At 66.3% G+C, this 56,333-nt stretch carries 54 protein-coding genes, 1 tRNA gene, 1 rRNA gene and 1 pseudogene (1 of these 57 running past the window's edge); 29 read left to right on the top strand and 28 right to left on the bottom strand.

The features are described from left to right. The 5 genes from dapE to Q344_RS0117285 all read left to right on the top strand — a co-directional run. Positions 1-844, top strand: partial view of a succinyl-diaminopimelate desuccinylase gene (gene dapE, locus Q344_RS0117305; RefSeq protein WP_028287867.1) — the 3' portion only. It extends 320 nt beyond the left edge of the window; the window shows 844 of its 1,164 coding nt (coding positions 321-1,164); its start codon lies beyond the left edge, outside the window; it ends in the stop codon at positions 842-844. Then, positions 841-1,290 carry a GNAT family N-acetyltransferase gene (locus Q344_RS0117300; RefSeq protein ID WP_028287866.1) on the top strand — a complete coding sequence of 150 codons (450 nt, stop codon included), beginning with the start codon at positions 841-843 and terminating at the stop codon, positions 1,288-1,290. The genes dapE and Q344_RS0117300 overlap by 4 nt, the downstream gene beginning before the upstream one ends. Beyond that, entirely contained in the window at positions 1,274-1,900 is a 627-nt protein-coding gene (locus Q344_RS0117295) for a TIGR04282 family arsenosugar biosynthesis glycosyltransferase (RefSeq protein WP_051630786.1), read from the top strand. Before Q344_RS0117300 ends, Q344_RS0117295 begins: the two co-directional genes overlap by 17 nt. Positions 1,901-2,098: 198 nt before the next feature. Then, positions 2,099-4,351 carry a ribonuclease R gene (gene rnr / locus Q344_RS0117290; RefSeq protein WP_028287864.1) on the top strand — a complete coding sequence of 751 codons (2,253 nt, stop codon included), beginning with the start codon at positions 2,099-2,101 and terminating at the stop codon, positions 4,349-4,351. Between the two features lie 136 nt (positions 4,352-4,487). Continuing rightward, entirely contained in the window at positions 4,488-5,912 is a 1,425-nt protein-coding gene (locus tag Q344_RS0117285; protein WP_028287863.1) for a lytic murein transglycosylase, read from the top strand. 76 nt (positions 5,913-5,988) lie between these two features. On the opposite strand, the gene Q344_RS0117280 is transcribed toward Q344_RS0117285, so the two are convergent. Together Q344_RS0117280 and rocF are read right to left on the bottom strand one after the other, a co-directional pair. Next, positions 5,989-7,068, bottom strand: coding sequence for an ornithine cyclodeaminase (locus Q344_RS0117280; protein WP_051630784.1), 1,080 nt, complete (start codon positions 7,066-7,068; stop codon positions 5,989-5,991). Further along, complete coding sequence (gene rocF / locus Q344_RS0117275) at positions 7,065-7,997, bottom strand: arginase (RefSeq protein WP_028287861.1); 933 nt, start codon at positions 7,995-7,997, stop codon at positions 7,065-7,067. The genes Q344_RS0117280 and rocF overlap by 4 nt, the downstream gene beginning before the upstream one ends. Positions 7,998-8,121: 124 nt before the next feature. Between rocF and Q344_RS0117270 the strand changes: the two genes are divergently transcribed. Beyond that, positions 8,122-8,550 (top strand): Lrp/AsnC family transcriptional regulator, encoded by a 429-nt coding sequence (locus Q344_RS0117270; RefSeq protein ID WP_028287860.1) that lies wholly within the window; start codon positions 8,122-8,124, stop codon positions 8,548-8,550. Here Q344_RS0117270 and Q344_RS0117265 read toward each other — a convergent pair. Genes Q344_RS0117265 through Q344_RS0117245 form a run of 5 tightly spaced genes read right to left on the bottom strand, consistent with a single transcriptional unit; the run spans position 8,547 to position 13,456 of the window. Continuing rightward, complete coding sequence (locus tag Q344_RS0117265; protein WP_028287859.1) at positions 8,547-9,581, bottom strand: siderophore-interacting protein; 1,035 nt, start codon at positions 9,579-9,581, stop codon at positions 8,547-8,549. The two genes, Q344_RS0117270 and Q344_RS0117265, sit on opposite strands and share 4 nt — an antisense overlap. Next, positions 9,578-10,384: an ABC transporter ATP-binding protein gene (locus Q344_RS0117260; RefSeq protein WP_028287858.1), complete on the bottom strand. Its 807-nt coding sequence runs from the start codon at positions 10,382-10,384 to the stop codon at positions 9,578-9,580. Before Q344_RS0117260 ends, Q344_RS0117265 begins: the two co-directional genes overlap by 4 nt. Further along, a complete protein-coding gene (locus Q344_RS0117255) occupies positions 10,381-11,424 on the bottom strand; it encodes a FecCD family ABC transporter permease (protein WP_028287857.1) in 1,044 nt (347 codons plus the stop codon). Before Q344_RS0117255 ends, Q344_RS0117260 begins: the two co-directional genes overlap by 4 nt. Beyond that, positions 11,424-12,464 carry a FecCD family ABC transporter permease gene (locus tag Q344_RS0117250; protein ID WP_028287856.1) on the bottom strand — a complete coding sequence of 347 codons (1,041 nt, stop codon included), beginning with the start codon at positions 12,462-12,464 and terminating at the stop codon, positions 11,424-11,426. Before Q344_RS0117250 ends, Q344_RS0117255 begins: the two co-directional genes overlap by 1 nt. Further along, entirely contained in the window at positions 12,461-13,456 is a 996-nt protein-coding gene (locus tag Q344_RS0117245; RefSeq protein WP_028287855.1) for an iron-siderophore ABC transporter substrate-binding protein, read from the bottom strand. Before Q344_RS0117245 ends, Q344_RS0117250 begins: the two co-directional genes overlap by 4 nt. A 337-nt stretch (positions 13,457-13,793) precedes the next feature. Here Q344_RS0117245 and Q344_RS0117240 point away from each other — a divergent pair, with 337 nt between their 5' ends. Then, positions 13,794-15,938 (top strand): TonB-dependent siderophore receptor, encoded by a 2,145-nt coding sequence (locus Q344_RS0117240; RefSeq protein ID WP_051630782.1) that lies wholly within the window; start codon positions 13,794-13,796, stop codon positions 15,936-15,938. 43 nt (positions 15,939-15,981) lie between these two features. On the opposite strand, the gene Q344_RS0117235 is transcribed toward Q344_RS0117240, so the two are convergent. The 5 genes from Q344_RS0117235 to Q344_RS24300 form a co-directional block, all read right to left on the bottom strand. Beyond that, positions 15,982-16,851, bottom strand: a complete 870-nt coding sequence (locus Q344_RS0117235) for a helix-turn-helix transcriptional regulator (protein WP_028287853.1) — start codon at positions 16,849-16,851, stop codon at positions 15,982-15,984. 136 nt (positions 16,852-16,987) lie between these two features. Further along, entirely contained in the window at positions 16,988-18,004 is a 1,017-nt protein-coding gene (locus Q344_RS26480) for an NAD(P)H-dependent flavin oxidoreductase (RefSeq protein WP_051630779.1), read from the bottom strand. 1 nt (position 18,005) lies between these two features. Continuing rightward, positions 18,006-18,803, bottom strand: coding sequence for an enoyl-CoA hydratase/isomerase family protein (locus tag Q344_RS0117225; protein ID WP_028287852.1), 798 nt, complete (start codon positions 18,801-18,803; stop codon positions 18,006-18,008). Positions 18,804-18,806: 3 nt separating this feature from the next. Further along, positions 18,807-19,952, bottom strand: coding sequence for a thiolase family protein (locus Q344_RS0117220; protein ID WP_028287851.1), 1,146 nt, complete (start codon positions 19,950-19,952; stop codon positions 18,807-18,809). 2 nt (positions 19,953-19,954) lie between these two features. Continuing rightward, positions 19,955-20,362, bottom strand: a complete 408-nt coding sequence (locus Q344_RS24300) for a Zn-ribbon domain-containing OB-fold protein (RefSeq protein ID WP_051630778.1) — start codon at positions 20,360-20,362, stop codon at positions 19,955-19,957. A gap of 132 nt (positions 20,363-20,494) precedes the next feature. Between Q344_RS24300 and fabG the strand changes: the two genes are divergently transcribed. Then, positions 20,495-21,244, top strand: a complete 750-nt coding sequence (gene fabG / locus Q344_RS0117210) for a 3-oxoacyl-ACP reductase FabG (protein ID WP_028287850.1) — start codon at positions 20,495-20,497, stop codon at positions 21,242-21,244. Between the two features lie 70 nt (positions 21,245-21,314). Here fabG and Q344_RS0117205 read toward each other — a convergent pair whose 3' ends face one another. The 9 genes from Q344_RS0117205 to Q344_RS26720 form a co-directional block, all read right to left on the bottom strand. Next, complete coding sequence (locus tag Q344_RS0117205) at positions 21,315-22,286, bottom strand: Bug family tripartite tricarboxylate transporter substrate binding protein (RefSeq protein ID WP_028287849.1); 972 nt, start codon at positions 22,284-22,286, stop codon at positions 21,315-21,317. 23 nt (positions 22,287-22,309) lie between these two features. Next, a complete protein-coding gene (locus Q344_RS0117200) occupies positions 22,310-23,824 on the bottom strand; it encodes a tripartite tricarboxylate transporter permease (protein WP_028287848.1) in 1,515 nt (504 codons plus the stop codon). A gap of 1 nt (position 23,825) precedes the next feature. Continuing rightward, a complete protein-coding gene (locus Q344_RS24295) occupies positions 23,826-24,305 on the bottom strand; it encodes a tripartite tricarboxylate transporter TctB family protein (protein ID WP_051630776.1) in 480 nt (159 codons plus the stop codon). Beyond that, positions 24,302-25,381 (bottom strand): CaiB/BaiF CoA transferase family protein, encoded by a 1,080-nt coding sequence (locus tag Q344_RS24290; protein WP_211249929.1) that lies wholly within the window; start codon positions 25,379-25,381, stop codon positions 24,302-24,304. The genes Q344_RS24295 and Q344_RS24290 overlap by 4 nt, the downstream gene beginning before the upstream one ends. An 8-nt stretch (positions 25,382-25,389) precedes the next feature. Next, positions 25,390-27,516, bottom strand: a complete 2,127-nt coding sequence (locus Q344_RS0117185) for an acetate--CoA ligase family protein (RefSeq protein ID WP_036539817.1) — start codon at positions 27,514-27,516, stop codon at positions 25,390-25,392. 10 nt (positions 27,517-27,526) lie between these two features. Continuing rightward, positions 27,527-28,675: an acyl-CoA dehydrogenase family protein gene (locus tag Q344_RS0117180; protein ID WP_028287846.1), complete on the bottom strand. Its 1,149-nt coding sequence runs from the start codon at positions 28,673-28,675 to the stop codon at positions 27,527-27,529. A 627-nt stretch (positions 28,676-29,302) separates the two neighbouring features. After that, positions 29,303-29,731 (bottom strand): hypothetical protein, encoded by a 429-nt coding sequence (locus Q344_RS0117175; RefSeq protein WP_028287845.1) that lies wholly within the window; start codon positions 29,729-29,731, stop codon positions 29,303-29,305. Between the two features lie 236 nt (positions 29,732-29,967). Further along, entirely contained in the window at positions 29,968-30,996 is a 1,029-nt protein-coding gene (locus tag Q344_RS24285; protein WP_051630774.1) for a plasmid recombination protein, read from the bottom strand. Positions 30,997-31,056: 60 nt separating this feature from the next. Continuing rightward, complete coding sequence (locus Q344_RS26720; protein WP_268238627.1) at positions 31,057-31,185, bottom strand: hypothetical protein; 129 nt, start codon at positions 31,183-31,185, stop codon at positions 31,057-31,059. A gap of 821 nt (positions 31,186-32,006) precedes the next feature. Here Q344_RS26720 and Q344_RS25635 point away from each other — a divergent pair. Next, a complete protein-coding gene (locus Q344_RS25635) occupies positions 32,007-33,608 on the top strand; it encodes an RNA-directed DNA polymerase (protein WP_156954739.1) in 1,602 nt (533 codons plus the stop codon). Positions 33,609-33,820: 212 nt separating this feature from the next. On the opposite strand, the gene Q344_RS26170 is transcribed toward Q344_RS25635, so the two are convergent. Together Q344_RS26170 and Q344_RS26165 are read right to left on the bottom strand one after the other, a co-directional pair. Next, positions 33,821-34,363, bottom strand: coding sequence for a hypothetical protein (locus Q344_RS26170; protein ID WP_156954738.1), 543 nt, complete (start codon positions 34,361-34,363; stop codon positions 33,821-33,823). Beyond that, positions 34,360-35,292: a hypothetical protein gene (locus Q344_RS26165; protein WP_156954737.1), complete on the bottom strand. Its 933-nt coding sequence runs from the start codon at positions 35,290-35,292 to the stop codon at positions 34,360-34,362. The genes Q344_RS26170 and Q344_RS26165 overlap by 4 nt, the downstream gene beginning before the upstream one ends. A 440-nt stretch (positions 35,293-35,732) precedes the next feature. On the opposite strand from Q344_RS26165, the gene Q344_RS26160 reads away from it, so the two are divergent. From Q344_RS26160 to Q344_RS0117070, 20 genes and pseudogenes are all read left to right on the top strand, one after another. Then, on the top strand, positions 35,733-36,230 hold the full coding sequence (locus tag Q344_RS26160; protein WP_156954736.1) for a type II toxin-antitoxin system PemK/MazF family toxin: 498 nt from the start codon (positions 35,733-35,735) through the stop codon (positions 36,228-36,230). Between the two features lie 55 nt (positions 36,231-36,285). Beyond that, positions 36,286-36,726 (top strand): hypothetical protein, encoded by a 441-nt coding sequence (locus tag Q344_RS0117160; protein ID WP_028287843.1) that lies wholly within the window; start codon positions 36,286-36,288, stop codon positions 36,724-36,726. 187 nt (positions 36,727-36,913) lie between these two features. Continuing rightward, entirely contained in the window at positions 36,914-37,093 is a 180-nt protein-coding gene (locus tag Q344_RS0117155) for a hypothetical protein (protein WP_028287842.1), read from the top strand. Positions 37,094-37,109: 16 nt separating this feature from the next. Continuing rightward, complete coding sequence (locus Q344_RS26155) at positions 37,110-38,777, top strand: recombinase family protein (RefSeq protein WP_156954735.1); 1,668 nt, start codon at positions 37,110-37,112, stop codon at positions 38,775-38,777. Between the two features lie 175 nt (positions 38,778-38,952). After that, a complete protein-coding gene (locus Q344_RS0117135) occupies positions 38,953-40,245 on the top strand; it encodes a tyrosine-type recombinase/integrase (protein WP_028287839.1) in 1,293 nt (430 codons plus the stop codon). Then, on the top strand, positions 40,242-40,919 hold the full coding sequence (locus Q344_RS0117130; RefSeq protein WP_028287838.1) for a hypothetical protein: 678 nt from the start codon (positions 40,242-40,244) through the stop codon (positions 40,917-40,919). The genes Q344_RS0117135 and Q344_RS0117130 overlap by 4 nt, the downstream gene beginning before the upstream one ends. A 115-nt stretch (positions 40,920-41,034) precedes the next feature. Beyond that, positions 41,035-41,316, top strand: coding sequence for a hypothetical protein (locus Q344_RS24280; RefSeq protein ID WP_051630772.1), 282 nt, complete (start codon positions 41,035-41,037; stop codon positions 41,314-41,316). Further along, entirely contained in the window at positions 41,313-41,537 is a 225-nt protein-coding gene (locus Q344_RS0117120) for a hypothetical protein (protein WP_028287837.1), read from the top strand. Before Q344_RS24280 ends, Q344_RS0117120 begins: the two co-directional genes overlap by 4 nt. Continuing rightward, positions 41,530-41,997 carry a hypothetical protein gene (locus tag Q344_RS0117115; protein ID WP_028287836.1) on the top strand — a complete coding sequence of 156 codons (468 nt, stop codon included), beginning with the start codon at positions 41,530-41,532 and terminating at the stop codon, positions 41,995-41,997. Before Q344_RS0117120 ends, Q344_RS0117115 begins: the two co-directional genes overlap by 8 nt. Then, positions 41,994-44,447 (top strand): DUF7146 domain-containing protein, encoded by a 2,454-nt coding sequence (locus Q344_RS0117110; protein ID WP_028287835.1) that lies wholly within the window; start codon positions 41,994-41,996, stop codon positions 44,445-44,447. Before Q344_RS0117115 ends, Q344_RS0117110 begins: the two co-directional genes overlap by 4 nt. A 338-nt stretch (positions 44,448-44,785) precedes the next feature. Further along, positions 44,786-45,295: a hypothetical protein gene (locus Q344_RS0117105; RefSeq protein WP_028287834.1), complete on the top strand. Its 510-nt coding sequence runs from the start codon at positions 44,786-44,788 to the stop codon at positions 45,293-45,295. Further along, complete coding sequence (locus Q344_RS0117100; RefSeq protein ID WP_028287833.1) at positions 45,285-47,093, top strand: phage terminase large subunit family protein; 1,809 nt, start codon at positions 45,285-45,287, stop codon at positions 47,091-47,093. Before Q344_RS0117105 ends, Q344_RS0117100 begins: the two co-directional genes overlap by 11 nt. 172 nt (positions 47,094-47,265) lie before the next feature. Then, positions 47,266-48,297 carry a DNA cytosine methyltransferase gene (locus tag Q344_RS25620; RefSeq protein WP_211249928.1) on the top strand — a complete coding sequence of 344 codons (1,032 nt, stop codon included), beginning with the start codon at positions 47,266-47,268 and terminating at the stop codon, positions 48,295-48,297. Then, positions 48,297-49,316: an HNH endonuclease gene (locus tag Q344_RS25615; protein WP_084178472.1), complete on the top strand. Its 1,020-nt coding sequence runs from the start codon at positions 48,297-48,299 to the stop codon at positions 49,314-49,316. Before Q344_RS25620 ends, Q344_RS25615 begins: the two co-directional genes overlap by 1 nt. Continuing rightward, entirely contained in the window at positions 49,225-50,667 is a 1,443-nt protein-coding gene (locus tag Q344_RS26150) for an Eco57I restriction-modification methylase domain-containing protein (RefSeq protein WP_156954734.1), read from the top strand. Before Q344_RS25615 ends, Q344_RS26150 begins: the two co-directional genes overlap by 92 nt. 101 nt (positions 50,668-50,768) lie before the next feature. Beyond that, positions 50,769-51,230, top strand: a pseudogene (locus Q344_RS26600) (phage portal protein); the annotation flags it as partial. Next, entirely contained in the window at positions 51,175-51,972 is a 798-nt protein-coding gene (locus tag Q344_RS24275; protein ID WP_229669170.1) for a phage portal protein, read from the top strand. The pseudogene Q344_RS26600 and the gene Q344_RS24275, both read left to right, overlap by 56 nt. Continuing rightward, positions 51,965-53,776 (top strand): prohead protease/major capsid protein fusion protein, encoded by a 1,812-nt coding sequence (locus Q344_RS0117080; protein ID WP_028287832.1) that lies wholly within the window; start codon positions 51,965-51,967, stop codon positions 53,774-53,776. Before Q344_RS24275 ends, Q344_RS0117080 begins: the two co-directional genes overlap by 8 nt. Before the next feature lies 1 nt (position 53,777). Continuing rightward, positions 53,778-53,987, top strand: coding sequence for a phage head-tail joining protein (locus Q344_RS0117075; RefSeq protein ID WP_028287831.1), 210 nt, complete (start codon positions 53,778-53,780; stop codon positions 53,985-53,987). 1 nt (position 53,988) lies between these two features. Continuing rightward, positions 53,989-54,333 carry a DUF2190 family protein gene (locus Q344_RS0117070; RefSeq protein WP_028287830.1) on the top strand — a complete coding sequence of 115 codons (345 nt, stop codon included), beginning with the start codon at positions 53,989-53,991 and terminating at the stop codon, positions 54,331-54,333. Here Q344_RS0117070 and Q344_RS25215 read toward each other — a convergent pair. The 5 genes from Q344_RS25215 to rrf all read right to left on the bottom strand — a co-directional run bounded on the left by Q344_RS25215 (position 54,330) and on the right by rrf (position 56,288). Next, entirely contained in the window at positions 54,330-55,103 is a 774-nt protein-coding gene (locus Q344_RS25215; protein ID WP_051630770.1) for a TIR domain-containing protein, read from the bottom strand. The two genes, Q344_RS0117070 and Q344_RS25215, sit on opposite strands and share 4 nt — an antisense overlap. Continuing rightward, positions 55,093-55,497, bottom strand: a complete 405-nt coding sequence (locus Q344_RS24265; RefSeq protein WP_156954733.1) for a hypothetical protein — start codon at positions 55,495-55,497, stop codon at positions 55,093-55,095. The genes Q344_RS25215 and Q344_RS24265 overlap by 11 nt, the downstream gene beginning before the upstream one ends. A 114-nt stretch (positions 55,498-55,611) precedes the next feature. Then, positions 55,612-55,827, bottom strand: coding sequence for a hypothetical protein (locus tag Q344_RS0117055; protein WP_028287829.1), 216 nt, complete (start codon positions 55,825-55,827; stop codon positions 55,612-55,614). A 196-nt stretch (positions 55,828-56,023) separates the two neighbouring features. After that, positions 56,024-56,100, bottom strand: a tRNA-Met gene (locus tag Q344_RS0117050). Positions 56,101-56,173: 73 nt separating this feature from the next. Further along, positions 56,174-56,288, bottom strand: a 5S ribosomal RNA gene (gene rrf, locus Q344_RS0117045). Between the last annotated feature and the right edge of the window lie 45 nt (positions 56,289-56,333).

The raw sequence follows: 56,333 nt of genomic DNA, 5'->3' as shown, positions 1-56,333 counted from the left end.
CACCGACATGAAGTCGGGCGTCGCCGCCTTCGCCGCCGCGGCGATCGACTTCGTGCGCGACACGCCCCCCGACGGCGCCGTGATCCTCACCATCACCGGCGACGAGGAAGGCCCCGCGACCCACGGCACCACCGCGATCCTCGACTGGATGGCCGCCAACGGCGAGGCGATGACCGATTGCCTCGTGGGCGAGCCGACCTGCCCCGAACGCATGGGCGAGATGATCAAGATCGGCCGCCGCGGCTCGATCTCGGCCTGGTTCACCGCGCAGGGGGTGCAGGGCCATTCCGCCTATCCGCACCGCGCGAGGAACCCCCTGCCCGCCATGGCGCGGCTGATGGACCGGCTCGCCTCGCACCGGCTCGACGAGGGCACGGAGCATTTCGACCCCTCGACCCTCGCCGTGGTCACCATCGACACCGGCAACCCGGCGACCAACGTGATCCCGGCGAAGTGCCGCGCCACGGTGAACATCCGCTTCAACGACATCCACAGCGGCGCCAGCCTGACCGAGTGGATGCGGGCCGAGGCCGACCGCGTCGCCGCCGAGACCGGCATCGAGATCACGATGACCACCAAGCTCACCGGCGAGGCCTTCCTGACCCCGCCCGGCGCGCTGTCCGAAATGGTCTCCTCCGCCGTCGCCGCCGAGACCAACGTGGTGCCGGAGCTTTCGACCACCGGCGGCACCTCGGACGCGCGCTTCATCAAGGATCATTGCCCGGTCGTCGAATTCGGCCTCGTCGGCCAGACCATGCACCAGGTGGACGAGACCGTGCCGGTCGATCAGATCCGCCAGCTCAAGCGCATCTACACCCGGATCCTGCGGGAGTATTTCGCGTGACCCTGCGCATCGCGGAAACCGGTGATCTGCGCATCCCCCATGCCCTCAGGCGTGCCGTCTTCATCGCGGAACAGGGCATCCCGGAGCCCGAGGAATGGGACGACAGGGATGCCGGCGCGGTGCATCTGGTGGCCTGGGAGGACGAGGTGCCGGTCGGGACGATCCGGCTCATCCGGGGCGCGGCGGGCACCGGGCACATCACCCGTGTCTGCGTGCTCGGGACGCATCGCGGCACCGGGCTCGGCGCGGCGCTGATCCGCGAGGGGCTCGCCCGGCTCGAGGCCGAGGGGCTGACCCGGGCCGAGCTCTCGGCCCAGACCCATGCGCGGGCATTCTACGCCCGGCTGGGGTTCGCGGCTTACGGTCCCGAATACGACGACGCCGGCATCCCCCATGTCGCGATGGCGCAGCCCCTGCCCCGGCGCGCGGATGCGGCGGCCGGCTGACGCCGCCACCCCGGCGGCACGCTACGCCCGCCGCCGCCCGCGGCTGGTCGTCATGGTCAAGGCGCCGCGGCCCGGCCGGGTGAAGACCCGGCTCGGCGCCGGCATCGGCATGGTCCCCGCGGCCTGGTGGATGCGCCACCAGCTCCGCGCCCTGCTGCCCCGGCTCCGCGATCCCCGCTGGGATCTCGTACTGGCCGTGGCCCCCGACGCGGCGACGGGCGCGCGCGACTGGCCCGCCCATCTGCCCCGCCTGCCGCAGGGGACGGGCGACCTCGGCGCCCGGATGGGCCGCGTGCTCCGCACCGCGCCCGCGGGCCCGCTCTGCATCATCGGCGCCGACATCCCCGGCGTGACCCGCGCCCACATCGCCCGCGCCTTCCGCGCGCTCGGCCACGCCGCCGCCGTCCTCGGCCCCGCCCCCGACGGCGGCTACTGGCTGATCGGCCTCGCCCGGACCGCCGCCACCCCCGCAACGCTCTTCGATGGCGTCCGCTGGTCCAGCCCCCACGCCCGCGCCGACACCGAGGCGAGCCTGCCCGGCGCCCGGATCGCCCATGTGGACCGGCTGGCCGATGTCGACGAGGCGGCCGACCTTCCCCGACACGCCTGACCGGAATGCGCCCCGCGGGGACCAGCGAAAGACCGCACCGTCCGCCTGCTTCCTCTTGCCGCAAATATCCCCGCCGGAGGCCATGGCCGGACCGGGCTCGATGCCCGGTCCGGCCATTCCCCGCGCAACGGGCATCGCCCGGCGCAACCTCCATTTGTCCCCGTGACGCCACCCCCGCCGCGTGCTACGTCGAGGCGCATGAGCACCCTTCCCTCCAAGGACGAGATCCTCCAGTGGATCGCCGACAACCCGACCCAGACGGCCAAGCGCGACATCGCCAAGGCCTTCGGGATCAAGGGCGCGGCCCGCATCGACCTCAAGCGCATCCTCAAGGAGCTGGAGGAGGAGGGCCATCTCGAGAAGCGCAAGAAGACCTACCGTGACCCCGACAGCCTGCCGCCGGTCTCGATCCTGCAGGTCGACGCGCCCGACGAGAACGGCGATCTCACCGCCCGCCCGCTGGAATGGCAGGGCGAGGGCACGGCGCCGCGCATCCTCCTGCTGCCCCGCGCCTCGGACCCGGCGCTCGGGCAGGGCGACCGCATCCTCGCACGGCTGACCCAGATCCGCGGCGGCGAGCACCATTACGAGGCGCGCCTGATCCGCAAGATCGGCACCAACCCGAAGCGCATCCTCGGCGTCTTCCGCAAGAGCGCCGAGGGCGGGCGGATCCTGCCCATCGACAAGGGCGCCGACCTTGAATGGATGGTGCCGCCGGGTGCGCTCTCGGGGGCGAAGGACGGCGAGCTGGTCGAGGCCGAGCAATCGGGACCGAAATCCCGCATGGGCCTGCCCCGTGCGCGGGTGATCAACCGGCTGGGCGATCCCTCCGCGCCGAAGGCCGTCTCGCTGATCGCGATCCACCAGCACGGCATCCCCGACCACTTCCCCGACCGCGTGGTGGCCGAGGCCGACGCGCAGAAGCCCGCCGGGCTCAAGGGCCGCGAGGACCTGCGCGAGATCCCCTTCGTCACCATCGACCCCGAGGACGCCCGCGACCGCGACGACGCCTGCCACGCCGCGCCCGATCCGGATCCGGCGAACGAGGGCGGCCATGTCGTCTGGGTCGCGATCGCGGATGTCGCCCATTACGTGACCCCGGGATCGGCGCTCGACCACGAGGCCCGCAAGCGCGGCAATTCGAGCTACTTCCCCGACCGGGTGGTGCCGATGCTGCCAGATCGGCTGTCGGGCGATCTCTGCTCGCTGCACGAGGCGGTGCCGCGCGCCTGCATCGCCGTCCGGATGGTGCTGGATGCCGAGGGCAACAAGCTCTCCCACGAATTCCACCGCGGGCTGATGCATTCCGTGGCCTCGCTGACCTACCAGCAGGTGCAGGCGGCCGAGGACGGGAACCCCGACGAGAAGACGGCGCCGCTGGTCGAGGACCTGATCCACCCGCTCTTTGCCGCCTACGGCGCGCTGAAGCGGGCGCGGGAGCAGCGGCAGCCGCTGAACCTCGACCTGCCCGAGCGGCGGATCGTGCTGACCGAGGACGGGCGCGTGGCGAGCGTCAACTTCAAGGACCGGCTCGACGCGCACAAGCTGATCGAGGAGTTCATGGTGCTGGCCAACGTCGCCGCCGCCGAGACCCTGATCGCGAAGAAATCCCCGCTGCTCTTCCGGGTGCACGAGGAGCCCTCGGACGACAAGCTCGACGCGCTGCGCGAGACCGCCATCGCCTCGGGCTATACGCTCGCCAAGGGGCAGGTGCTGAAGACGCGGCACCTGAACAGCCTGCTCGACCAGGCGGCGGGGTCGGACCAGGCCGAGCTCATCAACATGGCGACGCTGCGCTCGATGACGCAGGCCTATTACTCGCCCGAGAACTTCGGCCATTTCGGCCTCGCGCTGAAGAATTACGCGCATTTCACCTCGCCGATCCGGCGCTATTCCGACCTGATCGTGCACCGCGCGCTGATCTCGGCCCATGGCTGGGGCAAGGACGGGCTGTCGCCGGAAGAGATCGACGACCTGGAAGCGACGGCCAAGCACATCTCGGACACCGAACGGCGGTCCATGGCGGCCGAGCGCGACACCACCGACCGCTACCTTGCCGCCTATCTCTCGGAGCGGGTCGGAGACGAGCTGACGGGCCGGATCTCGGGCGTCGCCCGCTTCGGCGCCTTCGTGCGGCTGGACGAGACCGGGGCCGACGGGCTGATCCCGATCCGCTCCATCGGGCGGGAGTTCTTCCATTACGACCGCGAGAGCGAGACCCTGATGGGCTCCGACACGGGCGTGGTGATCCAGCCCGGCCAGCGCGTCACCGTGCGGCTGGCACGGGCGGTGCCGGTCACCGGCGGGCTGGAGCTGGAGCTGCTGGCGCTCGACGACAAGCAGATGCCCGGCGGGCCGCGCCACACCAGCCGCCCCGTGCGGCGCAAGATCGCCAAGTCCAAGAAGAAGGGCGCCAAGGTGAAGCGGAAAGTCAGCCGGACCCGGCGCTGATCCTCGGCCCGCCCGGGCCGGCAAGGCCCGCGTCCTGGTGGCAACATCCCGCATCCCCCCAGAGGCGACGCTTTGGAGAATCGGCGATTCGCGCTATGGTGCCCGCAACAAAAAGAACCGGGCAGGTGATGGCAGCATGAGGCAGATTCTTTCCATTTTGACGGCAATTCCGGTGCTTGCGGCACCGGCCCTCGCGGATCCCGCGCTTTCGGGCCTGCGCCCCGAGGCGCGGCCCTTCAGCGTGTCGGTCCAGGCCCGCGCGCTCAAGGCGATCGACGCGAGCGAGGCCACGACGCGGCTCCGGACCGAACCTGTGGCGGTGGCCACCGACTTCGGCCTTGCGCGCAGCCTGCGTCCGCGGGTGCGTCCCGCGGCGCTGAGGCAGGCGACGACGAAGACCGTCGCACTGGCCCCCGCGGTCCCGCCGAAGATCGAGGGCGAGGCCAACGCGGGCTTCGACCGCTGGGTCCTGGGCTTCCGCCAGCGCGCGCTGGCGAAGGGCATCTCGTCGCGCACCTTCGGACAGGCGTTCACCCATGCGGCCTTCCTGCCGAAGGTGATCGAGCGCGACCGCAACCAGTCGGAGTTCACCCTCTCGATCGGCGATTACCTCGGCCGCGCCGCCTCGGACAGCCGGGTGACCAACGGACGCCAGAAGGCGGCCGATCACGCCAGCACCCTGCGCCGGATCGAGGACCGTTACGGCGTCGACCGCCAGATCGTCGCGGCGATCTGGGGGATGGAGAGCAACTACGGCTCCAACCGCGGCGACACGCATCTCGTCTCGGCGCTGGCGACGCTGGCCTACGAGGGGCGGCGCGGCGAATTCTTCGAGCAGCAGCTGATGGCGGCGCTCGAGATCCTGCAGACCGGCGACACGACCGAGGATGTCATGTCCGGAAGCTGGGCCGGGGCCATGGGCCACACCCAGTTCATCCCGACCTCCTACCTCGCCTATGCCGTCGACTTCACCGGCGACGGCAAGCGCGACATCTGGTCCGAGGATCCGACCGACGCGCTCGCCTCGACGGCGGCCTACCTGGCCAAGTCCGGCTGGGTGAAGGGCATGCCCTGGGGGGTCGAGGTGAAGGTCCCCGCCGGTTTCGACTTCCGCCACGCGGGCGAGGCCCGGATGCCGTCGGACTGGGCGCGGCTCGGTGTCACCGGCACCGACGGGCGGCCCGTGGGCGATTTCGGCTCGGCCCGGATGCTGCTGCCGGCCGGGGCCAAGGGAATCGCCTTCCTCGTCTTCAAGAACTTCGACGTGATCAAGCGCTACAACGCCTCGGACGCCTATGCGCTCGGCGTCGGCCATCTGGGCGACCGGATCGCCGGGGGCGGCCCGCTGAAGGGCAGCTGGCCCGAGGGCGAACGCTCGCTCAAGCGCGACGAGGCGAAGGAGCTGCAGAGCCTCCTGACGCGGCGCGGCTTTTCCACCGGCGGGGTGGACGGGCGCATCGGCTCGATGACCAAGGCCGCGATCCGGGACTTCCAGCTGGCCGAGGGGATCGCGCCGGACGGGTATCCCTCCGTCGACCTGCTGCGCAAGCTCAGGAACTGAGCCCCCCCTGCAGACACGCAGAACGCCCGCGGATCCCGCGGGCGTTTTCGTTTGTCCGGACGGTCCCGGGGGCCCGTCAGGCGGCGCGTGTCAGCATCCCGAAAAGGTCGCGCGGGTCGTCCGGATCGGCGAGCAGGTCGAGCTTGTCGAAATGCCCGGTCTCCTTCACCCGGTCGAGGACGAAGCGCAGGGCGCTGAAATCCTCGATCGCGAAGCCGACGGAATCGAACAGCGTGATCTGCTTCGCATCCCGACGCCCCGGAACCGCGCCGGTCATCACCTGCCAGAGCTCGGTGACCGCGTGGTCCGGGTCGAGCTGCTGGATCTCGCCCTCGATCCGGGTCTGGGGCGGGTATTCGACGAAGATCTCGGACCGCAGGAGGATGTCGCGATGCAGCTCGGTCTTGCCCGGGCAATCGCCGCCGATGGCGTTGATGTGCACGCCCTCGCCGACCATGTTGTCGGTCAGGATCGTCGCGTATTGCTTGTCGGCGGTGCAGGTCGTGATGATCTGCGCGCCCTCGACGGCCTCCTGCCCGCTCTTGCAGGCCGTCACCTCGAAGCCCTGCGCCTCGAGGTTGCGCAGCGCCTTCGCCGTCGCCGCCGGGTCGATGTCGTAGAGCCTGAGCCGGCTGATCCCCAGAAGCGCCCGGAACGCCAGCGCCTGGAATTCGCATTGCGCGCCGTTGCCGATCATCGCCATGACCTCGCTGCCCTGCGGCGCCAGCAGGCGCGCGGCGACGGCCGAGGTCGCGGCGGTGCGCAGCGCCGTCAGCACCGTCATCTCGGTCAGCAGCACCGGATAGCCGTTCGCGACGGAGGAGAGCACCCCGAAGGCGGTCACGGTCTGATAGCCCTCGCGCATGTTCTTCGGGTGCCCGTTGACGTATTTGAACCCGTAGTTCTCGGCATCCGCGGCGGGCATCAGCTCGATCACGCCGTCGCGGGAATGGCTGGCCACGCGGGGCGTCTTGTCGAACTCCTCCCAGCGTCGGAAATCGGCCTCGATATAGGCGGCGAGGCCCGAGATGAAGGCTTCGGCACCGATGGCGTTGACCATCCGCATCATGTTCTCGACCGACACGAAGGGCACGTAGGCCAGGTCCGAGGGCTGCGGCCGGTCGCCGGAGAGGGTGTGGTCTGAAAGGGTCGTCATGCGGCAAAGCTCCGTGTCGGACGGTCGAGCACGCGGCGGCCCATCAGCGAGGCCGCAAGCTCGACCATGAGAGAGGCGGTGCGCCCGCGCTCGTCAAGGAAGGGGTTCAGCTCCACGAGGTCGAGCGCCGAGACGAGCCCGGATTCGCCCAGCACCTCCATGATCAGATGCGCCTCGCGGAAGGTTGCGCCGCCGGGCACGGTGGTGCCGACAGCGGGGGCGATGCCGGGATCGAGGAAATCGACGTCGAGGCTGACGTGCAGCATCCCGTTCGCGGCCCGCACGTGTTCGAGGAACGCCTCGAGCGGCGGCAGCACGCCGGTCTCGTCGATGGCGCGCATGTCATGCACCTCGATCCCCAGCTCCGCGATCCGTGCGTGTTCCGCCGGATCGACGGACCGGATGCCCATCATGCAGACATTGCCCGGTGCCACGGCGGCGGCGAGCGGCGGATAGGCCGCGAAGCCCGGCTGGCCCGTGACATAGGCGACGGGCGTGCCGTGCAGGTTGCCGCTTTCCGTGCTGTCGAGCCCGTGCAGGTCGGGATGCGCATCCAGCCAGAGCAGGAACAGCGGCCGCCCCTCGGCTTCGGCGTGGCGGGCCATCCCGGCGACGGTCCCGGCCGAGAGCGAATGGTCGCCCCCCATGAAGATCGGCAGGTCGCAGCCCTGCGCGGCGTCGAAGGCCGCCGCCTCGAGCGTCTCGATCCAGGCGCAGGTTTCGGCCAGGTGGTGGATCGCGGGATTGGCATGGGTCCGCGGCGCCTGCGGCGGGATCGACAGGTCGCCCAGGTCGCGCAGGTCCCAGCCGAGCGCGCCGAGCGCCGGGAGCAGCCCCGCGGTTCTCAGGCTTGCCGGCCCCATCAGGCAGCCGGGTTGCGACGCGCCGGTCTCGACCGGTGCGCCGAGGATGGTGCAGCTTCGTGACATCTCGCCTCCGTGAAATACACGGGGAACGTGCCGCAGGCCGCCGGCGCATTCGACTTACGATTTGACCATATTGAAAGAATGTCTGATCGTTCCGGTCACTATATTGACCAGAACGGAGAATTCCGTGCCATCCCTCCCCGAGACCGACCGCGCCATCATCTCGGCCCTGCGCGGCGATGCGCGGATGTCGATCACGCAGCTTGCCCAGACCGTCGGCATTTCGCGCACCACGGCCCGGACCCGGCTGGAGGCGCTGGTGGCCGAGGGGCGCATCCGCCGCTTCACGGTCGAGACCGACGTCGACGTCGAGGGCGGCATCCGCGCGATCACCCTGGTGGAGCTTCAGGGCAGCCTGTCGCGCAACGTGATCCGCACGCTGACGCGAATCCCCGAGGTCTCGACCATCCACGCGACCAACGGTGCCTGGGACCTCGTGGTCGAGATCCGGACCGACACGCTGGCCAATTTCGACCTCGTGCTGCGCCGGATCCGCGAGGTGCCCGGCGTGCTCAACAGCCAGAGCTGCCTGCTGCTGGCCCCGGTGGCGGGCTAGGCGGTCCAGTAATAGGCGAAATAGCCCTCGTCCGGGCCGACGCCCAGCGTGTCGCGGAACCGGGCCTTGGCCTTGCGGACCAGGTCCTTCTCGGCCGCGATCCAGACGTAGCGGTCGGGACCTGCGGGCGGCTTCATCCCGGCCAGCCGGTCCCAGAGCGCCTCGCCCCGCGCGCGCAGCAGCCAGCTCAGCCGGAGGCCCTCGGGGCGCGGCATCTCGCAGATATCCTCCGCATTGCCCACCTCGATCAGCACGTCGCCGCGGCGGTCGGGGCCGGAGAGCGCGAGGATCCGGCGGATCGCCGGCAGCGCCGTCTCGTCCCCCGCGATCAGCAGGTCGCGCCCGGGCGGGAAATCCCCGCTTCCCGGGCCGGTGACGCCCACCGGATCGCCCGCCCGGGCGCGGCGTGCCCATTCGGTCGTCCGCCCGCCGTCATGTTCGAAGACGTCGAAGGTGAAGCGCCCCGCCGCGGGGTCGAGATCGACGAAGGTGTAGGCGGCCCGGTGCAGGCTGTCGGCATCGCGCGGCCAGAGCGTCCGCCCGTTGTCGTCCAGACGCGGCCAGACCGGCGTCCGGCCCGCGGGCGGCAGGAGCAGCGAGAAGTGCATCCCCCGCCCCTCGGCCAGGCGGCGCGTGCCGGGGCTCTCCAGTTCGACCCGCAGGAAGCTGGGGGCCACCCGCCACACCCGCCGCACGGTGGCGGGCGCGAAGCCGGGCGGCGCGGTATTGCGGGCGATCTCGCCAAGCCAGTCCATCCGCGGGGTCAGGCCCGGCGCGACGTGGTCGAGGATGTAGAGCACGTATTCCCGGAACTGCTGCAGCGCGACGGCATCCGCCGCGTCGATGATGAGCGACAGGCCCGACGCGTCGCGTTCGAGCGCCACCACCGCGGCGGGCGTGCGCACGACCATCGCATCGGCGCTCTCCTCGACCGCCAGCTCGGCCTCGCGCGCATGGGCCGCGGCCTGCGGGATCAGGTCGTGCGAGACCGGACCGTCGTAGCGGGCGCTCGCCTGCACCGGATCGCTCATTCCGCCACCTCCCGCCTCATGCCGTGCCGGCCGAGCGGCAGCATCATCGGCTTGCCCGAGGTCGGATCGGGGATCACCAGGCTCTTCAGCCCGAAGACCTCTTCGACCATCGCCTCGGTCAGCACCGCCTCCGGCGACCCCGAGGCGCTGATCCGCCCGTCCAGCATCGCGACGAGGTGGTCGGCGTAGCGCGCGGCGAGGTTGAGGTCGTGCAGCACCATGACGATGGTCGTTCCGCGGCTGCGGTTGAGATCGACCAGCAGGTCCAGCACCTCGACCTGGTGCGAGATGTCGAGGAAGGTCGTCGGCTCGTCCAGCAGAAGGATCCCCGTCTCCTGCGCCAGCGCCATCGCGATCCACGCCCGCTGGCGCTGCCCGCCCGACAGCGCGTCGATGTCGCGCTCGGCCAGGTCCGCCATGCCGGTGGCCTCGAGCGCGCGGGCCACGGCGCGGTCGTCCTCGGGGCTCCAGCGCGAGAGCAGGCCCTGATGCGGGTGCCGCCCGTGGCTCACGAGGTCGGCGACGGTGATCCCGTCGGGCGCGATCGGGGATTGCGGCAGGAGGCCGAGCCGCCGCGCCAGATCGCGCGCGCCGAAGCGGTTCAGCGCGCGGCCGTCGAGCTGGACCTCGCCCGCCTCGGGCCGCAGCAGCCGTGCGAGACAGCGCAGCAGCGTGGACTTGCCGCAGGCATTGGCGCCGACGATGGCGGTGATCCGGCCGGGCGGGACGGTGAAGTCGAGCCCGCGCAGGATGGTCCGGTCGCCGTATCCGGCCTGCAGTGCGGCGGCGGAAAGGATGGTCATGGTCGGCCTCCGGTCCGGTTCGTCCGGATGATGAGGTAGATGAGATACGGCGCCCCGAGCGCGCCTGTCACGATGCCCACCGGGTAGCGGCCCGGCAGAAGGTGCTGGCCCGCGTAATCCGCGACGAGCACCAGCAGGGCCCCGGTCAGCGCCGCCGGCACCAGCGGCGCGCGGCCGGGCCCGGTGATCCGCAGCGCGATCGGACCCGAAAGGAAGGCAACGAAGGCGATCGGCCCGGTGACGGCGGTGGCCACGGCGATCAGCCCGACCGCCGCCAGCACGATCAGCGCCCGGTCCCGGGCCAGCGGCACGCCAAGCGCCGCGGCGGTGTCGTCACCCAGCCGCATGAGCTCGGCCGATCCCCGCAGCGCGAGGAGGAGCCCGCCGAAGAGCGCCAGCGACAGCAGCACCGGCAGCGCCTGCTCCAGCGTCGCCCCGTTGACGCTGCCGGTCAGCCAGCGCAGCGCGTCCTGCAGGCTCCAGGCGGGGGCGCGCAGCAGGACGTAGGCGATGACGCTCTCCAGCATGGCCGCGATGCCGATGCCGACGAGGATCAGCCGCGCCCCGGCCACGCCGTTGCGCCAGGACAGCAGGTAGATCGCCGCCGCCACGCCGAGCCCGGCGGCCACGGCAAGGACCGAGACCGTGGTGCCGGACCAGCCCAGCAGCACGATGGCGAAGACCGCCGCCGCGCTGGCCCCCGCGCTGATGCCGATGATGTCCGGGCTTGCCAGCGGGTTGCGGAACATCGTCTGGAAGACCACGCCGCCGAGCCCGAAGCTCATGCCCGCAAGGATCGACAGGACGGCCCGCGGCAGCCGCAGCGCGCCCACGGTGAAGCTGGCGCCCGGGACCTCGACGCCCGCGAGCACCCGCAGGACGTCTCCGGGCGGCGTGAACGACTGGCCGAGGCTCAGGGTCAGCGCCAGCCCGGCGAGCAGCAGGAGGAGCATCCCCCCGGCCGCCCGGGTCCGGCCGCGGGCGCGGCGGCGGCGGAGCACGGCGACCCGGGTCGCGAGGCTGTCGGGCGCGGCGTGCATCACAGGTCCCGCACCCGCCGCTTGCGGACGATCCAGATGAAGACCGGCGCGCCGAGAAAGGCGGTGACGATGCCCACGTCCATCTCGGACGGTCGGGCGACGATGCGGCCGAGCACGTCGGCGAGGATCAGCAGGATGGCCCCGGCGAGCGCCGAGAAGGGCAGCAGCCAGCGGTGATCGACCCCGATGAGCAGGCGGCACAGGTGCGGCACCACCAGGCCGACGAAGCCGATCGGGCCGCAGATCGCCGTGGTCGCGCCGCAGAGCATGACGGCGCCGAGCGCCGCCGACGCACGCGCCCAGGCCACCCGGGCGCCCAGCCCCGCCGCCGCCTCGTCCCCGAGCGCGAGGAGGTTGAGGCTGCGCGCCGAGATGAGGCACAGCACGAACCCCGCGGCGAGCAGCGGGAGGCAGGGGAGGATCGCCTCCCACGTGGCGCCGCCGACACCGCCGACCTGCCAGGACCGGACCCCGCCGGCGATGTCGTTGCGCGGCAGGATGATCGCCACGGTGAACGACGAGGCGGCGATCGCGGTGGCCGCCCCTGCGAGCGCGAGCTTCAGCGGTGTGGCTCCGCCCCGCCCCATCGTGCCCACGGCATAGACGAAGCCCGCCGCCAGGCCGGCGCCGAGGATGGCGGTCCAGAGAAACGCCTCGAGCCGGACCATCCCGAACCAGGCGATGCCGATGACCACGGCCATCGCGGCGCCGGCGTTGATGCCGAGGATCCCCGGGTCGGCCAGAGGATTGCGGGTGACGCCCTGCATGACCGCCCCGGCGAGCCCCAGCGCCGCGCCGGCCAGCGCCGCGAGCACCGTCCTCGGGACCCTCACCGCGACGACGGCCTCTGCGATGGTGTCCGTGCCGCCGCGAACGCCCGCCAGGATCGCGCTCCAGCCGACATCGCGGGTGCCGAGCGCCACCGACAGTACCGCGGCCCCGGCCAGCGCGAGCAGCACCAGCACGAGCCAGCCCGCGCGGGCGCGGCGGCGGCGCAGGATCGCCTGCGCGGTCGGACCGGGCGCGATCGCGGCGGTCATTCCGCCTTGCGCGCCGCTTCGGCGAGATGTGCGACGTAATCGTCGAGGACCCAGGGGATCGACAGCGGCGTGGGGTTCGCGGCGGTGCCGAGGGGATCGTTGCCCAGAAGCACGAAGGCGCCGGTCCGGGCCGTCTCCATCCGCGAGGTGAGCGGGTTCCGCGCCACGGTTTCGGCCAGGTCCCGGCCGCCGTAGGTGATCACGATGTCCACGTCCGAGAAGAGGTCGATCTTCTCGGCGCTGATCTCGCCGTTGTAACGCCCGGCCTCGGTCGCCTCTTTCACCGCCGCGGGCGAGGTGAGGCCGAGGTCCTCGAGGAACTTCACCCGGCTGTCGTTGGCCGAGTAGAACCGGATCACGCTGAGGTCGCGCAGGTCGAGATGGGTGACGAACATCGCCGTCCTGCCGACCAGCTCGGGATGGGCGCGGGCGGCCGCGCGGATCCGGGCGTCGGTCTCGGCGATCAGCGCCTCGCCCTCCTCCGACCGCCCGAGCCCCGCGGCGTTCAGGCGGATCATCTCGCGCCAGTCGGTGGACCAGGGGCCGTCGCGGTAGGCGATCACCGGGGCGATCTTGCTGAGCGTGTCGTATTCGGCCCGCGAGAGGCCCGAATAGGCGGCGAGGATCAGGTCCGGACGGCTGGCCGCGACCGCCTCGAAGTCGATCCCGTCGCCCTCGTCGAAGAGCGGCGGCACCTCGGCGCCCAACTCCTCGAGCCGGGCCGCGACCCAGGGCAGCACCCCGTCGCCGTCGTCATCGCCGAAGTTCGCCCGCGCGAAGCCCACCGGCACGATCCCCAGCGCCAGCGGGACCTCGTGATTGGCCCAGGCGACGGTCGCGACGCGTTCGGGCCGCGCCGGGATGGTCGTGGTGCCGAAGGCATGCTCGACCGTCACGGGAAAATCCGCGGCCGAGGCGGCGGCGGGCAGGAGCGTGACGGCAAGCAGGAAGAGTGCCGCGAGCGGGCGGGCGAGGTCTTGGAACGGGCGCATGGCGGTGCCTCCGGCGACATAGGCAAGTATTTTAGTCGGCTTTCCATCTAAGCCTTGCTCCGTCAAGGCGGACGAGGCCCTCTCGATGCCATTTTCCGCAGGCAAACCCGATCTTTCCGGGTTTTCCGACAAAAACAGTCGAAATATACAATACAGCCTCCGGGCCATGTGTATGTTCGCCGCGATCCCAGAGCGCCCGGCCGATTCCCGGCAGGCTGCCCTGTCGACAGACCCGTTTCCGCGCGATCGCTGCGTGAACCGGACCGCCAGCAAGCACCGGCCCCGGCCGGCCTGCGCGCCAGCCTCGGACCCCAGAACATTGATGGACCCGTAACCAATGGTATCAGACACCCAGACGCATCGCCGTCGCCCGTCCCGTCCCGCGCGCTTCAGCCGCCTCTTGCTGGGCAGCACCGCCCTGATCGCCCTGCCGCTGGCCGCGGCCGCCCAGGAGGGCGGCGAGGGATCGGGGGGCACCTACCGGCTGTCGCCGATCATCGTGGACCTCGGACTGCAGGCCGATGACGACGCGACTTCGCTGGTGGCGAAGGAGCTCTGGACGGGCGGCAAGGTGGCCACCAGCATCCTCGACACGCCCGCCTCGGTCTCGGTCGTGACCCAGAAGGAGATCGAGCAGCGCGACGCCGACACCGTGGAGGAGGTGCTGCAATACAGCTCGGGCATCTACACCGATTACTACGGGACCGACGACCGCAACGATTACTACCTCGTCCGCGGCTTCCAGGCCTCGACCTACCGCGACGGGCTGACGCTGGGCTCCATGCGCGGCGTGCGCGAGGAGCCCTATGCCTACGAGCGGCTCGAGGTGATGAAGGGCGGCAACTCGACCCTCTTCGGCACCTCCGATCCGGGCGGCACCGTCAACTTCGTCACCAAGCTGCCGAAGTTCGAGCGGTTCGGCGAGATCTACGGCAGCTACGGAACCGACGACCACAAGGAGCTGGGCTTCGACTTCGGCGACGTGCTGGACGAGAACCAGACGCTGGCCTACCGCGTCGTCGGCAAGATCCAGGACAGCGCACTGGAATACGACGCCTCGCGCGATGACGAGCGGTTCCTGCTCGGCAGCCTCGCGTGGGAGCCGACCGCCGCGACCAGGCTGACCTTCGCCGTCGAATACCTCGACCGGGACGGCACGCCGAACAGCGGCGGCTACCCGCTCGACCGGCTCTACGACCGGGAGCTCTTCTTCGGCGAGCCCGATTTCAACTACCACGACGTGGAGCGGCTGACCGTCTCGGCCGGTCTGCAGCACGAATTCGACAACGGGCTGAGCCTGCGCGCCAACCTGCGCTACAGCGATCTCACCGACGGTTTCGGCTATGTCTACCTGTCGGACAATGCCGCGCGGGTCGGCAACCTGGTGGACCGGTTCTATTTCGGCGGAGACAGCACTGCGGAAGAGCTGATCGGCAACGCCATCCTGCAATACGACACGAGCTTCGGCACGATCGACAGCAGCACGCTGGCCGGGGTCGAATTCCGCGACGCCTCGACCACCTCGTCCTCGTTCTACGGCGCCTACACGCAGATCGATGTCACCAACCCGGTCTACAGCGGCGCGCCCACGGGCTATGCGCCCTACAGCGTGCAGGCCAGCGACTACACGACGAAGTCGATCTTCGCGCAGCAGAACCTGTCCTTCTCGGACCGGCTGGTGGCGACGGTCGGCCTCCGGCAGGACTGGCTGGACATCACCAACGTGAACAGCTCGACCGGCACGCCTGTCACGACGCAGGGCGACTTCTCGGAAACCTCCTACCGCGGGGCGCTGACCTACAAGCTCACCAACGAGGTCTCGGCCTATGCCAGCTACGTGCAGTCGGTGGCCCCGCCCTCCATCGGGGTCGAGCCCGAGCGCGGCGAGCAGTACGAGGTCGGCGTGAAGTACCAGCCCGACAGCTACAACGCGCTCTTCACCGCCTCGGCCTACGAGCTGACCAAGAAGAACGTGGTGGTGCCGGTGGTCCTGCCGAGCGGCGCGATCGAACGGCAGACGATCGGCGAATCCCGCGTGCGCGGGATCGAGCTGGAGGCGAAGGCAGAGCTGACGGCCAACGTAAGCATGACGGCCGGCTATGCCTATCAGGACGCCGCCTACGTGCGCGGCAACGTCCGCGGCGCGACGGTGGACGGCAACGCATTCGCCACGGTGCCGAACCACATCGGCTCGCTCTGGGTGAATTACGAGCTGCCCGGCGCGGGCCCGCGGGGCGACATGAACTTCGGTGTCGGCGCGCGGATCGTCGGGCCCTATTACTACAACGTCACCAACGACAACGGGAAAAGCCCGACGCAGGTCTATCTCGACGCGGGCTTCTCCTACGGGATCACCGCCGATACCGCTCTGACGGTGAACGTCAGCAACATCTTCGACAAGCAATATGTCGTCGGACGCGGGACGGCGGATTACTACAACAACGGCCGCACGATCTCGGCGGCGCTCCGGCACAGCTGGTAAGCGCAGGCCCCGTCCGGGTCCGGCCGGGTGGGGCGATCAGCGCCTAGCGATGCGCCCGGCGCCAGGCGGCGGGCGTCTCGCCCGTCACCTGCCGGAAGGTCTTGGTCAGGTGCGCCTGATCGGCAAAGCCCAGCCGGTCCGCGACGTCCGCGACGCTCAGCCCGGTTTCCGACAGCAGCCGCTTCGACATCTCGATCCGGCGGGTCAGCTGCCACTGGTGCGGCGTGACGCCCATCGTCTTCTTGAACACCTGCGAGAACCAGCTTTCCGAGAGGTTCACCGCCTCGGCCATCTGCGCGATCGTCAGGCGCCGGCCGCCGCCCGCCTCGAACCGGTCCGCGACCCGGCGCAGTTGTGCCTGCGTCAGCCGCGCGTTGCCCGGCTCGGGCGCGGGACCGCCGATGTCGAGCAGGCCGGTGACCAGACTGCCCGCGAGGTTTTCGGCGTAGAGGTCGTGCCGCTCGGGGGCCTGCAGCTCGTCCACCAGCAGACGCGCCACGGGTTCGAGCGCGCCGATGTCGTGCAGGTCCACGGGCCGCGCGAGCAGCGCTTCGGCCGAGGCGCGGTCGAGCGCCGGGGCGAGGAAGCGCACCGCCCAGTCGATGTCCATGTGGATGTCGAGATGCGAGAACACCAGCGGCCGGGTGAAGACGGTCTGCAGCGCCACGCCCGCCGGCACGAAGATCGCGCGCGCCATCGGGCGGCTCGGCTGCGCGGAGGTGACGTCGATCGAGGAGACGTCGGTCAGGAAGATGCTCAGCCGGGGATTGGCCGAGACGTAGTAGCCGCGTCCGTCGGCCTCGCCCTCCGCCTCCCAGTAGGCGGCCAGCAGACCGTCGAGCAGGCGCCATTTCACGGGCGCGGTGGAGCGGATCCGGTCGGTCCGTCCGGTGAAGTCGTGGCGGTAGCCCAAGGCAGGATGGTCCGCGGGAAAGAGGGTGGACGGCTGGCTGACGGCAGGTCCGGCGCTTGGGGCCGGGCCGGTCTGGCTGCAGGGCGCGAGAATAGGTCCGGGGGCGGCGGTTGGCAAGCCGCCGCCCGGGGAGGGCTCAGCCCGCCTTCGGAGTCTGCACCGACGCCTCCGGGAGGCGGAGCCCCGCGAGACGCTGCCAGGCGTCCTCCATCTCGCGCACGAGGCGCGCGACGACCTCTCCGGCCCCCTCCTCGCTGTCGGCATGCGCGATGGCCGAGGACATCGAGACCAGCCCCCGGTCCACGTCGCCCTTCACATAGGCCCAGTCCCGGCCATGGCGGCCGCTGACCAGGTCGCCGAAATCCGCATGCCGCGCGGTCAGGCCAAGCTCGCGCTCCATCTCCTGCACCCGGCGGGCGGTGTCGTTGTTCAGCACCCGCCAGGTGTCCTTGATCGACTGGAGCACCGCGACCGTATCGTCCATGCCGGCGGCGACCATCCGGGCCTTGTAGTTCGGATGCGCGTCGATCTCGGCGCTGGCGAGGAACCGGCTGACGACCACGGCCGCCTCGGCCCCCTGCGCCAGCACGCCCAGCACCTGCCGCCCGGTGCCGAGCCCGCCGCCGAGCGCGATCGGCACCTCGATCTCCTTCAGCGCCTGCGCGAGGATCACGTGGCCGGGATGCGGGTTGATGCCGGGATGGCCGCCCGCCTCCATCCCGACGATGGTGACCGCGTCGACGCCGGAGGCCGCGGCCTTGACCGCGTGCCGCAGCTGCGTGGACTTGTGGATCAGCACCCCGCCGCCGTCGTGGATGCGGTCGATCATGTCGCCCGGATGGCTTCCGGCGGTCTCGAACCGGGTCACGCCGTGGCGCTGCGCGATGGCGAGGCAGGTCTCGTTGATCTCGTTCGAGCGGAAGCGCGAGATCGAGAAGTTGACGCCGAAGGGCGCGCCCTCGGCCAGGTCGACACATCTCGCGAGATCGTCCTCGAACGCCTCGGCGCTGTCGTGACTCTTGGGGGTGAGGAAGGCCATCGCCCCGGCCCGGGCGCAGGCGGCCACGAAGGCCGCCTTGGAATGCCACATCATGCCGCCCACGATGATCGGGTGGCGCATTCCGAAAAGCTCGGTCAGCCGGGTGCGGAACATCTCATTCCCCCTTGAAGACGGGTTTGCGCTTTTCCAGGAAGGCGGCCATCCCCTCGGCCCGGTCCGCGCTGTCCATGATCATCGCGGCGCCGAGGCGTTCGTATTCCAGCCCCTCCTCGATCCCGACCTGCAGGCCCTTGTTCACCGCCGCCTTGATGAAGGCGACCGAGAGCGGCGGCTTGGCCGCGATCTCGTCCGCCATGGCGCGGGCGGTCTGCATCAGCTCGGCCTGCGGCACGACGCGGTTGACGATGCCATAGGAGAGCGCCTCGTCGGCGGTGATGTGACGGCCGGTGAACATCAGCTCCTTGGCCAGCGGCCCGCCGATCAGCCGCGGCATCCGCTGGGTGCCCCCTGCGGCGGGCAGCACGCCGAGGTTGACCTCGGGCAGGCCCATCTTCGCGTGATCGGCGGCGATCCGGATGTCGGCGCAGAGCGCGATCTCCATGCCGCCGCCGAGCGCCACGCCGTTGATCGCGGCGATGACCGGGCGCTCGAACTCCTCGATCAGCCGGGTCAGGTCATGGGTGAACTTCTGCTTGGCATAATATTCGGCGCGGGGCGGCCGGTTCGCGGCCCGCTCCTTGATGTCGGCCCCGGCGCAGAAGGCGCGTTCGCCCGCGCCGGTGAGGATCACGCAGCGCAGGTCGCGGTCGTTCAGCATGACGTTCTGGAAGGCGTCGTAGAGATCGGGCTTCATCGAGCCGCCGAGCGTGTTCATCCGGTCCGGCCGGTTGAGGGTGATCGTGACCACCCCGTTGTCGGCCTTGTCGTAGATCAGGGTTTCATACTCGGGCATGGGTCAGTCCTTGGTCAGAATATGGGCGATGGAGATCGAGCCGAGGCCGATCATGTGCGCCATGCCGATGCGGGCGCCCGGCTGCTGCCGCTCGCCGTTCTCGCCGCGCAGCTGGCGGGTGAGCTCGTGCACCTGCCCGAGGCCGGTCGGCCCCAGCGGATGCCCCTGCCCGATCAGCCCGCCCGAGGAATTCACGCAGCAGCGCCCGCCGATGGCCGAACCGCCGTCGCGCAGGAAATGCTGGCCCGCGCCCTTGGGGGCGAGGCCGAAGGTCTCGGTATAGAGGATCTCCTCGATGGCGAAGGCGTCGTGCAACTCGACACAATCGAGGTCGGTCGCCTTGATGCCCGCCTCGTCATAGGCCATCTCGGCGACCCGCTGGGCCAGCGTCACGGACGGGATCTCGCGCCCGACCTGCGGCGTCTCGGATTGCAGGACAGAGGCGGTGACCCGGATCGGCTTGCCGCCCAGGATGCCCAGCCGGCGGATCGCGTCCTCGCTCGCCACGATCGCCGCCGCCGCCCCCTCGCCGCGCGGACAGCACATGAGAGAGGTCGTCGTGCCCGCGACCAGCGTGGAGGCCAGCACCTGCTCGACCGTCCGGGGCTTGCGGAACTGGGCATTCGGGTTCTTCGAGGCGTTGGTGTGGTTCTTGGCCGCGACCATGGCGAGGTCCTCGGCGCTGAGGCCCTTCTCCTTCTTCAGGTGCTCGGCCATCAGCGCGTATTTCACCAGCGGGATGGTCGCGGTGTCCGACAGGCGGCTCACCTTCTCCTTCTGCACCGCGCGGAGCTGGTCGCCGGTCTTGTCCACGCCCACGGCCAGCGAGACGTCGCGCCGCCCGGCCGCCACCTCGAGCACCGCCATCTGGAACGCCGAGGACCCGGAGGCCGAGGCATTCTCGACCTGCGTGCAGGCGAGCCCGGTGGAGCCGAGGTGGTTGAACATGATCCGCCCGGCGGCCATCCCGATCCCGGTGCAGCCGATGTAGGCGCTCTCGACCTCGGGGAAGGCGATGCCCGCGTCCTCGAGCGCGCCGCGCACGGCGGTGAGACCCATGTCGATATAGAGCGTGTCACTGGCGAACTGGTAGGGGTGCATGCCCACGCCGATGACGTAGACGGGACGCATGTCGGACAGGTTTGCCATGTTCAGACCTCCTCTTTCGGCGCGAACCGGCAGGCGAGGCGCGTCTCGCCGTCGCGTTCGACCTCTTCGGCGCGGGCGACGATCGCCATGCCGTCGCGGTACTGTTCGGCCCCGCCCGAGAGCATGACCTCCTCGATCATGCCCGGCGCGATCTCGGCCTCACCGACGACGCAGGGCGGGGTGATGCCGGGGGCGAGCTTGGCATGCAGCGTTATGAAGGTCAGAAGGGTTGCCTGCCCTGCACGGGCTTCGGCCGTCACATTCTCGGGCCGGGCGCCGCAGCGCGGGCATCCATAGCCGGTCCGGGGGAAGTGCAGCTCTTCGCAGGCGGCGCATCGGCCGAAGATCAGTTTCAGCCCCGGGCCGGTCCCGTCGAGCTCGTAGAGGTCTGGTTTTTCCAACGCCGTCATCTCGTCTTTCCTTCGTTTTCTACTATTGGGTAGAAAGTTTTACCCTCATGCACAACACAGATATTGCTATTGATCGCCGCAGATGGGATTAAACTTACCCAACAGTAAGCAAATATCCCAAGGAGGAAGAACATGGATCTCGGGCTGCAGGGGCGCGTCGCCTTCATCACCGGCGGGGGCGGCGGCATCGGCCGGGCCAGCGGCCGCATGCTGGCAGGCGAAGGCGCGAAGGTCGCGCTGATCGACATTTCCTCCGAAGCGCTCGACTCGGCCCGGGCCGAGATCGAGGGCGCGGTGCCGGACGCGCAGGTCTGGACGGGGGTCTGCGACGTCACCGACAAGGCCTCGGTCGCCGAGGTCTTCGCGGCGGCGGAAGAGACGCTCGGCCCCTGCGACATCATGGTGAACAACGCGGGCTTCGCGCGCGACAAGTACCTGCTGAAGATGGCCGAGGAGGATTGGGACGATGTCCACAACGTCGTGCTCAAGGCCGCCTTCCACTGCTGCCGCGCGGTGCTGCCGGGCATGATGGAGCGGAACTGGGGCCGCATCATCAACATGTCCTCGATGGCCCATCTGGGCAACAAGGGGCAGACGAACTACTCGGCCGCCAAGGCCGGGCTGATCGGCATGACCAACGCTCTGGCGCGCGAGGCCGGAGCGTTCAACATCACCGCCAACGCCATCGCGCCGGGTCTCGTCGCAACGCCGCGGCTGCGGGCGCGGCCGGATTTCGACAAGCTGGAACAGCGGTCGCTGGCGCTGACGCCGATGCCGCGGCTGGCCGAGCCCGAGGATATCGCCAAGGCGGTGACCTTCTTCGCCTCCTCGCTGGCCGACCTCGTGTCGGCCCAGACCATCGGGGTGACCGGCGGACGCTGAGCGCCGCCGTCGCCGAAGCGCAACGGGGGCCCTCGCGGCCCCCGTTCCTGTTTGCAGCGCCGTCACCGGTTCACCGCTTCTCGATGCCGGCGGCTTCGATGATACCGGTCCAGCGGTCCCGTTCGGCCGCCACGTAATCGCTCATCTCCTCGCCCCGCATCATCCAGATCTCGGACTGCACCTTTTCGAAGGCGTCCTTGACCGCTTCGCTTTCCATCGCGGCCGCGAAGGCGTCGGCCAGGATCTCGACCCGCTCGGGCGGAGTGCCGCCCGGGGCGAAGATGCCCGACCACGACCCGGTCACGGCGTCGGGCAGACCGGCCTCGGCCATCGTCGGCGCGTCGGGGAAGAGCTCCAGCCGCTCCTCGGAGGTGACGCCCAGCACCTTCACGGCGCCCGACTGCACATGCCCGAGGGTCGAGACGGGATAGTCGAAGGCGATGTCCAGACGGCCCGCGATCAGGTCGTTCAGCATCGGGGCCGAGCCCTTGTAGGGCACCTGCAGCAGCTCGATCCCCGCCGCGTTGGCGAAAAGCTCGGAGGCGAGATGGGTGCCGGTGCCGATCCCCGCGAGACCCACGGTCACCTCGCCGGGATGCTCCTTGGCATAGGCCACCAGCTCCTCGGGCGTGCTGTAGGGCGTGTCCTTGTAGGCGATCACCGTGTTCGCCGAGGACCCCATCATGTGGATCGGCACGAAATCCTCGAGGCTGTCATACCGCAGGTTGTTGTAGAGCGACGGCGCCGCGGCCAGCGTGCCGAGCGTGCCGTAGACGATGGTGTAGCCGTCCGGATCCGACCGCGCGACATATTCGAGCCCGAGCGTGCCGCCCGCGCCGGGCTTGTTCTCGACCACGACCGTCTGGCCAAGCGCCTTGCCGAATTCGTCCGCGATCAGGCGCGACCTCGTGTCGGTGATCCCGCCGGGCGTGTAGGGCACGATCCAGGTGATCGGTTTCGTCGGGAAGTCCTGGGCCTGCGCGGCACTGGCGGCCAGGACGATGGCGCCCGCGGCGGCCAGCTTGCTGAGATGTTGGAACATGGGTTCTCCTCCTGTTGAATGGATCATGCGGCCGTGTCCGCCAGCGCGCGCTTGCGCCGGCGCAGCGACGACCAGATTGTCGAGGCGACGATGATCGCCGCGGTGGCCAGCAGCCCCGCGCTGATCGGTTCGGTCAGGAAGACCATGGCGTCGCCCCGCGACAGCAGCAGCGCGCGGCGGAAATGCTCCTCGGCCATCGGGCCGAGCACCAGCCCCAGCAGAAGGGGCGCCGCGGGCAGCTGCAGAAGCTTCATCCCGTAGCCCATGAGCCCGAACACGATGACGAGGAAGATGTCGATCGGGTTGTTCCGGGCGGAATAGGCGCCGAGGCAGATGAAGAAGAGGATGCAGGGATAGAGGATGTGATACGGGATCAGCAGCATCCGCACCCAGATCCCGATGAGCGGCAGGTTCAGGACCAGCAGCATCAGGTTGCCGATCCAGAAGCTGGCGATCAGGCCCCAGAAGAGGTCGGGATCGGTCTGGATCACCAGCGGCCCCGGCTGGATGCCGTGGATCAGCAGCGCCCCCAGAAGAAGCGCCATGGTGGCGGAGCCGGGAATCCCGAGGCTCATCGTCGGGATGAAGGCCGCCTGCGCCGCGGCGTTGTTGGCCGTCTCGGCCGCGGCCAGCCCCTCGATCGCGCCCTTGCCGAAGCGTTCGGGTGTCTTGCTGACGCGTTTCTCGACCGAATAGGCGATGAACGCGGCAATCGCCGCGCCTGCCCCGGGCAGGATGCCGATGATCGAGCCCAGAACCGAGCCGCGCGCCATCGACCCGCTGGTGTCCTTCCATTCCCGCTTGGTCGGCCACATGGCCTGCCACGAGGTGTCGACCTTCTGCCGCGAGGTGGCGAAGACCGAGGAGGTGAAGTTGATGAGGATCTCGGACACCCCGAAGAGCCCCATGGCCAGCACGACGAGGCTGATCCCGTCCAGCAGCTCGCGCGAGCCGAAGGTGAAACGCGCGACGCCCGACTGGATGTCGGTCCCCACGAGGCCGAGCAGCAGCCCGACCACGACCATCGCGATGCCCTTGACCGGCGAGCCCTGGCTGAGCGTCGAGGCGGCGAGCAGGCCCAGGACCGTCATCGCGAAATACTCGGGGCTGCCGAAGCTCTGCGCCACGGCGACGAGGGGCGGCGCGAAGGTCATCATCAGCACGATCGCGAAACAGCCGCCGATGAAGCTCGCCAGCGTGGTCATCGCAAGCGCCTTGCCCGCCTCGCCCTTCTGGGCCATCGGGTAGCCGTCGAAACAGGTCACCGCCGAGGTGACCGAGCCCGGCAGGTTCAGCAGGATCGCGGCGGTCGAGCCACCGTAGATCGAGCCATAGTAGATCCCCGCCAGCATCACCATCGCGTCGGTCGCCGACTGGCCGAAGGTCAGCGGCATCAGCAGCGAGATGCCCGCCAGCGCGCCCACGCCCGGCAGGACGCCGATGAAGGTGCCCAGCGTCACGCCGATGAAGCAGGCCCAGAGGCTCGACCACGAGACCGCGACCGAGAACCCCATCATCATGTTGTCGAAGAGGTCCATCTCAGGCTCCCGGCAGAAGGTCGATGTTGACGATGCCGCGGAAGCCCATGACCAGCGCGGTGATGAAGACGCAGAGCGCCAGCGCCACGCAGAGCAGCGTCACCGGGCGGTAGGGCCGGTCGGCAAGCCCCGAAAGGAAGATCAGCGCGAAGATCGCCACGTAGGCCCCGGCGCTGTCGATCAGCAGGGCGAAGGCGCCGAGCGAGGCGCAGATCGCCAGCACCGCGCGCCACGGCACCTGCGGCGCCACGGCGAGCGAGACGCGGCCCTCGAAGACGACGGCGAGGCCGAGCGCCGCGAGGATGAGGCCGAGAAGCATCGGGAAGATCGCCGGGCCGACGTTGCGGAGCGTGCCGAAGGGATAGGTGAGGCTCTCGACCGCGACGACGACGCCGAGCAGGAAGATCAGCAGGCCGGCCGCCAGTTCGAGCGTGTTGAACCCCGCGATCCTGTGCGGGGGCTTGGGGTCTTCGGCAGTCATCGGGTGACGTCTCCAGCGGAATTCAGGGCGGGGGCCGGCGGCAGGTCGCGGGCCATGCCGTCAAGCCGGACCGGGAAGGGCACGGCGGGGCCGCAGGCGGTCTCCACGATCAGCTCACGCGCGGCGAAATGCGCCGACGCGGTCGCCTCGTCGACGGTCAGGACCGGGCTGGCGGGGACGTCGTGCCGCGCCATCAGCGCCAGCGCGTCGGCCCGGTCCATCGGGGCGACGGCGGCGGCGATGGCGGCGTTCAGCGCCTGCGCCTTTTCGCGCCGCGCCGCGATGCCCGCGAAGGCGGGATCGTCGAAGGCACCGAGGTCGAGCGCGGCGCAGAGCGCGCGCCAGAAGTGATCCTCGAGCGCGGCGATCGAGATGGCGCCGTCCCGGCAGGCAAAGACCCCGTAGGCGGGCCGGACCAGCGCCACCCTGCGCTGCGCCTGCAGGTCGGTGATGCCGGTCACGTTGTAGACGCCGCGCCGCGGGTTCACCCAATGGGCGAGGCAGTCGGTGATCGACAGATCGAGATGCTGGCCCCGTCCGGTCGTCCCGCGCTGGAGCAGCGCCGCGAGGACCGCGGCCAGCCCGTAGATGCCGCCGCCCAGATCGGCCACCGGCAGCCCGAAGCTGTGCTCGGGTGGTCCATCGGGCGTTCCGCAGAGCGAGGTCACCCCGGCCTGCGCGAGGTAGTTGAGGTCGTGCCCCGGCGCCTTCACCAGCGGCCCGGTCTGCCCGTAACCCGACATCGAGATGTAGACGAGGCGCGGGTTCAGCGCGGCCATGGCCTGATAGCCAAGGCCCAGCCGGTCCATGACGCCGGGCCGGAAGCCTTCGACCATCACGTCGGCCCCGCACACGATCTCGATGGCGCGGGCCTGGTCGTCCGGGTCCTTGAGGTCCAGCGCGACCGAGGACTTGCCGCGGTTCACGATCTCGAAGGTGCCGGGCTGGCTGCGGCGCATGCCGTCGCCCGCCGGGCGTTCGATCTTGATCACCCGCGCGCCCATCTCGGCCATGGCCCCGGTCATGAAGGGGCCCGGCAGAAGCTCGGAGAAATCGGCGACCGTGAGGCCGTCCATCGGTCCGCTCATGCCTCGACCACGATCACGGCGTCGAGCGCCATGACCCCTTCGCCGGCGGTGCCGACCCAGACCGGGTTGATGTCCATCTCGACCAGCTCGGGCGTGGCGACGGCATAGTCCGAGACCTTCACGATCAGATCCGCCAGCGCCGCGATGTCCCGCTCGGGCTGGCCGCGGTAGCCGGTCAGCAGGCGCGACGATTTCAGCGCGCCGATCATCGTCCGGGCCATCTCGCCCGTGACCGGCAGCATGGCGCGGGTCACGTCGGCGAACATCTCGACATAGATGCCGCCCAGCCCGAAGGTCATGACCTGCCCGAAGACGGGATCGCGGGAGATGCCCACGAAGGCTTCGATCCCGCCCTCGGGGGCCATGGGCTCCACCAGGACGCCATTCAGGTTTGCATCCGGGCGGGCCTTGCGGGCGTTGGCCATGATCTCGTCATGGGCCGCCGCCGCGGTCTCGGGGGTGACGTTCAGCTTCACGCCGCCGATGTCGGACTTGTGGGTGATCTCGGGGCTGACGATCTTGAAGGCGAGCCGGCCGCCCATCCGGGCCGCGATCCGCGCCGCCTCCCCGGAGGTCGCCGCCAGTTCCGGCGCGGTGGCGGGCACACCGGCGGCGGCGAGGGCCTGCTTGCCCTCCACCTCGCTCAGCGTGCGGGTCGCGCCGGCCTCGCCGCGCGATCCTGTGCCGACGATGGCGGGCACCCAGCTTTCGTCACGGGCCTGCATCCACGCGCCGTAATCGACCCAGCGACGCAGCGCCTTGCGCATGTTGCGCAGCGACCGGAACGGGACCAGCCCGGATGCGGCGAGCTTGCGATAGCCGCCGCCCTGACGCTCCGACATCCAGATCGGCACGATGGGCACCGCGGCCCCGTCCTGCACCGCCTTGAGCGAGCCGGCGTTGACCACGGAATAGTCGCCGTAATCCATCGGCAGCGGCGCCAGGACCAGCCCGACATTGGCATCCGACGCGCAGGCGGCCAGCGCCTCGCGATAGGCGTCGGGGTGAGAGATCGAGATCGAGGTCGTGTCGATCGGGTTCGACATGTTGGCATAGGCCGGCAGCGCCGCGGCCAGCTTCTCGGCCGTCTCGGGGGTGAACTCGGCCAGGGTCAGCCCGGCCATCCCGACATTGTCCGCGCAGAGCGAGGCCGCCCCGCCGGACGAGGCGAAGACCCCGATCTTCTCGTCCCCGGTCGGGATCTTGCGGCAGAAGAGCATCGCGACATCCACCAGCTCGTCCAGATCGTCCACCTCGACGACGCCGAGCTGGCGGAAGACGGTCGAATTGACCTCGGCCGAGCCGGTGATCGAGGCGGTGTGCGAGGCCGCGGCCCTGGCGCCGTATTCGGACCGGCCGACCTTGAGCCCCACCACGGGCTTGCCCTTGCGGGCGGCCTCGGCGCAGGCAGCGGCGAAGCGGGCGCCGTCCTTGAAGCCCTCGACGAGGCAGCCGATCACCTTGATGTCGGGGTCCTGCGCCATGTGGTGCACGAAGTCCGCCACCTGCAGGTCGCATTCGTTGCCCGAGGAGGACCACAGCCCGAACTGCGCGCCCCGCTCGTTGTGCTGGATCATGTTCCGCCCCAGACCGCCGCCCTGGGTGGCAAGCCCGATGGGCCCCGGCGCGATGTCGTCCTTGAAGGCCGGGCTGAACGTCATGCCGAGCGGCAGGTTCAGATTCACGAGCCCCGGGCAGTTCGGCCCGTAGATGCGGATGCCGGTGCGCTGCGAGATCTCGACCAGCTTCGCCTCTTCCGCGCGGCCCCAATCGTCGGCCTCGGAGAAGCCGGAGGTCAGGATCACCGCGAAGCTGCAGCCCTTCTGGCCGGCCTGTTCCACCGCCGCGACCACGCCGGTCGCGGGGATCACCACCATCACCACGTCCACCGGCTCGGGCAGAGAGGCGATGTCGGGCACGCAGGGCAGGCCCATCACGCTTTCCTGCTTCGGGTTCACCGGGTAGACGGTGCCGCCGAAGCCGGAATGCTCCACGATGTTCTTCATCGCGTGGTTGCCGATGGAATGCGGCTTCTCCGACGCGCCCAGCACCGCGATGGTGCGGGGGGCGAAGAGGTGCGTCAGGTCGGGGAATACATAGGGCTCGAAGGCGTCTCTGGGCATTGCAGTCTCGTCAGGTGATGGCATTCAGGCCGAGGATCTCGCGGCCTGCGATGAGCGTCTGGATTTCCGAGGTCCCCTCGGGGATCATCCCGCCGCGGGTGTCGCGGAAGATGCGCTCGATCGGATAGTCGGTCGCGTAGCCGAGCCCGCCGTGCACCTGCAGCGCCATGTCCGCGACCTCGAAGGCCGCCTGGGTCGCGTAGAGCTTGGCGATCGAGCAATCCTCGCGCGCCTCCTCTCCGGCATCGAGCCGGGCCGCGGCTGTGTAGGCCAGGGCCCGCGCCGCCTTCACCCGGATCGTCATGTCCACGATGTGCTTCTGGATCAGCTGGAATTCCCCGATGGGCTTGCCGAACTGCTTGCGGGTCCGCGCGTATTCGACCGAGAGATCGAGCGCCGCCTGCGCCTGCCCGACCGCGCCCATGGCGATGTTCACCCGCGCGGTGTTGAGCCCGGCGAGCGTGCCGGACAGCGCCATCCCCTCGTCGCCGATCCGGTTCTCGGCCGGGATGGTGACATTGTCGAATTCCAGCTCCGACGTGCCCGTGGGCCGGAGCGTCATCTTCGAGACCCGCTTGGCCGAGAAGCCCGGCGTGCCCTTCTCGACCACGAAGGCCGAGAGATCCCCGTCGCAATCCGGGCTGTAGGTCCGCGCCACCACAAGGCAGATGTCGGCATTGATCCCGTTTGTGATCCAGAGCTTGCGGCCGTTCAGGACGTAATTGCCATCCTTCAGATCGGCCCGGGTCTCGATCCCGCGGACGTTGGAGCCGACGTTCGGCTCGCTCAGCCCGGTGCAGGTCTTGATCTCGTTGTTCAGGAGCGGCTTGAGCCAGCGCGCCTTCTGCTCGGGCGTGCCGAACCGGCTCAGCTTCTGGATCGTGCCATTGGTGATGTTCACGATGGTCCTGAGCGAGCCCCAGCAATAGCCGGCGCTTTCCATCAGCATCCCCCATGTCGTGTAGGACAGGTCGAACCCGCCGTCGGATTCAGGAATGCGCCCGCCGAGATAGCCGAAGTCCTTGAGCCCATCGAGGATCTCGAAGGGGAAGGTGCACTCGGCCTCGTGCCGGGTGATCAGCGGCGTGACATTGGCGGCGAGCCAGCGGTCCACGTTCTCCTTCAGCATGCGCTGTTCGTCGTCGAGCAGGATCGTCATCGGCCCACCCCGCCCCGCGCATCCGCGGGCCCGTGGTCGGCAAGCCGCTCCCATTGGCCGCGCAACGCTGCGCGACCGCACCCCGAGGTTCGGTTCAAGATCAAGTTGTCCTCCCTGCCCGCGAGGTCCTTGCCGCGGGCGCCACGGACGCAGCCGGGCCTCGAATGGGCCCCTGCATCCCGGTCTGTCATTACCTCCCTAAGGGGCCACAATTCTACCCGTCAGTCAATAGATGAAATGGCAGGAATACTGTATGACCGACAAGTCTGGCGCGGCGCGGGCGCGCGACATGTGGCTTCCTGGCGAGGGGGTGCCAAGGCGCGGAGCTCTGTCCGCGCCCGAAGGCTCTGTCTCGGGGAGCATCGAGGTGGATCGGCCAGACCGGCCTCTCCCGGTGGCATGAAGCCCTCGCGCCACGGCTCTCGTGAGCACTTTTCGCATTTTAGCGGGGCTTGTCATGTCGCGGCTTGTGCCGTTCGGGGGGCCGGACACACGAAAACGCCGCCCCGGAGGGCGGCGTTTCGGTGTGACTGGTTGCGGGAGCAGGATTTGGTCTTTGGCGAACGATTTCGAAGGTGAGACGGTGATATGCGCCTCCGCGCGCGCCATGCGCGCGGGGCGAAGCCGTCACCCGTGGCTTTCGGCGGCACCGGACTTTGATTGCGCATCTTCGGCTGCGTCCGCCTTGGTTGCTTCTTCCTCGGCCTTCCACCGATCGACCTGCTCCTGCGCCCGCTCTGCGACGCCTTCCGGCGCTTTGGCATGCTTGAACATCCGGCGGCGGTTGGTGGCGGTGGCGAAGCAGCCGAGCTCGAAGAAGACCTCTTCGACCTGTTCGGGTGCCGTTTCCTCCATCCAGTCGAGCCAGGCGTCGAAGGTCTCGGCGATAGCCAGCCGCGCCTCGCGCTGGATCTTGTCGTCCTTGCGGGCTTGCTTGTCGGCGATGTTGCCGATCGAGACCATCGCCTTCTGCATGCGAGCTTGCATGGCGGGGGTCATCTCGAAATGCGACGAACGGGACTTGCGGGCGGGTTTCTGGGACAGCGATTTCTTCACTTGAGATACTCCGGTTGAACGGTTGCGATGTCACCGGAGCCTCGGGTTTAGTGCCCGCCGCATCCGGCTTGCGCAACAAATGGAGTCGCAGCCGGTGACCGACTCCATTCTCCGAAGACGAAAAATCTCTTGCAGCGGATTCCGACGGCCCAAGCGCTTGGTATAGATGGAGAATATTTTCTCCTCCCAGCGTTCATGACCTTTCGTGTGAAAGATTTCGCGGTTAGCCGTGCCAATCATCGCGGGTCTCCGTCTCCTGACTTCGAAGCATCCGGGCGTCCCTTGGCACGCGGATCGAGCGCCATGATCTTCGCAGTCAGCGTGCGCCGGATCTTCGCGATCCGCTCCCGCTGGGCTTGCGGGAACGCGCGGGCAATCTCGAGGATGATTTCATCCGCGGCCCTGATCTCCGCAACCTCGGACGCGATGCGCTCTTGAGCCTTCTCTTCGGCCCTCGCACCGAGCCGCTTGGCAACGGCCCGGAAGGCCTTGCGCGCGGCGGCAAATCCGAGAGTTGCCTTCTTGGCCGATGGTTGCGTTTGGGGGTTCCCGTTTGCCTTGGCGCTCTTGGCCGGGCGCCCGTCGGTGTCGATCTCGCCCGCCGCCACCGCGTCGGCAAAGGCCAGGACGGATGCCGCATCCTCTTCGCGCTCGACGACGTGGCGCTCGCGGTTCTCTACTTCAGCAGCTTTCTCGGCGAGGCGCTGTTCCTCTTTCGCGCGCCACTCTGCGGGTCGGACATGCCGCGGATTGATCGGCGGCGTCCGTCCATCGTTCAACGCGTCGCGGATGGCCTGCTTGCGTTTTTCGCCGCGCACCAGGCCGATTTCGCTGAACCACTCGCCGACGCTGTCTTGCGCGGCCTCGTAGTCCTTGATGAGCGGATGGATCGAGGGCTGCAGAACCCGGCACTCGGTCCCGTATTTCCTGACGGTCGCCCGCGGCATGATGACAGCGTGGATATGGTAGGCCTGCTCGTCGAGATCGGCGCGGGCATGGATGACGTCATCGCCAAAATGCTCGTGCAGCCAGGCGACCGCACGCTCCTCGAACAGCTCCTCCTGTGAGGTGCTGAACTCTACGTCGCTGCTCTCGGTCTGTTCGAACCAGTCCTTGTTGGCGGTCAGGATGAGTTCGCGCATCGGTCCGTGGCGCGACGCCCGCCAGGGATCCCGAGGCCCTTCAATTCGCCGCTTTTCGAGATCCTTGCGACGGTTCCGCCGGTCAAGATCCTCGAGTTCCGCCGCGAAGGTCTCGACCTTCATCAGCTCGATCTCGGCTCGGGCCTCCTCCGCCCAGGTCGTGGTCCCGAGCAGCCGACGGGGCTACGGCTTGTTCCGGTCGATGTGCCCGAGGTCGCCGCCCTTGCGATAGCGGTGGGCCTCGTAGCCACCGATATCGCGCGGGTCCATGCCCTCGAACCGCAGGACTACCGGGTGCTTCTTGCTTGCCATGTCTGACCTCCAAACGTTGAGGTCAGAAAATGGGTTGATGTTTTCCCGCACCGGAGAAATCGGGCTGACACAGGCGCGAACGGATGTGTGGGGTCATTACTCACTAAACAGCCCGCACTTCGGCACCTGCGGTGCCTGCGTTCGGCCTGCCGTTCGTCCAGGGCGCTGCCCCGGAACCCCGCCCGCCGGGGGCGCCTGTGCGGCGAGCACTCCTCCGCGGAGGGCGGCAAGGTCATCGTTCCGCACTCCCCTTGCAACCCCTGCTCCCGGGGGAGCGTCGTTCCGCACTCCTCCCCCGAACCCCCGCCTGCTCGCAGGGGCCGTTAGTGCGAGGCGCACCGCGCCGGAGAAGAGAACGCTTTTCGGAGCGTTCTCTTCTCCGGCGCCGGTCGGGGTAATGATGATGGGTTTCCAGACATTCGCGGCGGTCCGCTCGAATGGCGGCGATCCGCATGTAGCCGTTCACTAACTGACCTGATCGGAGCACACCACTTCGTCGCATTTGCGACGTCGACGCGCTGTCCTAAAGCAAAACCTCATGATGCGTCCCCCCTTGCCAGCGAGGCCACTCAGTCCGATAACTAAGCGACCAATGTGCGAGGCTGGTTTTGCAATCTCCGAAGTTTCAGTTTCTACAAAATGATATCAAGGACGTCTTCGATATAAGCCTCTTGAAGGAGGAGTGGAAGAAGCGAACGAAGCCGCAAATACGGAAGCAGCTCATATTCGACGCGGTTGAATATAGAGACATTGACCAAGATATAACTCGTCTACTTCAACGCGTACACAGGGAGGTCAGTGAGGGCAACTATGTCGTACGCATGCCAAAGAGGTATCTGGCTGAGAAGTCTCGCGGCCTTTGCCGACAAATGACTTTGATACACCCAAAAGACCTACTCGTTCTGGAAAGGCTCTCCAGATCGGTTTACTTTGAGTTGAAGCATAAAGCTCCAAGCAAGTCAGCTTTTTTCGAGCCCGATGATGGAAAATTCACGAAGGGTTTTAAGCAAAGCGACTTCGAGTACGGATCATTTGCAAGCTGGAAGAAGTTTCAAAAGAGCATCTTTGGCTTTGCAAAGGAGAACAACTACATCGTAATAACCGACGTCGCGAATTTCTACGACTTTATCAACTTTCAGCACCTTAGAAACATCGTCTCTTCTCTGGCAGACATCCGCGAGTCCATTCTCGACCTGCTGATCCATGTGCTGAACCGCCTGACATGGACGCCAGATTTCATGCCTTTGACACAAGTCGGCATGCCTCAAATTGAGACATCAGCAACACGTGTTTTGGCGAACGCTATGCTCTACGAGGTGGACAAGCTTTGCGAGCACTCAGCGGTGTCTAACTACGCCAGATTTATGGACGACATGGATATCGGCGTGAGTTCTGTTGAGAAAGCAAAGGTCATTGTTCGAGATATTGATCTAACCCTACAATCACGCCAACTCAGGCTCAACTCCTCGAAGACTCAAATACTATCACAGCAGGAGGCATTCGCTCATTTCTGTATTTCGGAGAATTTAACGCTCTCACGGGTAGAGGCGCTTATCGAGAAGAAACGATTCTTAAAGTTCGCCAAGGCGATCTTAACCTCGAAATATGAGGCTTGGCTTGATCGGACCTCTGCTGGCGGTCCGAGCGAGAAATCGCGTTTCATTAGGGGCAATGGCCCAAAGATCTATAAACATGTATTGACTTTGATCTACGAAGCAGGTGGAAGCGTCAGCGACGAGGACCTCCTCTGGCAGGTCGAGCATAATCCCTCAATGCGGCCAACAGCACTGCGATACCTCTCCAGAACGAGTAGAGGAAATACAGTCCTCAAGAAATTGACCGCAATGGTGAAAAGCGGCGTGTTCGTTGACGATGCTGCATACGTAGATGTGGCGGGCTTCATGCTTCACGCCAAGTTTCGCAAGACCAAAGCATGCACACTTCGGGCAGAAGAATTCTGCAAACACGCCGCGTCAACGAGCGATATTGGCTTGCACTGTGCAATATTCGTGTCAGCTCGCTTTCTAGGTCGCCCACAAATACAATGCCTTCTGGATGACAATATCGAACGAATTTCAGACGACTTCTGGCTCAGCCGGGCCGCTGCGGGGCTGACGTCTCTGTTCATTGGTGAACCCGAATGGGGTCAATATCTTGACTTCATTCGCAAGCTGAACTCGCCAGATGCCGACGATGTATACGAGTATCTACTGTCGGTAAGTAGCTCGACCAGCTTTAGCCAATCGCTCAAAGCTTACATTAAAGCTCCAAATCACACCTTTCCTCAGGCACTCTTCTTTCCCAAGGTCTTGATCCTACTGGCAGCCGCGAAGAATGGCAGCAGCGCATCATTGGCTCCCAACCTACATGTGGATCATCCTGCGCTCAAGAAGGATCCCTACTACGCTCAAATGGGTTTTTGACCCAGGGTCGTCTACAGCATCAAGCCTCCCACGCCGCAGCATCAGAAAGGTCGCGAGAGACTGAAAGTGACTCACAGCCGCCATTCGCTGCGCAACGAACGATTAGCGACTGTGAGCCAAGTGTCGGCAGCAAGATTTGGCAACTACGTTCACGAAGGCAAGAAGCAGCATTCGAGACAGATCGGTGAAAATAAATCGCACCCGGCTGCCTATCAAAATGCAATTAAGTCATTTTCACGAAGTATCTCGAATATCTCAGAAGACTCGGTATCACTAACCTGCCTCCGCAAGAATGGAGATTCCTCAGATCCGTAGCTGAATATTTTCTGCCCTTGATGCCTCATTCTTACATGAGTCACGCACCGGCTATCCATATTTTTAGCGCGGTGTATCGTTCCCGCCTTAATAAAGTAGTGTTGCCCCGCACCGCAGGTAAAGTTTACCACCTCTGATATTGCTCCAAGCCTCCCCGTCTCATGCAGTATCGACCTACCATCATCGTAGGTCACCGAAAATTCCTTCAGGTTTGCCTCTCTATCCGGAACGAACTCAGCTATATAGTTCTTAATAGATCCAGCGAGAACGTTGGAGTCCAAGTCGAACTCATGGGTGTGCCATGTGTTATCTGCCGAGAAATCGGCATTTTCGCTGTAAACATGAAGGCGACGGGTCACTTCGCCAGAGGACAAAACCAAATAGTAAAAGCCAAGCGGGTGAACGCGAAAACTCCGAATGTGACGCTTTTCAACTTTCATTTGTAGCGGTGATCCTTCGGCTTGATTATAGAGAATATCTCCTCACGATACTCCCTGACTCTATCTTCTGGAAAGCCAAAGCTGAGAAGCGCTTCTACGGGAATGTCTTCATCGCCGACACGGTGCCTTTTCCACTGGTAGGCGGACAAATCAACTGTCCGAGATAGCTCCACCTCACTGATAATCATTGAGCGAAACATTTCAAAAAATTGGCTCTGTCTTGAAAATTTTAGCGCATATAGAGACTTGTCGTCTTCGGTAAGGATTGCACCTCGATCCGACATATCTATTCGGAATGATGGTATGAAGCTTGATAAGCAAACTCGAACTTTGAGATTTCGATTGTTCGCGGCAGCCAAGGCACATGCCGCAGAGGTGGCGACTGCATTCTTGAACAGCTTGTCTTTCCCGTCATTCTCCCCCAGAATACCTACTATATCTTCATAGACCTCTGACAGATTTTTTATTTGAGGGTCAGGCAGCAGAATAGTGACATCTATGGTTTTCCGAGCCTTTCGCGCGTTGTCACTCAACCGTTGAAGCGTTTCAGCCCGGAAGTATGTCGCTGATCTCGCCCAAAGAAAGTAGAACGCCGTATCTTCAGGCAGTTCCTTTATCTCATCGGATATATCCCCAGGTCGCAGCGTTTCGATCTCCGGTCTCTCGATGTCCTCTCGGATAAAATAAATATATGCGCCGTAGACAACCAGAACAGTTAGAGCTGCGGAAAAGAGGTTGGATGACACGGACCGAATGAAATTTGACCATGTATTCTCCGGCTCCAACAGAGATGCAGACCAATAGGAAATAGCTGTAACAGCGGCCAGAATGATAAACGTCCAAATGAACCGCCTGCGGGCGGATCGTGAGCCAAGATCGTTTAACACATTAAGGCTGATATATTTACTTGCGCGCGGCTTCGAGGGCATTTGCCATCCTGTTTATGTCCCAAATACAACTGATAAGGTGTGCCGTGTGCTACTGCAACTGCGCCGTCTTCTCGTGCGAGGCGGTGGATGTTTTCCTTGGGTGTATCCTGAATAAATCAACCAGTTTGCGCTGTAGACAGTCGTATCGGCAGGCTTGGGCTGTATGACGCAGCGCGCTACTCTGGTAAGGTCGTCGGCTTTGGGCCGTTTCACGACACTTTTGTGGTGCCGTTCGTGGCGCGCATGCCTCTTCTTCTGCGTCCGGCTGTGGTTCTCCGATCCTCCATGGGCAGATTTTGCCCAGAGGGTCCCCCCTCTCGGCGCTCTCCCGATTTGGCGGTGGTTCAGCTGCGCGGTCGTAGTGACGCGCAGCTCAACCACCGCCTTGAGTAGATAGGCTTTCCCGCTGGCGTCGTTTTCCCACGTCACAGGAGGCCCTCATGTATCATCATCCCCAGCCTTTCACGCCGGTTGCGAGCAGCGCTCATTTGCAGCGCGGCGACGTCGTGCTGTTTCGTTTCCCTCTCGCCGAGGCGGATGACGAGCCAGGCGCACCAAAGCGTCGCCCTTGCCTGGTGCTCGACACCCTGACGGCCGGCGACGATCGCTTCGTCGAGATCGCCTACGGCACTTCCGCCGATACGCGCGCGAACCGCGGCTACGAGGTCATCGTAAAGCAGCCAGACGCACGCACTACCGCCGGTCTGTCGAAGCCCACACGCTTTGTCTGCGCACGGCGCATCATCGTCCACGTTGACCACAGCGGCTTCCACGGCCGGGCAAAGCGGCCGCATATCATCGGCCGCCTCGATGAAGCCCTGCTGGAACGAATGAACGCTGTCCGGGCACGCATCCAAGCCGAAGCCGACATTGCCGCCTACTACCGCGAAGAGAAACGCCGGGAAGAGCAGACGCGCGAAGACCGCGATTTCCAATAGGGAACCGCGCTCTCGCCGCTGCTCCTCCCCTCTCAATCAACACAAGGAAAGACTAATGGATATGCCATTCAAATCCGCCTCCGAGATCACCGCCATGGCCGCTTCGTGCTTCCCGCTGGCGCGGGCCGCTGCGACCGGGATCGACCAGGACGTGCTCGACCTCGTCGCTCCAAAGCCGAAGCAGGAGGCGAAGAAGCTCGCCGCGCTGCTGCGGGCCGGCAAGATCTTCGACAAAGGTATTCTCGCGATGCTGCACGAGCTCGTCGGCGTCCTCGACGCCGAGATCGCCGAGGGCACCTACGTCGAGACCCGCTATGACCACAGCCCGGAGAACGTCTCCGACTACAAGACCTGGGGCCAGGAGCGCCTCACGCCGGAGGCTGACCGCCTGTCGAACGCGCTCGCGGTGCTGATCGAGCTCTACGCCACCCTTTCGGCGGTGCACGACATCCTGCGCGCCGAGAAGGCCCTGGAGGGGCTGCGCTCCGCAGCCTGATGAGACACGCGGGCCGGAACACCCGCGTCAGGGCGCGCCGACGACCCTTCTGCTGCTACAGATGTCGGCGCGCCCGCCAAAGAGAAGCCCGTGCAGGTCCTCCCTGCACGGGCTCAACGATCACACGCGAGGGCTCGGAACTCGCCGGTCTGTCGGTATTCGGTGTCCACAGCCGAAGGAGATACCAATGGCCCTCGCAAACCTGATCGACCTGATTGCCGAAGTCGCCGCGAAGCGCACCGCCCGGGAGGGCAAGAACGACCGCGACGCCTCGGAACAGACTTGGTCAGGGTGCCGCGTGATCCAGGCGTTTTTGAGGCGGCGTGAACTGTTTTTCGGAGATAGCCTTGAGATCGCCAAATTATGAGGATCAATCTGCGAACATGGATTCCCTACGCTCTACCGCCCGCCGCGCCGTTATCTACGCCAGGTTCTCGACCGACCTGCAGAACGTGAACTCCACGCGCGACCAGATTGCGAACTGCACCGCGCTCGCAGAGAGAAAGGAATGGCAAGTTCTGCAAGTCTTCGAAGACGCCGCCATCTCCGGAGCCAAGCGCGAGCGCCCCGGATACAAGAAGATGTTGCAGGCCGTGAAGAGCGGCCTCGTGGACGTCGTCCTGGCCGAGGGGCTCGACCGCCTCAACCGAAGCCAGGAGTTGTCGGCGAACCTCTTCGCAGTGTGCGAGTTCAACGGCGTCGAGATCCACACCATCGCCGAGGGCCGCATCGAGGAACTCCACATCGGCATGAAGGGCACGATGGACGCAATGCACCTGAAGCGCATCGCCCAGATGACGCACAGGGGCCTTCAAGGACGCGTTGCGGACGGACGTTCTGCAGGGGGATTGAGCTATGGCTACCGCATCCCCATCGACCCCTATACGGGTCTGCGCCAAACTGGCGAGCTCGAGCCTGACGAGCATCAGGCCGATGTGGTCCGCCGCATCTTCCGGGAGTTCAGCGAAGGTCACAGCCCCCGCGCCATTGCCCATCAGTTGAATGCGGAAGGCGTCCCCTCCCCGCGCGGGCGGGAATGGAAGGTCAACACGATCTACGGCAACGCAAAGCGCGGCACTGGCATCCTGAACAACGAACTCTATGCCGGCGTCCGCGTCTGGAACCGGTTGCAATATCGAAAGAACCCGGAAACGGACCAGCGCGCCTCGCGCGGTCGTGACGTAGAAGAGATCATCCGGGTTGAGGTGCCGCATCTGCGGATCGTAGACGAGGAGCTATGGCAGGCGGTGAAGGCGCGCCAGGATGGGCAGCGCCGCACTTTGTCCAAAGGCGCACCCTCGACGCTCCGGCGCAAGCGGTACCTGTTGTCCGGGCTCGTGAGATGCGGGCGTTGTGGAGGCAATATGACGGTCGCGGGCTCCGGAAAGAGCCGCGCCTATTACTGCGCCAATGCCAAGGAGAAAGGCCCCTCCGTCTGCCGTGGAATGCCTGGCCTACGCATCGACAGGCTGCAGCCTCTGGTGCTTTCAGGGCTACGGGACGAGCTGATGACGCCGGAAGCGGTCGAGCGTTTTCGGAGCCAGTTTCTCGACCGGGTCGCCGAAGCACGAAAGGAGCGCGACACCGAGCAGGCATCGCTCCGCAGGGCGATTGCACAGGAGCAGAAGGCGATCGACGGTGCCCTGCGTGCCATCCGAGACGACATGGCCACGAAGAGCGTCTACGCAATGCTGGGAGAGGCCGAGGAGAAGAAGGAAGCCCTGAAAGCGGAGTTGGCCGCCGTCGAGGCTCCTGCCCTCGATATCCCCGAAAATCTGGCGGCGCTCTATCGCGAGCAAGTGGACGCGCTGGCGGACACGCTCTCGGACCCGGAGGTGGTCCATCGCGCCTCCGAGATCCTCGGCGGGCTGATCGACCGCATTGTCATCCAGCACGAAGAGACGGCCGGGCATACGGCCGAGATCGAGGGCAAGCTGTTGGGATTGTTGAGCTTTGCGGATGCAAAAAACGCCGCATCCTATTCGGATACGGCGTCTTCGCTAAAGCTGGTTGCGGGAGTAGGATTTGAACCTACGACCTTCAGGTTATGAGCCTGATTTCCCACAACATCTAGAGCCTTGATTGTTGACGCATTTTCCGGCGTAGTCTCCTAGAGCACTGTTTTTCCGAAGCTATCCGGCGCGACCGCCTGTTACTCGCCGCCAGCCAACGACAAAAACAGCCACAAGATGTGTTGACACAGTGTTGACATGAGGGAGCGCCGAGATGCCGGAGAAACTGACCGAAGCCGCCGCCCGGAAGGCCCTGCCGCCGGTGCGCGGGCAGAGCATGCTGTGGGACGCGGAGGTGAAGGGGTTCGCCCTGCGGGTGACGCCGGGCGGGGCCAAGTCCTTCGTCCTGGACTACCGCGCCGAGGGGCGGCAACGCCGGATCACCATCGGCGCCTGGCCCGACTGGACGGTGGCCGCCGCGCGCCAGACAGCGAAGGACATGAAGCGCGAGGTCGATCTCGGCCATGACCCGATGGGCGAGCGGCAGGCGCAGCGCGAGGCGCCGACGGTGCAGGAGATGTGGGACCGCTACGCCCGCGAGCACCTGCCCAAGAAGGCCGAGCGCAGTCAGGCCGACGAGCGCATGATGTGGGAGAAGATCATCCTGCCGCGCTTCGGAAAGATGAAGGTCGCGCAGATCACCCATGACGATGTGGACGCGCTCCACCGCGATATCACCGAGATCCGCGGCACGCCCGTCCGCGCCAACCGCACCGTCGAGGTGCTGCGCAAGGCATTCAACCTCGCGATCCGCTGGAAATGGCGCGACGACAATCCCGCCTCGGGCGTGCGCCGCAATCAGGAGGAGAAGCGGAACCGCTATCTGAACCGGACGGAAATCGCGGCGCTGGCGCAGGCGCTGAACGACCATTCGGAGCCCATGTCCGCGAACGCGATCAAGCTGCTGATGTTGACCGGCGCGCGGCGCGGCGAGGTGCTGGGCGCGACGTGGGAGATGTTCGACCTCGAGAACGGCATCTGGACCAAGCCCTCCGCGCATACCAAGCAGCGCAAGCTGCACCGCGTCCCGCTCTCGGGCCCGGCCGTGCAGCTGCTGGTCCAGATGAAGGCCGCCGCCAAGGCGAAGGCCGAGGCTGAAGGCATGCCGCCCAGCCCCTTCGTTTTCCCCGGCCCGACCGGCAAGCCGCTCACCGAGATCAAGCGGACATGGGTCTCGGTCTGCCGCCGGGCGGGGCTTGGCGCGGAGGTGCCGGTGCTGGACGCGAAGGGTAAGCCGGTCCTCGACCGCAAGGGCGAGCCCAAGACCGAGTTCAAGCCGAATGTCCGGATCCACGACATCCGCCATTCCTTCGCCAGCATCCTCGTGTCGGCGGGCGCGTCGCTGCCCTTGATCGGCCAGATGCTCGGCCATACGCAGGTCCAGACCACCCAGAGATACGCCCATCTGTTCGACGATCCGCTGCGCAAGGCCGCCGAGACGGTGGGCGCCTTCGTGTTGCAGCGCTCGCCAGAGGAGTTCAGCGCAAACGAGGCAGAGCAGAAATGACCGACCAGAAGCCCTACGGGCCACCGCCCGACGCCATCCCGCTGTCCGACGCGATGAAGGAATACCTGCCCGCCGAGATGTGGGAGGAACATGCCCGCGCGACGGAGGCCCGCAAGAACGCGCCGAAGCGGCCGAGCTACCTCAGCATGTCCGTTCGCGACTGGCAGGACGCCAAGGACTCGCACGACGCCGCCAACCGGACGCGCTCGGCACGGGCCGATCTGCACCGCGTCTGGAACGGCATGCTCGCCGCGATGAAGGCGAGGCTGGAGGCGGGCGAGCTCACCGCCTTCGGTCAGGATGATCCGCCCTTCGGCCCGTGGCACGCGATCCCGGCACCCGCGTGGCGGCAGCTGCGCATCACCAATGTCCGGAAGGGCGAGGCCAGCGTCGGCGCGAATATCGTGCACGACATCCACATCCTGCCGCCCGATGCCGACGACCACATGCCGACCGGGACGCCCGGACGTCCGAAGAAGGGAATCGACATCATCCGGGTCGAGTTTCAGCGCCGCGTCGATGCGGGCGAGATCGCGGACAGTCTCGCCGCCGAAGCCCGCGCGCTGCAGGCATGGTATCGCGAGACCTATCCACGGCGGGACTGTCCCACCACCAAGACCATCGAGAACAACCTTCGCGACACTTGGCGCGCAGTCCGTCTAAGGACTGCGTAATCCCCTGAAATTATTGCTCCGGGGGCATTTTCGGGGCGGTTTTTCGGGGGGCTGAACGTCGGCATCTCTCGGGCATCGGCGGCGCGTTGCGTCGCCTGGCACGAAGGAGACGCCGATGACCCAACCCCTTGCATCCGGAGGCGCCGAGAGGGCCGCTTCCGTCGCCCCGCCCACCGATTTCCTCGACGGTTTCATCTCGGAGGAGGAATACGCCGCTCGCCGCGGGGTGTCCCTGCGCACCTGTCAGCGCGACCGCCAACTGCGCCAGTCCCCGCCTTTCGTCGTGATCGGCCGGCGCGTCTACTACCGCATCGAGGCGGTACGCGACTGGCTGCTCGCCCGCGAACAGGAGGCCTCCCGCAAGCCGAGCGCCCCGCGCGCCCGGAGGGGCCGATGACCGCGCCCGCCACGCTCGCGCCCGACATGATGGTGGGCGCTGCCGAGATCGCCCGCTTTCTCTTCGACTCCGACGAGTTCCGGTTCCAGCGCTGCGTCTACTACCTCTGCACGCGCTCGAAGCGTCCGCTGCCGCATTTCCGTCTTGGCAGCCGCATCGCCACGCGCCGCTCCACGCTGATGGACTGGATCGCCCTGCAGGAGGGCTTCGCCAATGCCTGACACTCCCATCCAGTTCACCGGCTCGATTCTCGACCGGCTGGAGACCAAGGTCGCCGCCGAGGCCCGGCACCTGCTGCCCATCGTCCAGGCGATCCGCGATCACGGTGTCGGATTCCTCGTGATCCCCCAGCGCGCGACCGGGCTCGACCGCGGCATCAAGCTGCTGCAGCGGCCCTTCATCGCCATGGTGGGAGACGACACCGACTGCGCGCTCGGCCCCGATCAGTATGACGGCACTGCGCTCGACCGGCTGATCGGCATGGCCGACGGCGTCGCCATCGTCTCCTGCGCCCCGCCGCCCGAGGCCTATTCGAGCATCGCCCTGATGGCGATGGCGCAGCGCAACGGGCTCATCATCGAAACCCGGCCCGAACAGGAGATCGCCTGGACCAACCGCGTGCAGGCGGTCTGTCCCGAAATGCCGATCCTGCTCTGCACCGTGAAGGGGCCGCGCCAATGACAGTGCAGGGGCAGCCTCTCGACTTCAACGGCACGCCGCCCGGCGGCCGCGCCGGTGCCGCCACCCGCATGTCCGTCGCCCAGCTGGCCGACATGCTGAAGGACCGCATCGCGGACCTTGCCCGCGAGCTGCTGGGCGAGCCGAACCGGGAGCTTTCCAGCGCGCAGACACTGCGCTTCGGCACCAAGGGCAGCGTTGCCGTGGAAATCGACGGCGCGAACAAGGGCCGCTGGTTCGATCATGAACATGGCGCCGGAGGCGCGGGGATCGAACTGATCGGCTATCGCCTCGGGCTGGACCAGAAGGCCACGTGGGACTGGGCGCGGAGCTGGCTGGGCGAGCCCGATGCCGGTCCGTCCTGGACGGCGACGCCGCCCGCGTCGCCCGCGCGCTCCGCCTCGGGCTCGGCCAGGCCCAAGGAGCCGACACCCGAGGAGCGCGCTGAGAAGGTGGCCGAGATCGTGCGCCGCACCGAGACCCTCGTCTCGACGCCGGTCCTCGCCTACCTGCGCCATCGCGGGATCACCGCCACGCCGCCCGACTGCATCCGCTACCGCCAGTATGCCTTCGGCAAGTTCGGCGCCATGGTCGCGCTCGCCACCGACGAGGCGGGCGAGGTGCTGGCGATCCAGCAGGTCTATCTGACGGGCGAGGGGCGAAAGGCCCCGGTCAAGGTGGTCAAGCGCACCAATAAGGCCGTCGATGGTTGGGCCGCGAAGGCCGCGGTGCGTCTCCCCGGTCGGGAACCGCTGATCCTCTGCGAGGGGGTGGAGACCGCGCTCTCGGTCTGGCAGGCCACCGGACAGGAAACCTGGGCCTGCCTCGGCATCTCGAACATCGGCCGCGCGCCGGTCCCCGAGAACGCCACGGTCATCATCGCCAGCGACGGCGACCTGCCCGGCAGCAAGGCCGAGGGCCAGATGACCCGCGCCGCGAGCCAGCTTGCGCATCGCGGCATGACCGTGCTGATCGCCACCCCGCCCGAGGAGCAGGACTTCAACGATGTGCTAGTCCGCGAGGGCGAAGTGGCCGTGCGCGACCGCATCGAGGCCGCCGAACGCTTCAGCGCCGAGGAGGCCGACACTGAACGCAAGCGCCTCTTCATCGGATCGGACGTGGAAATGTCGCGGCGCGTGCGCGAGGATCTGACCGAACGCCTCGGGCGCATCGTCCATGCCGAGGGCGAGTTCTGGCGCTACGGCGGCACCCATTGGGAGGCGATCCCAGATCACGAATTGCGCCTGCCGGTCCACGCCTATGACGGCGCCGGGTTCCTCACGCCCGCGGGCGAGCCCTCGAACGTCAAGCTGACCAAGACCCGTGTCGACTCGGTCCTGAACGAGTGCGCCGCGCTCTGCGCCGAGCCGCAATACTTCGAGAAGCCGCCCGCAGGCATCAACTGCGCCTCGGGCTTCATCCGCTTCGATGCGGAGGGCGTGCCGCACCTCGAGCCGCATCACCGCGAGCATCGCTGCCGCCACACCCTGCCCGGCCATTGGCAACCCGGCGCATCTGGCACGCCGCCCGCGGGCTCGCTGCTTGCACGGCTGCTCGCCGGCAGCTTCAAGGGCGACCCGGACGCCGAGGCGAAATGCGCGCTGCTGGCGGAGGTCTGCGGCGCGGCGGCGCTCGGCTACGCCACAAGGCTGATGCAGCCGCGTGCGGTGGTGCTGCACGGCAAGACCGCCGAGAACGGCAAGAGCCAGGTGCTTGAACTGGCCCGCGGCCTCCTGCCAGAAAGCGCGATCTGCTCGGTCCCCGCATCGAAGGTGGGAGACGAGCGGCACGTCATCGGGCTGGTAGGCAAGCTGCTCAACGCCTCCGACGAGCTCTCGGCCGAGGCCATCGCGTCCGACACCTTCAAGGCGGTCGTCACCGGCGATCCCATCGAGGGGCGCGACGTCTACAAGAGCCGGGTGGAGTTCCGATCCGTGGCGCAGAACCTCTTCGCCGCGAACCAGCTGCCGAGCTTCAAGGGCGGCGTGGACCGGGGCGTGCAGCGCCGCCTGCTGCTGATCACCTTCACCCGCACCATCCCGCTGGAGGAGCGCGTCGAGGGCATCGGCAAGCGCATCGCGGCCGAGGAACCGGACCTGCTGCTGGCATGGGCGGTGGAGGGCGCGTCACGCCTGATCCGCCAGCGCAATTACGCCATCCCGCAGAGCTGCCACGAGGAACTCCTCGAATGGGTGCTGAGCGAGGATCCCGTCGCCGCCTGGGTGGACGCCTGCGTGAAGGTCGTGCCCATCGTGAACGGCGGGCCGACCATCGCCACGCGCGACGCGCATCTCCGCTTCCAGAACTGGGCGCTGGCCGAGGGCTACAAGCCCGAGAAGCTGCCCGCCATCAACGGCTTCGTGCAGCGCGTGCAGGCGCGCGTGGCGGGGATCCAGCACAAGCGCACCAGCTCCGGGCGGTTCTTCGTGGGGCTGACGGTGACGCAGTGGTGACGCACCAAACGGGCGATTTGGCCCCTAACCCATTGAGAGTGTTGAGATGACGCACTTGGCTTCAACCTTTTTGATATGGGGAAAATCCCTCTCCCCAATCATCATCCCGTTCCCCCCTATTCAAAAGGATGCTGGGGGAGGTGCGTCATCTCAACACTTTCAGGGACTTGCGCCGGAAACCCCGTCATTCCTGCGTCACCGCTGCGTCACTCGCAGGGCCGAGCTCGCCCGCCCGAGGCGCGGTCAAGGCGAAAGGATCGGGAAAGCGGCGGTTCCTCCTGCGCACATTCGTATGTGGGGACGCGCAGCGCATTGGCTCGCCAGCGTGAGGGCCGGTCATGCCTAAACTCGACGGGACCGAGACCAAGACCGCCTTCGCTGCCCGTGTCGGGCTGACCAAGGGGCGCATCTCGCAGCTGGTGGCCGAGGGGCTGCCGGTGCGCAGCGACGGGCGGATCGACGTGGCCGAGGGGCTCGCCTGGATCGAGACCAACCTCGACCCCGCCCGCCGCTACAAGGGCGGCGCGCCCACGGCGACGACCCGCACCGCCACGTTGGCCGAGGCGAAGCGGCTGCACGAGATCGTCAAGGTCCAGCGCGCCCGGCTGGCCTTCGAGCGCGAGCAGGGCAAGCTGATCGATGCCGACGAGGCGCGGCGCACGGTCTTCGCGCGCGCCCGTGCCGAGCGCGATGCGCACCTCGCATGGGTCCAGCGCACGGCGCCGCTGCTGGCGGCCGAGCTCGAGGCCGATCCCCGCGCCACCTTCGCCGCCCTCGACCGGATGATGCGCGAGCATCTCGAGCACCTGGCTGATCTGCCGCTGGGGAGCTTCGGTGATGGTGCCTGACATCGACCTCGCCTGGCGGCGCGGCATCCGCCCCGAACCTCCCATTCCGGTCTCGGACTGGGCCGACCGCCACCGCATCCTGCCGCCGACCTCGGCCGAGCCCGGCCGCTGGCGCACGGACCGCACGCCCTACCTGCGCGCGGTGATGGACGCGCTATCGACCGCCAGCCTCTGGGAACGCGTCGTGCTGATGAAGGGCGCGCAGACGGGTGGGTCCGAGGCCGGGCTGAACTGGCTCGGCTACATCATCCAGAACGCGCCCGGCATCGCCATGCTCGTGATGCCCTCGCTGGACATGGTGCGCCGGAACACCACCGTGCGCATCGACCCGCTGATCGAGGCGACTCCGGCCCTGCGCGAACTGGTCGCCGCGCCCCGGTCCCGCGACGCCGGGAACAGCCTGTTCCGCAAGTCCTTCCCCGGCGGGCAACTGGTGATGACCGGGGCAAACAGCGCCGTGGGCCTGCGCTCGACGCCGGTGCGCTACCTGTTCCTGGACGAAGTGGACGGCTATCCCGGCGACGCGGACGGCGAGGGCGATCCGGTCGATCTGGCGATCCAGCGCACCGCCACCTTCCGCGGCCGGCGCAAGATCTACATGGTGTCCACGCCCACGCTGAAGGGCCATTCGCGCATCGAGGCCGCCTTCGAGCACAGCGACCGGCGCTTTTACCACGTCCCTTGCCTGCATTGCGGCGACATGGCCCCGATCACCTGGGCACGCATCCGCTGGCCCGAAGGGCGCCGCGAACAGGCGCATCTGGTCTGCGAGGCCTGCGGCGGCGTCCACCACGAGCACGAAAAGCCGCGCCTGCTGGCCGCGGGCGAGTGGCGCGCGACCGCCGAGGGCGACGGCCGCACCGCGGGTTTCCACCTCTCCGCGCTCTATTCCCCTTGGGAGACATGGGCCGAGATCGCGGCCGAGCACGGCCGCGTGCGCAAGGACCCGCCCCGCCTGCAGGTCTGGGTGAACACCAAGCTGGGCGAGTCGTGGGAGGACCAGGCGGGCGACACCGTTCCGGCCGATCCGCTGATGGCCCGGCGCGAGGACTGGGGCGAGGCGCTGCCCGCCTCCGTCGCCGTGCTGACCGCGGGCGTCGACGTGCAGGGCGACCGGATCGAGGTGCAGATCATCGGTTGGGGCCGCGACGAGGAGGCGTGGGTCATCGACTACCGCGTGCTGTGGGGCGACCCATCCGGGCCGCGCCTCTGGGCCGATCTCGACATGGTGCTGCAGGCGGCCTTCCCACATCCCGCCGGGCTCGACCTGCCCGTGCGCGCCGCCGCCATCGACACCGGCGGCCACCACACCAAGATGGCCTACGAGTTCTGCCGCACCCGCCTCGCCCGCCGCATCTGGGCGATCAAGGGCCGCGGCGGGCCCGGCATCCCGGTTTGGCCGCGCCGCCCGACGCGGACCAACAAGGGCAAGATCCCGCTCTTCATCGTCGGCGTGGACGCGGTGAAGGACGCCGTGTACGCCCGCCTGCGCCTCACCGAGCCCGGCCCTGGCGCGATCCACTTCCCGCGCCGTCTCGACGCCGACTACTTCCGCCAGCTGACCGCCGAGCGCGTCGTAACCCGCTTCGAGCGCGGACGCCCGATCCGCTCCTGGCAGCCCAAGCGCGACGGCGAACGCAACGAGGCCCTCGACACCTTCGTCTACGCCCACGCCGCCCTGCACGGGCTCATCAGCATGGGGCTCAGGCTGAACGAAGAGGCGGAGGGGGTGAGTACAGCGCAGACGCGAACGGATGCGGCGACTGCGGGGGTGATCCGGTCCGCGTGGATGCGATAGTGTCTTCGCTGACGCAAGATGTTGAAACGCAGACCGGCTTCGGATACCAAATAGGGGATACCGAAGGCCCGAGCACGCAGACTCGGGTCACGAACAATTAAAGAACATTTGCGACAATCTGCGCAGTCTCGTGCCAGGCGGTGTCGCGAAGTGACCGGAGGAGCAGCCATTGGTGAATTGTGTCAGCATCTTTTCTGGAGCAGGAGGTCTCGACGTTGGAGCCAAGAATGCTGGCGCCAAGATTGTGGCATGTGTCGAGAATGACCCCGATGCTGCAGAGACGCTGCGCCTGAACCGCACCAGTATCGACAATCCTGAAATTTTCGCAGTCGACATTCAGAGTGTCGACTTCACCCAGCTGAGAACGGACGAACCAACGATCCTGATCGGGGGGCCACCATGTCAGCCTTTTTCGAAGAACGGTTACTGGGTGAAGAACGACAACCGGCTTATCGACGAAGATCCACGGAACATGATCGGGCAGTTTCTTCGCGCCGTCTCTGAACTGCAGCCATCGGGCTTTATTTTCGAGAACGTCGAAAGCATTCTGCATCCAACGAATATTGCCACGTTCGAGAGATTTCTTGTCGAGGCAAGAGCTCTTGGATACGCATGCACCGTCTACAGAGCGAACTCCGCCGACTTTGGCGTTCCGCAAAAGCGAAAGCGCGTATTTGTTTTTGGCGTACGGAAGGCTAGAACCCCCATCCCTCAACCGCACCCAACTCATGGCGATCCCGCCAAGCCTGAACTAATGAATGGCTACCAGCCGTATACCGGGGTCGGCGCCTTCATCTCGAAATACGCCTCTGACGATTTCCGCGAGCCCCAAGAGGACGCCTCTAACGGAAACTACTTCTATGAACTCACTCATGTGCCACCAGGCAAGAACTATATCGCGCTCTCAAAACTGAAGGGCTATGATGGTCGAAAATTCCGAACTGGTGGACGCTTCTGGAATTTTCTCCATAAGCTACATCCGGAAGAGCCCTCTATAACTATCGCAGCCCAGCCGGGTCCTTGGGTGGGACCATTTCACTGGGATAACCGCCGCCTTCGCGTTCCTGAAGTCGCAGCCATTCAAACATTTCCAGAGGTCTACAAGTTCTTTGGGAACCGCAGGTCGGTCCAGAAGCAGATCGGTAACGCCGTACCGTGTTTGCTGGGCGAGAAGATGGTGGCGCACCTGATTGAGTACTTGTAATGGCGCTCGACCGCAATCTCCTCTTTTACTTTGTAAGGGACGCGCTCGCGCCCTACTCAGAGAATTTCCGCATTATTGACCGACAGAATCCAGTGCAAATGACGCTCAATGACGCGCATTATTCCGCACACGTTTCTTACGTTCATGACTCGGGAAACGCTCGTGACAATGATGATGAGGTTCGAATTCAGCTAGGGCGTGGGATCATTGAAGAGCAAAGGGCGAGGCAAGCGCGAGGAGACCGCGTTGCCTTTATCGGTTTCTTCGATACTGGCGACACTTTCGTGGCATGGGATCCGCGACACGTATTCTCCCTACAAGCAAGGACTGTCGTGTCGGTCTACGCGCGGCAATCCCAGAGAGTATCGGTATCAACGCAACAGGCTGCGGTGCATCAATTCATGGCACGGCAGCTTGGCGAACAGAGTTTTGCAATCGCGCTGCCCGCATCGGCATTGGGGTTCTATCTTGAGAATGTCGAACATTTTCATGCTCTGCGCAGTGAACATGCGATTGTCAATCTCGTCGGACGGCATACCGAAACCTTCGCTGATGCTGGCTTAGGTGCAAGCGGTGAAATTGAAGTCGATGAAGCCGGGGAACGGGAGAAATTCACGTTTGAGCGCACCGCATATCCGCGGGATCCCAGGTTCAAGAAGTGGGTTCTTGAAGCGTACGGGCAAACATGTTGTGTCTGTGATCGCCAGCTGGCGATCGTCCAGGCAGCGCATATCATTCCTCACTCAGTTGAGGGCTCGCCAAATCATGTAACAAATGGACTCGCTCTGTGTATTGAGCACCATCGGCTTTATGATGATGCGCTTCTGTTGCCTGGCCCGGGGTATCGCCTTGTCTTCAACACTGACCGAGCAGAATACCTACGCCAGACGAACCAAGACAAAGGCATCGGGGAGATAAGGAACTTACATGAACGACCTTTCGCCGTCCCCACCGATCCGGCACGACGTCCACGAAACGACTACCTGCAGCGTGGGCTCGACATCCGTATGGGCGCTTGACGCTCAAGTGGCTGTCTCGGCCGCCGAAACTGCGGAAGCTGAACTCTCATACTCGTCGGAATGTAAGTCCGAGAGCAAACGAAAGCTGGCTGGAGCATACTACACTCCCGCCGATGTTGCCGATCATTTCTGGCAGATTTTCTTCGAACGCCGAAACATCGCAAGTTCTCTTTCAGCGCAGGACCTTCTCGAAGGCGCCCACTTCGTTGAGCCATCCGCCGGCGCGGGAGCGCTGTTCTTCTCCCTAATCAAGGGACTGATTAATCAAGGACTATCGCCGCAAATCGTTCGTTTGATTAGCGCAGACCTAGTAGACATAAACCAACAAGCACTCGAATTTATTCGAGATCAAATTGAGACTCTAGAGCAGTGCTGGGACATAAAGTTTGATCGAGTAAGACTGATCCATGGGGATTTTCGGTCCTATGAGTTTCCCGCCACAGATCGATTTGGTGTGTTTTTTGGAAATCCGCCTTTTGTGGCGAATCAGAAAGGTTCGTCCAAATGGAAGAATCTGTATGCTGACTTTATTGAGCGTTCTTTGGAGCTGTCGCGCAAACCCGCTCATCTACACTTCATTGTTCCCCTGTCGATAGCTTTCAGTCGAGACTACAGCGCGCTGCGGTCACGCCTGCAGAGGCTCAACTCGGAGATATCGATATCAAATTATGACAACATCCCAGATACTTTGTTCAAGTCCGGGAAGCCCAAGCATACAAATACGAACAAGGCGAATAGCCAGCGATGCTCAATTCTTAGCGTTGCCCCTGCAAAAACACCGAGGGTTTATGCTTCGGCACTTCAGAGATGGAGCAAGGGAGAGCGAACGAGCCTGCTCTCCTCTGTTCCAACATTCTATGATGTTACTGATTATCGCCTTGATGATCAAATTCCGCGACCCGCCAATCAATTGATAGCTGATTATCTTCGGGCGAGTTTCGACGAGAAGCGGCTTGGGTCGCTAATTTGTGGCTCGTCACGTTATCGGCTCACAATTGGATCAGTTGCGCGGAACTATATTGGCTTTCGCGACGAACTTGATGGGAGCAGCAATGTCCTAGGCTTCGGTAGCGAGAAAGACTTCCTCACTGCTCTCGGGGTTCTCTCGTCCCGTCTGTTTTTCGATTACTGGCTGACTGTGGGTGACGGGTTTCATCTGACCAAGTCAACAATTTTCAATTTCCCACTGGCTCAGCACCTTGAAGAAGAATTGCAGCGACTGCAGCCCGAGGTTCTTAAGATGTGGAAGAATCGTAATCGCTTTCAGAAAGAAAAATTGAATAACGGCCGGCAAACTAGGTCATTTGACTTTTCGGCGGTAGCGCCGAGTCTTTATGTGAACAGGCGCTAATCTCGCACGTGGTCTCCGCCTTCTCCGCTCCCCCGACGGGATGCACATTTCCCAAACATTCCCAATAGCTTGAGAGTCCACTTTGGGCGATTCTGCCGCCCATGCGGACCTTCCTCCATCGCCTTCTCGGCCTCGCGCGCGCTCGCGGCTTCGACGCTGCGGGTGGCGGGCGGCGTTGGGAGGGAGCGCGGACCGTCGATGGGCTGAACGCGGCGATCCTGGCGGGCGCGACCACGGCGGCGCGGCGGGCCGGGTGGTATGCGCGGAACAACCCTTGGGTCGCGGCGGCGGTCGACAGCCTGGTCGGCAATGTCGTTGGCGCCGGGATCAAGCCGCAATCCACCCATCCCGACCGCGCGGTGCGCGAACGGCTGCAGGCGCTCTGGCTGCGTTGGACGGATAACGCCGCCCCGGATGGGCTGGCCGATTTCTACGGGCTGCAGGCCTTGGCCGTTCGCGCAATGGTCGAGAGCGGCGAGAGCTTCGCGAGGCTGCGCGTCGCCAGCGATGCCGCCGCCATCCCCCTCCACCTCGAGCTTCTGGATCGCGAGCAGGTTCCCATGGACCTGCACCCTGCTCTTGCGGCTGCACGAACTGGACCAGTTCGAGGATGCCGCGCTGGTGAAGGCCAAGGTCGCGGCGCTGTTCACCGGCTTCATCACCGATCCGGACGGCACGGCAGGCGGGCTTTCCGGCACCAACACCGGCGGCGCGCTGACCGTGGGCATGGAGCCCGGCAGCCTGATCCCGCTGCCACCCGGCACCGACATCCGGTTCTCGAACCCGACCGAACACGACGCCTATGCGCCCTTCGTGAAGAACCACCTCCGCGCCGTCGCGGCGGGGCTCGGCCTGCCCTACGAGCTGGTCTCGGGCGACCTGGAGGGTGTCACCTATTCCTCGATCCGGGCGGGGCTGATCGAGTTCCGCCGCCGCGTCGAGCAGCTGCAGCACAACGTGGTCGTCCACCTGTTCTGCCGCCCGGTCTGGGAGCGGTTCGTGCGCCTGGCGGTGCTGACCGGCGACCTGCCCGCGCGGGACTTCGACCGGAACCCGGACGCCTATCTCGGCTGCGAATGGCTGCCGCCGAAGTTCGACTACGTCGATCCGATGAAGGACGTGCAGGCCGAGATCCTCGCGATCGGCGCGGGGCTCAAGAGCCGGTCCCAGGCGATCTCCGAACGCGGCTACGACGCCGAACAGGTTGATGCCGAGATCGCCGCGGACCGCGAGCGCGCGGACGGAATGGGGCTGACCTTCGGCCAGACGGCGGCGCCGCCGCAGAAGGAGGACGCCGATGGCTGACACGCTCGAACTGCTCACCCGCCGCGCCACGCTGACGCCCGCAACGGCCGATCCGGAAGGCCGCACCGTCGAGGTGGTCTGGTCCACCGGCGCGCCCGTGCGTCGCCGCGATATGGCGGGACAGTACATCGAGCGGCTGAGCCTGGCGCCCGAGGCCGTGGACCTGTCGCGCCTCGAAGGCGCGAGCGTGCTGGACGCGCATCGACAGACGGCCGTCCGCGATGTGCTGGGCTCCGTCCGCAGCGCCGCCGTGGATGGAAAGCGTGGCACCGCGCTGATCCAGTTCTCGGCTCGGCCCGAGGTGGAACCGGTCTGGCAGGACGTGCTGGCGGGCATCCTGCGCCATGTCTCGGTCGGCTACTCCGTCGAGGACTGGGCCGAGACCACCGAGAACGGCGCGCGCGTGCTGACCGCCATCCGCTGGACACCCCACGAGATTTCCCTGGTGCCGACACCCGCCGACCCCGGCGCCCACATTCGCATGGAGACAGAGATGACCGACACGACCACCACCCCGGCTCCGCCCGAGGCTTCGACCACCGAGACGCGCGCCGAGGCGAACGCCGAGATCCGCTCCATTGCACGCATCGCCGGGCTGGACCAGTCCTGGATCGACGGCCAGATCGACGGGGGCGCCGATCCCGACGCCGCCCGCCGCGCGGCCTTCGAGGCGCTGGCGAAGCGCAGCGCGCCGTCGATCCGCACGGAACAGGTCCGCGTCGAAATGGGGGAGAGCCAGGACGAGCCCGCGCTCCGGGCCCGCCAAATGGGCGAAGCCCTCTACGCTCGGATCAACCCGCGCCACGAGCTGAGCGAGCCCGCCCGACGCTACGCCTATTCGACGCCCGTGGACATGGCGAAGGAGTTGCTGACGCTCCGCAGTGAGTCCACCATGGCGCTGTCGCCCGCGAGCCTCGTCACACGCGCGCTACACACCACCTCCGACTTCCCGATCATCCTCGGGGACACGGTGGGTCGCGTGCTGCGCGACGCCTACCAGGCGGCCCCCTCGGGCATCCGCCGCCTTGGTCGCCAGACCACGGCGCGGGACTTCCGCGCGGTGAACAAGATCATGCTGGGCGAGGCGCCGCTGCTCGAAAAGCTGAACGAACACGGTGAGATCAAGGCCGGGACGATGGCCGAGGCGCGCGAGGCCTACAAGGTCGAGACCTGGGCGCGGAAGATCGGCATCACCCGGCAGGTGCTGGTCAACGACGACCTCGGCGCCTTCGCGGACCTCGCCCGGCGCATGGGTCAGGCCGCGGCCGAGACCGAGGCGCGGATCCTCGTCACCCTCCTTGAGACGGGCAGCGGCAACGGGCCGACCCTGTCGGACGGCAAGACGCTGTTCCACGCCGATCACGGCAACAAGGCGGGCACCGGGGCGGCAATCTCCGACACGACCCTCTCGGCCGCCCGGCTCGCGCTGCGGACCCAGAAGGGCATCGAGGATCGCACCATTCGCGTGACGCCGCGCAACCTGCTGGTGCCGCCCGCGCTGGAGACCACCGCCGAGAAGTGGCTGGCCAGCATCGCGCCCGCGACGGCGGCCGACGTGAACCCGTTCTCGGGCTCGCTCTCGCTGGTGGTCGAGCCGCGCCTGTCCAGCGCCACGCGCTGGTATGTGACCGCCGATCCCGGCGAGATCGACGGGCTGGAGTTCGCCTACCTTTCGGGCGCGGAAGGCCCGCAGGTCGAGAGCCGCTCGGGCTGGGACGTCGACGGCGTCGAGATCCGGGTGATCCTGGATTTCGGCGCGGGGTTCATCGACCATCGGGGCTGGTTCATGAACGCCGGGGCGTGACGTGGCCGACCTCGCCCAACTCAGCGCCTGGCGCGACGCCCTGATGGCCGCGCGCTACCGGGGCGTTCGCACCGTCGAATACGACGGCAAGCGTGTCACCTACGCGAGCGACGGCGAGATGGCCGCCGCGCTCTCTGACCTCAACCGGCAGATCGCAGGGGCGACCGACCGCATCTCGGTCGTCCGCATCCAATCCTCGAAAGGGCTCTGAGATGAAGAACTACCTTCAGAACGGTCACATCGTCCGGGTCACCACGCCCGCGGGCGGCATCGCCTCGGGCGACGCGCTGATCGTCGGCAGCATCTTCGGCATCGCCGCCTACTCGGCCGCCGAGGGCGACCCAGTGGAGTTCTCGACCACCGGCGTGTTCCAGTTGCCGAAGGCCAGTGCGGCGGTGCTGACGGTCGGCGCGCACGTGGCGTGGGACAACACCGCGAAGGAAGTCACCACGCCGGCCGCCGGGCGCTTCCCCATCGGAGTCGCGGTGGAGGCGGCCGGGAATGGCATCACCAGCGTCGCGGTGCGGCTGGATGGGGTGGCGACGGCGGCGGCCTAACGTCCGACCTGGGCAGCGGCGTGCTCGATCCATGTCGGGAAGTAGAACGACCCATAGTCCAGCTTCCAGTCGTAGATATGGAACAGGTTTTCGAGGTTGTCGGCATCCTTCAGCCTCGGGAGCCAGGGAAGCGAGCGCAGCGGAACAGCCTGAACCTCCGTGTATTCGCGCCACTGCCCATTTGGGCCGACTTCATGAAACCGCACCATCCCGTAGCGCCGGTCGACCGTGTAACCGAGAAAGCGAAGCGGGTTCGGTCCCGGCTGCGGCGTTGGTGCGAGGCTCTGATCGCCAGCCAGCAGGGCGCCGAGGAGAGAGTTTTCCGGCCGCTCCGTAGCCATTCCCAGTAGCCCACCAAGTGTGGGCTCCTGGCGGGATCCGTAGCCTGCGAGCGCGTTCGAAGGCGGCGATGTTCCGAAGAGCCCGGCAAGAGCGTTTGTCGGCTGCCCCGACTTGAACCCCACATCGTGAATCCGCACGCCGAGTATGCCGTTGCCGCGAGCAAGGCTCTTGATGATCTCGTAGCGCACCCATCGGCGTTGCCATGTCTGGCTACCAATCAGGACGCACGTGACCGAGCTGCCGTCGAGACCGCCGTTGATCATCCGCTTGATCGCGAGCGGCCCCTGTTTTTTCACCTCTTCCCATAGGCTCTTGTCGTGGAACCGGGCAGCCTTCGCATACCGCCTTGTGATCTGGTCCGAATTCCGGACCACGTTGACGCGCGTGACGTCGTCGTAATGGAAGCTGAAAAACACCTTACGGGGCATCGGGAGGTCTCAACGAAAAGAATGCCAGCGCAACGACGACAACTGCGAGGACAGACGCGTGGAACCAGAGCACGGGGGTGGCGCCCAACGTGCGGAACCAGCTCGGAACCTCACCGGCGAACGACCGGGCATCGAGGCTGAAGCGGCTGTCATGGCTCGGCTCCGCCTTCCGCACGTGATTGTAGAGCGCGCGGAACATTCGTTCCTGCCGAAGATAGTACGCGTCCAAAGCCCAGAAGGTCAGGGACGGCAGAAGTCCCGCAGCCATGGCGAGCGCCGGTTCAGCTCCCCTCACGGCCAACAGGAACACGGCAGCGACCAGCGTGACTGACCAGCCCTTGAGGACAAACGAGTTTCGGGCGTGGCGCTCGACCACGTCCAGGATGAACTCCAAGTGCTTTGGCAGATCGTCCTTGTCGGTCCCCACCCTGAACTCGCCGCTCCTATCCAATAAGGGAATCGGGGCAATTGTATTCTAGGCGCACTGTGCACACAACATGTAGTGCCGTCAGGGAGCGTGCTCTCCCTCGTCGTAGGTCGCGTCCGTGACGCGCTTCAACAGTGCCACGTGGTCTGCGAGGGCCGTGACATGGCCCCAGTGCACGTCCGCAGGGCTGGCGAAGAAGTGGTCGTCGCTGGCGGCGCGGATGCGGTCGAGGGCCGCGTCGATCTCGGCCTTGAGCGCGATGAAGGCGGCGAGCGCAGCGTCGTTGGTCTTGGGCATGGGTGGTCTCCCGTCGTGGTGCGGGGACCATCAGGCTCGCGGGCGCGGCTCGATCAAGCGGAGAGTTCGGCGCGACACGGCGCCATTCGTTGACACGGGGCGTCGGGGTTCTGTTGACACAGTGTTGACACGGGCTTGGAACGCAAAACGCCGCCCCTGAGGGCGGCTCTTAAGCGGCTGTATTCTTTGATAGATTTGGTTGCGGGAGTAGGATTTGAACCTACGACCTTCAGGTTATGAGCCTGACGAGCTACCGGGCTGCTCCATCCCGCGGCAATATTTGCCTCATGGTCTTAGTGGTGACGAGAGGCTTGATCGTATTGAGAGATATCGGGGTCTTTTCTAGGTCTGGCGGCGACTTACTCTCCCACGTCTTGAGACGCAGTACCATCAGCGCGACGGCACTTAACGGCTGGGTTCGGGATGGGACCAGGTGTTTTGCTCGTGCTATGACCACCAGACCAAGAAAAGACCCAAGTTGTCCAAGTCATGTACGACTGTATGTA

Origin of the sequence: Pseudooceanicola nanhaiensis DSM 18065 (genome assembly GCF_000688295.1) — a bacterium.
Taxonomy (GTDB): domain Bacteria; phylum Pseudomonadota; class Alphaproteobacteria; order Rhodobacterales; family Rhodobacteraceae; genus Pseudooceanicola; species Pseudooceanicola nanhaiensis.
Note: the sequence above shows the minus strand (reverse complement) of the source record. Positions and strands in the feature narration are given on the sequence as shown.

Bases quoted from the DNA above. Each gene is read 5' to 3' on its own strand.
- Q344_RS0117295 (WP_051630786.1), top strand. From the start codon at position 1,274: ATGCGGCGGCCGGCTGACGCCGCCACCCCGGCGGCACGCTACGCCCGC.
- rnr (WP_028287864.1), top strand. From the start codon at position 2,099: ATGAGCACCCTTCCCTCCAAGGACGAGATCCTCCAGTGGATCGCCGAC.
- Q344_RS0117285 (WP_028287863.1), top strand. From the start codon at position 4,488: ATGAGGCAGATTCTTTCCATTTTGACGGCAATTCCGGTGCTTGCGGCA.
- Q344_RS0117280 (WP_051630784.1), bottom strand. From the start codon at position 7,068: ATGACGACCCTTTCAGACCACACCCTCTCCGGCGACCGGCCGCAGCCC.
- rocF (WP_028287861.1), bottom strand. From the start codon at position 7,997: ATGTCACGAAGCTGCACCATCCTCGGCGCACCGGTCGAGACCGGCGCG.
- Q344_RS0117265 (WP_028287859.1), bottom strand. From the start codon at position 9,581: ATGAGCGATCCGGTGCAGGCGAGCGCCCGCTACGACGGTCCGGTCTCG.
- Q344_RS0117260 (WP_028287858.1), bottom strand. From the start codon at position 10,384: ATGACCATCCTTTCCGCCGCCGCACTGCAGGCCGGATACGGCGACCGG.
- Q344_RS0117255 (WP_028287857.1), bottom strand. From the start codon at position 11,424: ATGCACGCCGCGCCCGACAGCCTCGCGACCCGGGTCGCCGTGCTCCGC.
- Q344_RS0117250 (WP_028287856.1), bottom strand. From the start codon at position 12,464: ATGACCGCCGCGATCGCGCCCGGTCCGACCGCGCAGGCGATCCTGCGC.
- Q344_RS0117245 (WP_028287855.1), bottom strand. From the start codon at position 13,456: ATGCGCCCGTTCCAAGACCTCGCCCGCCCGCTCGCGGCACTCTTCCTG.
- Q344_RS0117240 (WP_051630782.1), top strand. From the start codon at position 13,794: ATGGTATCAGACACCCAGACGCATCGCCGTCGCCCGTCCCGTCCCGCG.
- Q344_RS26480 (WP_051630779.1), bottom strand. From the start codon at position 18,004: ATGTTCCGCACCCGGCTGACCGAGCTTTTCGGAATGCGCCACCCGATC.
- Q344_RS0117225 (WP_028287852.1), bottom strand. From the start codon at position 18,803: ATGCCCGAGTATGAAACCCTGATCTACGACAAGGCCGACAACGGGGTG.
- Q344_RS0117220 (WP_028287851.1), bottom strand. From the start codon at position 19,952: ATGGCAAACCTGTCCGACATGCGTCCCGTCTACGTCATCGGCGTGGGC.
- Q344_RS24300 (WP_051630778.1), bottom strand. From the start codon at position 20,362: ATGACGGCGTTGGAAAAACCAGACCTCTACGAGCTCGACGGGACCGGC.
- fabG (WP_028287850.1), top strand. From the start codon at position 20,495: ATGGATCTCGGGCTGCAGGGGCGCGTCGCCTTCATCACCGGCGGGGGC.
- Q344_RS0117205 (WP_028287849.1), bottom strand. From the start codon at position 22,286: ATGTTCCAACATCTCAGCAAGCTGGCCGCCGCGGGCGCCATCGTCCTG.
- Q344_RS0117200 (WP_028287848.1), bottom strand. From the start codon at position 23,824: ATGGACCTCTTCGACAACATGATGATGGGGTTCTCGGTCGCGGTCTCG.
- Q344_RS24295 (WP_051630776.1), bottom strand. From the start codon at position 24,305: ATGACTGCCGAAGACCCCAAGCCCCCGCACAGGATCGCGGGGTTCAAC.
- Q344_RS24290 (WP_211249929.1), bottom strand. From the start codon at position 25,381: ATGGACGGCCTCACGGTCGCCGATTTCTCCGAGCTTCTGCCGGGCCCC.
- Q344_RS0117185 (WP_036539817.1), bottom strand. From the start codon at position 27,516: ATGCCCAGAGACGCCTTCGAGCCCTATGTATTCCCCGACCTGACGCAC.
- Q344_RS0117180 (WP_028287846.1), bottom strand. From the start codon at position 28,675: ATGACGATCCTGCTCGACGACGAACAGCGCATGCTGAAGGAGAACGTG.
- Q344_RS24285 (WP_051630774.1), bottom strand. From the start codon at position 30,996: ATGAAGGTCGAGACCTTCGCGGCGGAACTCGAGGATCTTGACCGGCGG.
- Q344_RS26720 (WP_268238627.1), bottom strand. From the start codon at position 31,185: ATGGCAAGCAAGAAGCACCCGGTAGTCCTGCGGTTCGAGGGCATGGAC.
- Q344_RS25635 (WP_156954739.1), top strand. From the start codon at position 32,007: ATGCCAAAGAGGTATCTGGCTGAGAAGTCTCGCGGCCTTTGCCGACAA.
- Q344_RS26170 (WP_156954738.1), bottom strand. From the start codon at position 34,363: ATGAAAGTTGAAAAGCGTCACATTCGGAGTTTTCGCGTTCACCCGCTT.
- Q344_RS26165 (WP_156954737.1), bottom strand. From the start codon at position 35,292: ATGCCCTCGAAGCCGCGCGCAAGTAAATATATCAGCCTTAATGTGTTA.
- Q344_RS26160 (WP_156954736.1), top strand. From the start codon at position 35,733: ATGTATCATCATCCCCAGCCTTTCACGCCGGTTGCGAGCAGCGCTCAT.
- Q344_RS0117160 (WP_028287843.1), top strand. From the start codon at position 36,286: ATGGATATGCCATTCAAATCCGCCTCCGAGATCACCGCCATGGCCGCT.
- Q344_RS0117155 (WP_028287842.1), top strand. From the start codon at position 36,914: ATGGCCCTCGCAAACCTGATCGACCTGATTGCCGAAGTCGCCGCGAAG.
- Q344_RS26155 (WP_156954735.1), top strand. From the start codon at position 37,110: ATGGATTCCCTACGCTCTACCGCCCGCCGCGCCGTTATCTACGCCAGG.
- Q344_RS0117135 (WP_028287839.1), top strand. From the start codon at position 38,953: ATGCCGGAGAAACTGACCGAAGCCGCCGCCCGGAAGGCCCTGCCGCCG.
- Q344_RS0117130 (WP_028287838.1), top strand. From the start codon at position 40,242: ATGACCGACCAGAAGCCCTACGGGCCACCGCCCGACGCCATCCCGCTG.
- Q344_RS24280 (WP_051630772.1), top strand. From the start codon at position 41,035: ATGACCCAACCCCTTGCATCCGGAGGCGCCGAGAGGGCCGCTTCCGTC.
- Q344_RS0117120 (WP_028287837.1), top strand. From the start codon at position 41,313: ATGACCGCGCCCGCCACGCTCGCGCCCGACATGATGGTGGGCGCTGCC.
- Q344_RS0117115 (WP_028287836.1), top strand. From the start codon at position 41,530: ATGCCTGACACTCCCATCCAGTTCACCGGCTCGATTCTCGACCGGCTG.
- Q344_RS0117110 (WP_028287835.1), top strand. From the start codon at position 41,994: ATGACAGTGCAGGGGCAGCCTCTCGACTTCAACGGCACGCCGCCCGGC.
- Q344_RS0117105 (WP_028287834.1), top strand. From the start codon at position 44,786: ATGCCTAAACTCGACGGGACCGAGACCAAGACCGCCTTCGCTGCCCGT.
- Q344_RS0117100 (WP_028287833.1), top strand. From the start codon at position 45,285: ATGGTGCCTGACATCGACCTCGCCTGGCGGCGCGGCATCCGCCCCGAA.
- Q344_RS25615 (WP_084178472.1), top strand. From the start codon at position 48,297: ATGGCGCTCGACCGCAATCTCCTCTTTTACTTTGTAAGGGACGCGCTC.
- Q344_RS26150 (WP_156954734.1), top strand. From the start codon at position 49,225: ATGAACGACCTTTCGCCGTCCCCACCGATCCGGCACGACGTCCACGAA.
- Q344_RS24275 (WP_229669170.1), top strand. From the start codon at position 51,175: ATGCCGCCGCCATCCCCCTCCACCTCGAGCTTCTGGATCGCGAGCAGG.
- Q344_RS0117080 (WP_028287832.1), top strand. From the start codon at position 51,965: ATGGCTGACACGCTCGAACTGCTCACCCGCCGCGCCACGCTGACGCCC.
- Q344_RS0117070 (WP_028287830.1), top strand. From the start codon at position 53,989: ATGAAGAACTACCTTCAGAACGGTCACATCGTCCGGGTCACCACGCCC.
- Q344_RS25215 (WP_051630770.1), bottom strand. From the start codon at position 55,103: ATGCCCCGTAAGGTGTTTTTCAGCTTCCATTACGACGACGTCACGCGC.
- Q344_RS0117055 (WP_028287829.1), bottom strand. From the start codon at position 55,827: ATGCCCAAGACCAACGACGCTGCGCTCGCCGCCTTCATCGCGCTCAAG.